Source organism: Acinetobacter sp. ANC_7655, from assembly GCF_056784015.1.
Window position 1 is genome coordinate 1 of the sequence record NZ_JBWYJB010000016.1, and the last position, 54,919, is coordinate 54,919.

Sequence of the window (54,919 nt, forward strand, 5' to 3'; positions counted from 1 at the left end):
CAATATTTTAGTATTTTTTTAAATTATGAGTTTTGAGTGGGCATTTAATAGTCAAATTCACATCATTCAGTATGATATTGATAAAAAATCGAACACTTTAACTTTATTAAAATTAGATTAGAATAGTCACTATTATTTAACTGACTAGAACTATGTTACTAAATGGCTATATTTAAAATCAAAAAAGCCGTATTGATCTCCCTACTGCTTTTGATGTGCAGCTTTAGCCATGCCAATTCCAACCAGAACATTTATCAAATGACTCTATCTATTTTGAGCTATGCCAAAATTTCATCTCCACAACCAGATTTATGTCTAATTGATAACACTGTGGCATTAGCAGAGTTTAATCAAACTATTCAAAAGCAAAATTCAAATATCAAAGCACAAAATATTCATGATTATGAATTAAACAAGACCAATTGTGATGTTATATTTTTCTCTAAATCTTCTCCAACAGTCGAACAAAAACTCATCCGAGAATCACTAAATAAGTCAATTCTCTCATTTTCAACAAATAATGAAGATTGCGAGGTTGGAAGTGTTTTCTGTCTCTATAGCAATAAAGCAGGTATTACAAAATTTAAAGTCAATTTAGACAGTCTTGCAAAAACCAAAATCCACGTTGATCCTCGTGTATTACTTCTTGCACAGAAATGGAGTAATTCAGATGATTGATAAATTTTTTGGATTAACTTCACTCCAATCACTATTTAGAAGATCACAATTTTTAATTTTTGCGATTACTTTTTTGATCTGCACTTTAATTTTTGCAACGATTTCAATTTTTACGGTGAAATCATACGCCAATCAAAACTTAACCTTAGTGAGTCGCACAATTGCGGAACGCATTCAACCTGCTCTTGTTTTCCAAGATAAATACACTTTAGACAATATTTTACACGAGTACACACAACAACATTCAATTCGCCTTATCCAAGTATTGGATAGCAGTAAAGTTAAAATAACTGAAAGCAGTAAACTGATAGATCGCCATTCAGAACTTCAAACTTGGTTTGATGGATTATTTTTTTCTAAGCCGATTCAAATTGAAGTTACTCACAATGGACAATTGGTCGGTGAGCTTCATCTATTCGGCAGTTCTCAAGATATCATTTTATTCATTATCAAGATTTGCTTAGCCTTGATTTTAGGTATGCTTTTTATGATTTTCGCCTTATGGTGGTCGGTTAATGCAACCTATCGTCATATTATGAATTCTATATCACCAATTATTCATACAGCACAATTAGTGAGTCAACAAAAAGCATATAATCTCCGCTTTCCAAAAAATGATATTCAAGAATTTCATCATCTAAACTCAGTATTTAATCAACTATTAGAAGAAATTCAATCTTGGCACAATCAGTTACAGTCTGAAAATACTCAGCTTAATTATCAAGTACAACATGATGAATTAACACAATTACCAAACCGACATTACTTTTATAAAGTTTTGTGTAGCCTTTTCGATCAGCCTGATAAACTTGAAAATACTGTTTTGATTTTTATAGATAACAATAAATTTAAGTCTATTAACGATCAATATGGTCATTTAGTAGGGGATGAAGTGTTGAAAGAAATGGCTAAACGATTAAAACAAAACACTCGTCAAAATGATTTTGTCGCAAGATTAAGCGGTGATGAATTTGCAATTATCCTAAGTCCTGTCAGTCAGGTGGATCACTTAATTTCGATCGCCGAAAATCTTATAAAATGTTCTGATGAGCCCTTAAAATATAACGGACAATCAATTCATTTTAGTTTTAGTCTTGGTATTGCTTTGGCTAAAGAAGCTCATAACCCAGAGGACTTAATTTCTCAAGCAGACCAAGCGATGTACAAAGCGAAGAATCTAAAACATCATTGGCACATATTTCAACAATAGAGTTTTTACTGAGGATTAATACCTATGCTCAATCGTAGTTTCAAACTTTTTATCATGAGCATTCTTTGTATAGGATTAAGCGCATGCTTGGGTATGGGATCTTTAAGCTATAAACAAGTAAAAATGTTAAAACAACAAGGTTTCGTACTCACAGAGGAAGGTTGGAGTTTGGGACTACCCGAACGACTTCTTTTCGATTTCGATCAGGCTGAAATCTCTAAAAAAAATCGTGAACAGATTCAACATCTCGCAGCACAACTACAAAAATACAATTTAAAGAAAGTCCGTATCGTCGGTCATACCGATCTTATTGGCAATCCAGATTATAATTTTAAACTTTCTGAAAGCCGTGCCCGAAGCGTAAGCACTATTTTTATCGAAGAGGGTTTTAACCCTACTCATATCCAAACCATTGGTCGCGGTTCCACCCAACCTATTAATACTGCAAATACTGACGCTGCCCATGCAGAAAATAGACGCGTTGCTGTTATTATCGTGCCTTAAACATTCAACAAAAAAAGATCCTGATAGGATCTTTTTTTAACAGCAAAAATCAGACATAAAAAAACCGCTTAACGCGGTATATTTTATCTGACCATTTATAATGAAATAAATGGTCGGAGCAGTAGGATTCGAACCTACGACCCCCTGGTCCCAAACCAGGTGCACTACCAGGCTGTGCTATACTCCGATTACATCGGTTTGTGTTGGGGTGAATGACGGGATTCGAACCCGCGACAACCGGAATCACAATCCGGGGCTCTACCAACTGAGCTACATCCACCATCACAAAATTTGGTTCTATAAAATCAAGCGACCAATGGCGCGCCTGACAGGATTCGAACCTGTGACCATCCGCTTAGAAGGCGGATGCTCTATCCAACTGAGCTACAGGCGCATTACCCATGATTGCGAGATCATTGGAAAACCTTTGCCTTGAAGAATTGGTCGGAGCAGTAGGATTCGAACCTACGACCCCCTGGTCCCAAACCAGGTGCACTACCAGGCTGTGCTATACTCCGATTCATCTCAGCTTTTGTACCGTTCAACTTATCGTTTGATGTATCGTTCGGTACGGTGTGCATTCTAGGCGTGACGCTGGATAACGTCAACACCTATCTTCAAAAAAAATCAAAAAAACACTTCAAATGTATATTTATCAAGCATTTTGACTAATATTAACGCTTTAATGACGCACTAAAGTTTAACATTCGATCTAATGGTAATTTAGCGCGCTCTGCTAAAGCGGGATCAACATGCACTTCCTGATCACCATGTCGTAAAACATGCAAAATGCCATCCAATTCATTCATTGCCATCCATGGACAGTGTGCACAAGAACGACAAGTCGCCCCCTCACCTGCCGTAGGAGCCTCAATCAAAGTCTTATTCGGCACCATTTGTTGCATCTTATAAAAAATACCGCGATCGGTCGCAACAATCATTGTTTCATGCGGTAGTTCTTTTGCAGCTTTAATCAATTGTGAGGTACTTCCTACTGCGTCAGCAACATCAATTACCGATTCTGGTGATTCAGGATGTACTAAAACTGCAGCATCAGGATAGATGGCTTTCATCTGAGCGATGCCACGTGCTCTAAATTCTTCATGTACGATACAAGAACCATCCCAGAGCAACATATCCGCTCCAGTTTTCTTTTGAATGTAACGTCCTAAATGCTGATCAGGTGCCCAAATAATTTTTTCACCTAAACTATCTAAATGCTCAACAATTTCGACAGCACAACTTGATGTTACCACCCAATCTGCACGTGCTTTTACCGCAGCTGAGGTATTTGCATAAACCACAACAGTATGATCAGGATGAGCATCACAGAACTTGGTAAACTCATCTACAGGACAACCTAGATCGAGTGAACAAGTTGCCTCTAAAGTAGGCATTAAAATGGTTTTGTTAGGTGATAAAATTTTAGAAGTTTCACCCATAAACTTCACACCAGCCACAACGAGTGTTGTCGCATCATGATCACGTCCAAAACGTGCCATTTCAAGTGAATCTGAAACACAACCACCAGTAAGCTCCGCAAGCTCCTGTACGACCGGATCACAATAATAATGAGCAACCAATACCGCATTACGCTTTTCCAATTCAGCCTGGATCTCAGCAAATTTTTGCTGCTTTAACTCTGGTGTTAAATCTTGATTGTTAGATTCACCAATCAGGTCTAAATGAGCTTGAACAATTGCTTTCGCATCATTTGCAATTAAATTGGTTGCATCATTCATTATTTGCATCTCTATCCATAGCGCTTATCAATATAAGCAATTACACACCGATTGGATTTGACCAATCATTAAAATTTGATAAATAAAAAGCCTCAACAGGGAGGCTTAATTTATTTAAGAACGATAATCTGCGTTGATCTTGACATAATCATATGACAAATCACAGGTGTAAACCGTATCTTTGGCAGAACCACGGCCCAAATCAACGCGGATAGTAATTTCTGATTGATTCATTACTTTAGCACCAGCCTCTTCTGTGTAATCTGCCGCTGCACCACCATCTTTACAGATCTGGACATCATCTAACCATACTTGGATTTTGTCGACATTTAAATCTGGGACACCAGCATAACCGATTGCAGCCAAGATACGCCCCCAGTTAGGGTCAGAAGCAAAGAACGCTGTTTTTACCAAAGGTGAATGTGCAATGCTGTAAGCGATGTCACAACACTCTTGCGTATTTGCACCACCTTCAACTGAAACAGTTATAAATTTGGTTGCACCTTCACCATCTCGAACGATCAACTGAGCCAAGCGCTTCATGACACGTGTAAGTACATCTAAAACAACAGAGTAACGAGCATCTTCTTTAGATGTAATTTCAGCACCACCTGCTTGACCAGTTGCTGCAAAAATACAAGAGTCGTTAGTAGATGTATCACCATCAATCGTGATGCGATTAAATGATTGTTCAACCGTGGTTTTTAATAGTTTTTGAACCAATTCACGAGCAATAGGCGCGTCTGTCGCTACGAAAGACAACATTGTTGCCATATTAGGACGGATCATTCCTGCACCTTTTGAAATCCCCGTCATTGTATAAACAACCCCGTCAATTTCAAATTGTTCAGAAGCCCCCTTAGGTAAAGTATCCGTCGTCATAATACCTGATGCTGCCTGAGGCCATACATCATCTTCAAGACTCTCAAATGCTGGTTTTAACCCAGCAATCAAACGCTCCATTGGTAATTGTTCACCAATTACGCCTGTTGAGAATGGCAAAACCTCGTTCTCATTTACACCAGCAATTTTGGCAAATTCAGCACAAGTGTCCTTTGCATTTTTCATACCTGTAGGACCAGTACCTGCATTCGCATTGCCTGTATTAATTACAAGGTAACGTGGATTTGTTTGAGACAAATGCAGTTTTGAAATATGTACTGGCGCTGCGCAAAAAGCATTTTGGGTAAATACACCTGCAACTTGAGTGCCTTGTGCAAATTCAAATACAACCAAGTCACGTCGATTTGGGTAACGTACATACGCTTCTGCTGAGCCAATTCTTACACCCTTTACCACATGCATTTGTGGCATTGATACGTCACCCACCGCCATTTTTGATTGTCCGAATTAAAAAAAATGATGGCTAAGCTTATTAGAAATTAGAAAAAAAATCGAGTGAATAAGGCATTAGGGTTGATTGAAATGAATGATTTGAAATAAATCTCGATCCCTAAAAACAATAAAGCCAGTCAAAGACTGGCTTTTGTACGAAATTCTAAAATTAATTAGATACAGTTTGTTCCAATAAGGCTTGTTTTGCTTTTTCTTGACTTGAACTTGAAAGAGCTGGATTTGATGCAACAATACGATTTGCTGTAGCTGGAGTTGCTGGTGCTATTGCAGCTGTTTGAAGAATGATTGGTCGACCAGCTGTATTACCAAGTGTGTAACGAATACCAGTGCGAGGACTTATCACCGTTGTGGAGTCATTTTTAACTTCAGTTTGTGCTTGAGTAACACCCGCAGCTGCTTGAACTTTCGCTAGAGGTACAGTTTTTGTATCAGTATTGGCAAATGCAAAAGCTGGTAAAGCAAAAACTGCAAATAGAGCCGGTTTTAGTATTTTTTTCATTGTCGCTTCCATATATTCAATCATGCAAAATTAAATAGCATTAACTGAGAAAATTGGCAATGCTTATTCACATGAACTGACCAAGCACTATAATAAAATAAAAAAAGCAGAACCTAAGTTCTGCTTCATGAAATTTAGATTTTACCGTGACACTGCTTGTATTTTAAACCAGAACCACATGGACAAGGTGCATTACGGCTTTGAGGTGGCGTAATCTCAACTTCATTCTGATCCAATTCTTGAGTATTAACTGTTTGCTCACCTGTTAAACCATCAACTTCAGCATGAGAAAGTGAAAGTTGCATCGCTTCAGCTTGAGCTTGCTGCTGTGCTTCCATTTCTGCCAGCTCTTCAGGCGTTGGTAAACGTACTAATGAAAGATCTGTCACAACATCAGACTTAATGACAGCTAACATATTTACAAACAGATTGAATGCTTCTTTCTTATATTCCTGCTCAGGATTCTTTTGCGCATAACCGCGTAAATGAATACCTTGACGTAAATAATCCATCGCTGCTAAATGATCTTTCCAGTGGCGATCTAAAGAACTTAACATAAAGTTTCGTTCTAACACTGCTGCAGATTCAGCACCCATTTGTTCACGACGCTCACGATAGCGTTGTAAAACCTCATCAGTAATACGACGTGCTAATGCTTCTTCATCTAATCGACGATCTTGATCCAACCATTGCTGCACAGGAAGATCAATATTAAAGTCTGAGCGTAATGCAGATTCAAGACCTGGGACATCCCACTGATCATGAATTGATTCAGGTGGGATATACGTTTCAATCACCCCTTTCATCACTTCTTCATGCATTGACTCGATGTATTCTTGCAATGTACTTTCTGCCAGAATTTCATCACGCTGTGAGTATATAATTTTACGTTGTTCGTTATTTACATCATCATACTTCAACAGGTTCTTACGAATATCGAAGTTACGTGCTTCAACCTTACGTTGGGCGTTTTCAATCGAACGAGATACCATTTTATGTTCAATGGCTTCATTTTCTTGCAGACCCATTGCACGCATCATTGCGACGACACGATCACCCGCAAAGATACGCATCAAATCATCTTCTAACGATAAGAAGAAACGCGAAACACCTGGATCACCTTGACGACCTGAACGACCACGTAATTGGTTATCAATACGACGAGATTCATGACGTTCAGAACCAATAATATGTAAACCACCAGAATTCAGCACCAGTTGGTTATTTTGTTCCCATTCTGCTTTTAAACGTGCTTCATCTTCAGGAGTTGGATTTTCAATTTTCGCCAGTTTCGCTTTCCAGTTACCACCGAGCAAGATATCCGTACCACGCCCTGCCATGTTGGTCGCAATAGTCACGGCACGTGGAGAGCCGGCTTGTGCAATAATATCCGCTTCACGCTCATGCTGTTTGGCATTCAGTACTTCGTGTGCGATACCCGCTTCTTTCAGTTTATCCGATAAGATTTCAGAAGCTTCAATTGTTGCCGTACCAATCAAAATCGGTGCAACACCAGCTTCATGAATTTTCTTAATTTCTTCAATAATCGCATTGTATTTACCATTACGATTCAAATAAATTAAGTCATTCAGATCTTTACGAATCATTGGACGATGGGTTGGAATCAACACCACATCTAAGCCATAAATTTCTTTCATTTCAGCAGCTTCAGTATCTGCTGTACCTGTCATACCTGAAAGTTTACGGTATAAACGGAAATAGTTTTGGAATGTGGTCGTTGCAAGCGTTTGGTTTTCAGGTTGAATTTCTAAACCTTCTTTCGCTTCTACCGCTTGATGTAAACCTTCAGACCAACGACGACCAGGCATCGTACGACCTGTATTTTCGTCGACAATAATCACTTCACCGTCATGGACAATATAATGCACGTTACGTTGATACAAGTAATGTGCGCGAATAGAAGCTGTCACATGATGAACAAGATTTAAGTTGGCTGCAGAATATAGACTCTCACCTTCTGCCAATAATCCCATCGCAATAAGTTCACTTTCAATGGCTTCAAAACCAGCTTCTGTGATTTCGACTGAACGTTGCTTTTCATCGATCCAGAAGTGCCCACCATCTGCAACTTTTTCTTCTTTTTGAGCATGTAACTTTGGCGGAATCGCATTCATTGCCGCGTAAAGTTGTGAGGAATCTTCGCTTTGACCCGAAATAATAAGTGGAGTACGTGCTTCGTCAATTAAGATTGAGTCAACCTCATCGATAATCGCATAGGCAAGACCACGTTGTTTTTTCTCGGCTAACGAGAACACCATATTGTCACGAAGATAGTCGAAACCAAATTCGTTATTTGTACCGTAGGTAATGTCTGCTCGATAAGCTTCTGCTTTTTCGACAGGATTCTGCATGGAGTAGATCACCCCAACAGATAATCCCAAAAATTCATAAAGTGGACGGTTTAACTCAGCATCACGTTGCGCCAGATAATCATTGACAGTAATAACGTGAACACCTTGTTCACTAATTGCATTTAAATATACAGCCAAAGTACCCATTAGGGTTTTACCTTCACCTGTACGCATTTCTGCAATTTTACCTTCATGTAGGGTAATACCACCAATCAACTGTACGTCATAATGACGCATACCCATAATACGCTTACCAGCTTCACGACATACTGCGAAAGCTTCTGGTAACAAGCGATCAAGACTTTCGCCGTTTTTATAACGTTGTTTGAATTCTTCTGTTTTTGCAGATAAGTCTGCATCACTTAACACAGATATCGTCGGCTCGAGCGCATTGATCTTCTCGACAATTTTGCGCATACGCTTCAATTCGCGCTCGTTTTTAGTACCGAAGATTCCTCCGATCAGACTTGCCAACATATAGACTCTCTAAAACTTACTTATCAAAATGATTTTTCTCAAACGTTATTATGGTGCTAGAAATTTGAAGTACAAGGGTTTTAAACAAATGCAATCAAAAAATTTCTGGATTATTTTCCATGACGCATGAGCAACGGCGAGTTAATGTAGCAAATTTGATCAGAAATATATATCGTTCAAATTCAAATTTACGAACGTTTATTTGCCTTCAGACATTCAAATAAATCTGTTTTTTTCATAACCAAATAAAAAAACACTATTTTTAATTATAAAGAGTTTCCGCCATATTAATTTCAGCACATTAAGGTTTTGATAAGAATAGAGGTATATATGGCATTACGTTTAGGTGACACCGCTCCAGACTTTGAACAGCAATCAAGTGAAGGAGTAATTAATTTTTATGATTTTCTAGGAGATCATTGGGGAGTTTTATTTTCACACCCTGCCGACTATACTCCCGTATGTACGACGGAATTAGGTTTTACAGCAAAACTAAAAGACGAGTTTGAAAAACGTAATGTTAAAGCGATTGCTCTCTCTGTAGATGATGTTGAATCACATCATGGTTGGATTAAAGATATCAATGAAACTCAGTCTACCACGGTGAACTTCCCAATCATTGCTGATCAGGATCGTAAAGTTTCGACTTTATATGATTTCATCCATCCCAATGCCAACGAGACCCTAACGGTCCGATCTCTTGTGATCATTGATCCAAATAAAAAAGTACGCTTGATTATTACTTATCCAGCGTCAACTGGTCGCAATTTCCATGAAATTTTACGTGTTATAGATTCATTACAGTTAACAGATAACTATAAAGTGGCAACCCCTGCAAACTGGCAACATGGTGAAGATGTTGTGATTGTTCCGTCTATTAAAGACGAAAATGAAATTCAACAACGCTTCCCTAAAGGGTACAAGGCAGTGACACCTTATCTACGTTTAACACCTCAACCTGATCTTGATTAATTTTGACGAACCATCAAGTTTCAGCGTTCAGCCTATCCTCAGATAGGCTTTTTTTGATTATGGCTTATAATCTTTAACATATTGATTTAAAAAGGATTCAAATTATAGTTTGAATCCTTTTTTCTAAAACAAAGCAAGAAACTATTGACGCTTATCCAGTGGAACCCAATCAATCACCCATGCTGATTTCATATTTAAACTTGCATCACTGTTAATTTTCTTACGTAACGCATCTGCCGAATCACGATCTTTAGATGGACCAACCATAATTCGAATACCTTTCGACGTTGGACTCTTCGTTACCTTATATCCTTTGGCACGAAGCTTAGCCGCAAGCGCATCTGCATTCGCCTCATTCGCAGCCAATGCCACTTGAACCATCCATTGACGATCTCCATTTTCCAGCAGATCACGAGCTTTTTCTGCCTCAGCTTTTTTCTTCGCTTCTTCAGCAGCTTTGCGTTTTTTCTCTTCTGCAGCTTTTTTATCAGCTTCAGCTTTCTTCTTCGCTTCTTCTGCTTTACGTTTTTCCTCAGCAGCTTTTTGCTCTGCTGCTTTCTTTTCAGCTGCACGTTTTTCTGCTTCGGCTTTACGCTTTTGTTCTTCTGAGAATTTCGCCTGTTGTTCTTTTTGCTCAGCTAAACGCTTCTGTTCAGCTATGCGTTTTTCTTCAGCCAAACGCTTTTTCTTTTCAGCTTCATCCTCAACCAATTCAGGAGGAATATTGTCTGAACTTTGCTGAGCAGCGTTTCGACGAGCGTTCATTGCAGCATATTCTTCAGCAGCGCGACGTGCGGCTTCAGCTTCGGCCTCTTGTTGCATTCTTAAATATTCAGCAGCACGCGCCTCTTGCTCTGCCACAGCTTTCTCACGAGCACGTCGTTGCTCTTCAAGTAAACGCTTTTCAGTTTCCACATCAACTGTGAGAGGTTGAAGTTGTACTGCTTCAGGTTCATTCTTTTTTTGTTGAACAGCTTCAACCGGTTGTTCAACATTATTTTGGTGGATCTCTTCTTTGCCTTTTAGAAGTAATGCTGCCAATAAAACACCACCACCCAATAAAACAACACCACCCATCCAGCGTTGTTTGTTATTCATTGACATTCTCTAAATACTCCCAGACCGCCTCTAAGGTATGAAACGAACCACACACCAAAATCAGCTGATTATTTTTTGTTTCTTCAAGTGCTGATTTAAATGCGACCTGTACATTTGAATACTGTTGTACTGTCTCACCTTGAAGCGCTGACTCTAATTGTTGTAATGGTGCTGCACGAGGCACATCCATCGGCGCAATTTTCCACATAAATACCGTGTTTTTCAATAAATTAACGACTGAATCTATATCTTTATCCGCTAACATCGAAAACACAGCGATAACTTCTGTGTACTGTTTATTGTATTCTAAATAATTTCGCAATTGCTTTAACAAAAATTCTACACCATGCGGATTATGTCCCGCATCGAAAATCACTGTTTTTCCTGCGATTTCCCTTATTTCAAATCGACCTGGTAAATGTGCTTGAATAATGCCCTGCTCTAGTGCAGTTTGAGAAATTTTCAATCCACTGACCAATAATGCAGCCACGGCAGTAGAAACATTATCTAGGGCCAACTGACCACATGGTAATTTTAAGGTCAGTGCTGAACTTGAAAATGTCCAAGTTTTACCATCACCATTTGCTTGATAAAAATAATCCTGATTTAGACATGACAGCGTCGCATTACATGCAATGACTTTATCCTGAATTGATGTTGGAAGTATTTGTTGCCCACCAAAAATGACTGGAATATCTCGACGAATAATACCCGCTTTCTCAAAAGCAATTTTTTCAATGGTGTCACCCAGCCAATCTGTGTGATCCAATCCAATATTGGTAATGACCGCAACATTTGGATTAACGACATTCACAACATCCAAACGTCCCCCTAGTCCAACTTCCAATACCCAAACATCACATTTCTGTTGTTTGAAGATGACAAAAGCTGCAAGGGTTGTTGCTTCAAAAAAAGATAAACTTAAATCACATTCACGTCGTGCTTGATCAACTTGAACAAATGCTTCGATCAGAAGCTCATCTGAAACTTCCTGACCTGCGAGTTTTACACGCTCATTGAAACGATAGATATGCGGAGATTGATACAAACCGACTTGATATCCTTGAGCATTCAGAATTGAAGCTAAGGTTGTAGTTGTTGAACCCTTACCATTCGTACCAGCGACGGTAATGACTTTCGCTTGCGGGTGTGTAACGCCCAATTTTTCAGCCACAGGAATGACGCGTTCAAGCCCTAAATCAATTCCTGTAACGTGAACATGGCTCCAATAATCGAGCCATGTTTGTAAATTATCTGTACTGAGTGGAGCAGTGAGGTTCAAGGCAAATTCATCAATTTCGCTACGATACGATAAACTGTATCACGTAATGCGTGACGATGAACAATTTGATCGACTACACCATGATCAAGCAAGAATTCAGCACGTTGAAACGGCTCTTCTAGCTTTTCGCGTACAGTCTGTTCAATGACACGTTTACCAGCAAAACCAATCATTGCTTTAGGCTCAGCAATATGCACATCACCCAACATGGCTAAAGATGCGGTCACACCACCATATACTGGATGAGTTAGTACAACAATGTACGGAATACGAGCATCTTTCATTTTTTGAATCGCAGCTGATGTACGTGCCATTTGCATTAAAGAAAGCATTCCTTCTTGCATACGAGCACCACCAGAGGCAGCAAAACAAATCATTGGCTGTTTGGTTTCAATCGCACGCTCTGCTGCTTGTACAAATCGATCACCAACTACCGTACCCATTGAACCGCCCATGAAATCAAATTCAAATGCACAAGCGATTAATGATAAACCTTTGATTTGCCCTTCCATCACCACGAGTGCTTCAGTTTCGCCAGTTTTCTCTTGTGCTTCTTTCATACGCACAGGATAAGCTTTGCTATCGACAAACTTGAGTGGGTCTTTTGCAACAAACTCTTGACCTAATTCTTTTGCGGTTTGATCAAAGAACCAATTTAAGCGGTCACGTGCTTTCATTTTTAAATGCTCATCACATTGAGGACAAACATAAGCATTGAAAGACATCGCCGTACGAGTCACCAGAGCATGACATTCTGGACATTCAATCGTAGGCTCAGTAAACGTCGCTTTTAACGATTGCTGTTGATCAGGGATTTGAATACCTGGTACTGAACGATCTGTCCAAGGTGTTGCAGGTGCTAAAGTTTTCCCTGATTTAACTTCTTGATTCATACTAACTCATCGAGCGCTGCTCGAAGCTCCTTGACTTTATTGACCGCCTGTTCAACTGCTTGATCAGGAGTTGTCTGTGCAAATGGTTTAACAAAAGCACTACCAACAATGACCGCATCCGCTGCGCTTCCGATTGCTTTTGCAGAGGCTGCATCACTAATACCAAAACCTACACCAACAGGTACATCCGTCATCGACTTAATTTTTTCGATGCGTTGAGCAGCTTCATTCACATCTAAAGTCGCTGCACCTGTTACACCCTTCAAAGACACGTAATAAATAAAACCACTCGCTTGATTAGCGACATGTTGAATACGTTGATCTGTAGATGTTGGCGCCAACAAGAAGATCTGATCCATATCAAACTTTTTCAAGACAACATCGAGCGCTTGTGCTTCTTCAGGTGGTAAGTCCACCAACAGAATACCGTCCACACCACAGTCATGAGCAGTTGATACAAATTTTTCATATCCAATGACTTCTACAGGATTCAAATAACCCATCAACACCACTGGTGTATCTGTGTCCTTTTCACGGAATTGCTTGACCATTTCCAATGCATCCAATGTATTTGTACCGGCTGCCAATGCACGCTCAGCCGCAAGTGCAATCACTGGACCATCGGCCATTGGATCTGAAAATGGTAAGCCAAGTTCAATTACATCCACACCTGCTTCCACCATTTGATGTAACAAAGGAACCGTTACGTGTGGATGAGGGTCACCTGCCATGACATAAGAAACTAGAGCCTTACGCTGTTGAGATTTAAGCTGTGCAAATCGTGTGGCTAAACGTGACATAGGGATGTACTTTCCTTGAATTGTATAGAATTGAGGAGTTGGTTTTGTAAAATACAAGACGGCCCATTGTAACGCTATTTTTTACTCATTGAACAGAGTGTGATGAAAAGCACCAAACACTCTTTTCAGTTAAGTATTCCAAGTGCATATTTATCAATGTTTTGATTTTTTTAACAATGATCAAAAAGCTCGATTTTTTCTGTTTTTTCTAAATCATGAATATTTATATGAACTTATGTTTATTGATTAAAAATGTTTAAAAACAAATAGCTTAGCACTTACATTTTAACTTTTCTGAATTAGCCAAAGCTGTTCTATACTATACATGCTTACTCTTTTATTTCTTATGTTATGACCACAATCTCCCCAGGCAAAGCTTCTCCGCGAGCGCTTGCCCTTCTACCGCTTATTGTGTTTTTAGCCATTTTTTTGGGCAGCGGTATTTATCACACTCTGATTGGCACTGAGTTTGCCTTCTACCAAATTAAAGCACCCATTGCTGCTATCCCTGCCCTCATTCTTGCGGTATTACTTTATCGTGGCAAATTAAACACAGGTATAGATGAGTTTCTCCGTGGGGCAAGCCATCCTAATCTTATTTTAATGTTTATGGTCTTTATGCTGGCAGGTGCTTTTGCCAGTATTAGTAGCGCCATTGGTAGTGTTGATGCAACAGTACAATTAGGTTTATCTCTCATTCCTTCGGATTTTGTCCTGCCAATGCTCTTTGTTATTTCAGCATTTATTGCTACCGCGATGGGAACCTCGATGGGTACTATCGCTGCTTGTGCGCCGATCGCATTTGGCTTCACTCAAGTCACCGATATAAATCCTGTTGTTGCGATTGGTGCTGTGGTTGGAGGAGCCATGTTTGGTGATAACTTGTCTATGATTTCAGATACCACTATCGCTGCAACTCGTAGCCAACGTGTAGAACTAAAGGATAAATTTAAAGTCAATGTATGGATTGCAGTACCAGCAGCGCTTTTCACGATTTTGATTTATTTTGTGATGAGTCGTGATACGCAACAAATTTCTTTCAATGACTATAATTTTTGGCTGATTTTGCCTTATTTAGCCGTATTTGCTTTGGCTTTTAGCCGATTACATGTGTTGGCTGTACTTATGCTGGGCATTGTTATGTCTGGACTCGTCGGTCTGATTCAAGCCCCTGACTTTAACCTACTTAAATTAAATAATGCGATTTACGATGGCTTTTTGGGCATGTTTGAAGTCGCATTGCTTTCAATGTTACTCGGTGGTATTTCTGCCCTTATGCGAAAAGAAGGTGGCTTAGAGTGGCTAATACAACGCATTTATCAACTTACGCGTTTATTCAAAGTGGGGACGCAAAGAGCTGGTGAAATCGGAATTTGCCTTCTGGTGATCTTGTCTAATTTCTTTGTGGCGAATAATACGGTTGCCATTATTCTATCTGGCGATATGGCACGTGAAATTGCTAAAGAATATGGTGTTGACCCAAAACGCTCGGCTGCTTTGTTGGATATTTTTTCTTGTGTTGTTCAAGGCTTAATTCCGTTTGGCGCACAATTATTATTGGCGTGTTCAATTGCAAAATTATCGCCAATGGAAATGATCCAAAACGTTTATTACTGCTGGATCTTAGCGGTGATTGCTATACTCTCCATTGCTTTTAGATATCCCAAAATACAGATGAATCAATTTTAGACTGGCATAAAAATGAAGTCTTTAAAGGTAAGCTACATGCTTACCTTTTTTATTTCCATAATCTAACTTAGATTATGGTGTTGAGTTGGTCGTTGTTTAAGTTGTTTTTTAAACTGCAACAGCGTTATTCCATTATACATTTTAAATGCTCTAGCAAGCGCAGACTGATCTGAGTAACCGAGTTGCACTGCGATATCCGTTAACTCTAGCCCCTGATTTAATAGGCGCTCACATTGTGACATCCGCTCTTGCTCAAGTATGCGTTTAAATGATGTTCCGCGATCTTTTAATTGTCGTTGCAAAGTCCTCACCGACAAACATAATTCTGTCGCAATATCTTCAATCTTTGGCGCTTCGTGACGAATACGCAAATACTCAGCAATAATTAAGTGGAGTTGCCGATCAAGACTCGATTGCACGGGTTTTGATGCAATCGCCTCTTCCGCTTGTTGAACCAACAATTGCATAAGTGAAGGATCTGCTTGTTGGGGTTTTAGCTGCAACCCCTGCGTGCGAATTTGAAACTGATATTCAACATGGCTGAACTCTACCTGACAACCATAGAACTTTTGATATTCATACAATGGTGCGATAGCTTCATGCGCCATGATCACTTTATACAGTGGAAAGGTATCATGCACTAATATTTGCTTTGCCAATGAAACCATCATGGCATTCGTCAGCTCATTGATAAAATTATAGTCATCACAAATAAACGGCCAGCTTAAAATCAGTATTTCACCGTTCTGGTGAATCTGCATGGGTGTAATCTCTTCACCATCAATCACCAAGCGGCTAAATCTTAAAATATAGTTCAGTGCTTCCGCCACCGTCTCACTTCGTGTCGCCATATATCCAAGCACACCAAAATGCTCAGGTTTCACATATTGAGCCATTTCAAAAATATAATTGGCGCGATTCAAATAAACCTGCGTGAGAGAGTTAAGTTTTAAGAAAAAAGAATAAGATGATTGCATGGCAATCGGTGCTACCAAAATCTTATTCAGCGTATCAACATCCTGATTTAATGCAGTCTTTATCTCTTTATCGAGCTGTTTCACTTGAATAAATGTTTGCCATAAATGGAAATATCCATTGGGTATTTGAATATCTTTCACGATGCACTATTCCTTTAGGCAAAATTGACTTTATTCATTTTCATTTGTCGTAAAATGTATAAAAAATGGCAAGTACTGTCAAAACAATCAGACCAATGCCATACATACTTAAACGATCTAAAGCGGATGAATGAAAATAAGATGAACGCATTGGTAAAATATCAGGTTGATCCTGTCGTACGCACGAATCTCAATTTCAAGCTCTCAGAAATTCCTCGTTTTTGGTTTGGTGGAGATCCATTCAAAACCCGTATGTTTGATGCATTGAGTCTAACTTTCCCAGACGGAGAGCGCTACTTCATTGAATCAGTTCGATTATTTAGAGATAAAATCAAAGACCCTGAATTACAAAAACGTGTCGCAGATTTTATTCGACAAGAAGCACAGCATGGAATTGCGCATGACAAGATGAATCAGGTCATGAAAGATCAAGGTATGCCTGTCGATCAATTTATTAAGGTTCTTAACAAAATTTTTAAATTCGAACTGACACGTCGTTCACCTCAATATAATATTGCCATGACTGCTGCAGCCGAACACTTAACTGCATTAATGGCTGATACTTTTTATAGTCAAAAAGCAACCCTTGAAGATGCTCACCCCTATGTGCGCGCGCTTTTAGCATGGCATGCTATCGAAGAGATGGAGCATCGTGATGTGGCTTTTGATGTCATGAAACAAGTCGGTGATGTTCCAGAACTTACTCGACAATTTGCTTTGGCCTTTACAACTTTCATGATGCTTGGATTTACAACTTATCGTGCCAATATCATGTTGAAGTATGACGGATTTAGTCGTTTAGACCGTTTCAAAATGACCGTCAAAGGACTTCCATGGTTTATCGGTCGAAATGGCATGTTAACGAGAATGAAAGGTCCATACCTAGATTGGTTTAAAAAAGACTTCCATCCAAGCCAACATCCTGTGATTGCCCAATATGATGTCTGGGTAAAAACATTAGCCGAGACCAATGATCCAATTCAAGCTGGTGAAGCATTCTGGCAAGCAGCTCGATAATATTCCTATTGCCGGCTGGATCATTTTTATTCGGATGATTTAGCCGACATTACTTACAGTTTTAATCTCCTTCTCTCTCTTCTTTTGTCCTGTAGAGATAATGACCTCAATGTGATTTTTTTACATACTTGTTCTTTCTGCATAAGTGATAAAAATAAAATGAATGCAATTACCACATACCATCCAGTGATTCGTAAGCACCTTGATTTCCGACTCAACGAAGTACCACGATTTTGGTTTAACAACGATCCTTTTAAAACACGTGTATTTGATGCTTTGAGTTTGACATTTCCAGATGGAGAACGATATTTCATACAGTGTGTCCGACTATTTCAACCGCATATTAAAGATCCTGTCTTAGCCAAACGTGTGAAAGACTTTATTCAACAAGAAGCGCAACACGGTATTGCCCATGACAAAATGAATAAAATTTTAATTGAGCAAGGTATGCCGATTGAAAAATATATTCATCAAGTCAATCAACGTTTCAAACATGCGTTAAAAAGGTATCCTGATCGTTTTAATATTGCGATCACTGCTTCATGCGAACACTTAACCGCTTTAATGGCAACGACATTTTTCAGTCATAAAAGTACGATGGCCCATGCACATCCTTTTGTCCGGGGTTTATTTGCATGGCATAGTATTGAAGAAATGGAACATCGCGATGTTGCTTATGATGTTATGATCGAGGTAGCGCAGACTTCAAACCTTACACGTTATACCGCCTTGGTTTTAGTTACGCTTATGATGTTTGGATTTACCATGCAAAGAACACATGGACTTCTCAAACAAGATGGTTTTACTCGAATTGAAAGGTTAAAAATGTTTGCTCAAGGCTTGAAATGGTTGCTTGGAAAAGATGGCATTTTAACGGCAAAAAAACGAGAATATTTAGACTGGTTTAAAGCTGATTTTCACCCAAATCAACACCCTATTATTCATCAATACCAAGTTTGGGTTGATACGCTCGCTGAAACTCAAGATCCAATTCAAGCAGGTGAAGCTTTTTGGCAAGCTGCGATATAAAAAAGAATGTAAAAAAGTCCGATCAATCGGACTTTTTTGTTGTTATGACGCCATTACCATTTAGCGTAATGTTGCTCTAATAGTCCATACTCTTGATTAAGCTCAATATGCTGACCATCATCTGAAATAATAAAACCCGTAATTTTAGATTGCCACTGACTGAACTGGCTGCCTACCATTCTAAGATTAAGATTTTCATAACGGCGCCAGCCTGTTTCAATGGTCAATTGTAATTTATCATCCATAGATCGTATGGTCCACATCTGATCATTTTGCATTTCAAAAAGAACATCCGTCAACGCATAAAGGCGTCCATTAATCCACAAACAGTTTTCATTGCCAAAGCTTTCATTCACGCCAGAGGCAAGATTCAAACCCACACGGTTTCCTTGCGCATCCCAAAAATTAGAAGATAGCCAAAACCAAGCCGTTTCAGGTCTTAGAAAACCGCAAGTATCATCAAGCGAAGCAAAAGTTCGTGAGTTAAATTCAATTTTTTCTTTTTGTTTATTAATGAAATACCCTTCAACGGCCAATGTAGTTAGTTTCTGAGTATAGGTCCAACCATTTATACCAGTAGGACTGCACATCGACAAAGGATCTGTTCCAGCACAAAAGATTCGTGCAGACAGTTTTTCTTCACCATGTTTGATCACTTTGATATAACGAACACCATTGGCATGTTGGATATCGAGTTGGATTTTTCCATGTTGAAAATGGCTATGATTAAATAGTGGCTGTTCATCTAGAACCGTACTGTGTGCCAATACATTAATCGCATTCCACTCGACGACTTGTCCGGTGTTATGGTCATAAATATAGATGAAACCATGTCCCGCCCAAGCGATATCGACGATAGCCATCCCAATGCTGTAATGCTCATGTTGGATACTACAAAACTTAAATTTCTTATATTTAAGTTTTTTTCTCCATCCTTTGAGCACTTTGCCATATGGCGTTTTATAAATATATTTTGAGACAGAAATTGCACTTGGCAATTCTGTAAAACGCCCATAGCGCGGTTGACCATTTACTTGAATTAAATCCATTGGGACTCAGCCTAATTTCATTCCATGACAATTATAGACTTTAGTCTAAAGTATTTCATTTACTGTATGAAAACATAGATTAAAGAACCGATACAGATCGGTTCTTTTTTTTCATATATTCTATACTTTGACTACCAGTTCCCTTCACCCAGGGTTTGGCCGATATAATGATACTGTGCCTTGGATCTTGAAAATTTAATTGGGCAAGCCAACTGTTTTTCTACCTCATTTGCATCTTTCCTTAGAGGTACATCTACTGTCCAAGCACGTTGTTGAGCCAAATCTGACGTCAGAGCTTCGTCTAGATTTAACACAGGTTCTACACATACGTCTAATTCAGAAAATGTTTTACGCCATACATCAAAACTTTTTTTCCTGATTTTATCAGCGATCGCAGCCTTGACTGCTTTTCGATCTTCAACATCAAATGAGGTTCCTTTTTCCAATAATATAGGCAGTTCTAATGTAGTTGCCAGACCTGTCATAAATTGGGGCTCTAGACTCCCAATTGAGATATAGCGCCCGTCTTGCGTTTGATAATAGTCATAAAATGTTCCCCCATTCAGATGTTCATTTTCAGGGTGTTGATTCTGTCCACCTGCAAGTACAGCTGCCGCAGCCATATTGTTTAAGGTCACCGCACAATCCGTCATAGAGATATCAATATATTGACCTAAACCACTCCGTTGCCTTTCAATCACGGCTGTTAAAATGCCGATCACTGCGTGTAAAGAACCGCCTGCGACATCTGCAATTTGAATCCCCATTGGTGGTGGTCCATTTTCCTGTCGACCTGAATGTCCAGCAATCCCTGAAAGTGAAACATAATTAATGTCATGTCCCGCTTTATCTTTATAAGAACCTGTTTGCCCATATCCTGTTATTGAACAATAAATCAGACGTGGGTTTATTTCAGATAAAGTTTGATAGTCGAGTCCTAAACGTCGCATCACTTCAGGACGGAACTGCTCAATGACGATATCGTATTCTGAAATTTTTGATTTAATGAGTTCAATACTCTGACTATCTTTTAAATCTAGGGCAATCGACTGCTTGTTACGATTCAAATAACTGTGCGCCGTGGCTTGACCATTTGCATAAGGTGGCAACATTCTGACAAGGTCTGGTCGATTTGGTGACTCTATATGGACCACCTCTGCCCCTAGATCTGCTAAGTACAAGGTCGCAAAGGGTCCGGGTAATAATGTGGAAAAATCTAAAACTTTCAATCCCTTTAATGCAGCTGTCATTGTTATTTTCACCAAGAATATGTTGATTTTTCACCCATAATAGAAATATAAAACAAGATTAACAATGTCATGTTCAGCCATTTACCTTGATCATTTCGGCAATTTATGATGTAAAAGAGCAATTACTCTAGTGATAATTGCCAATTAAATTATTTTTTGCGTCATTTAGGTCAAGTAGCAGTGAACATCAAAGAGACTGAAGGATTTAACATGAGTCGCGATACGATAAGTATCCATTTTGTGAATGCAGCCCTGACTGGGGTAAAACGTCTAGGGATGGATGTTGACACTTTACTTTCACATGTCGGCATTGAAGCTGAACTACTCCGCCAACCTAAAGCACGTATTTCTCCTGAGCAGTACACACGCTTTGTTAAAATGCTGTGGATGGTCACCCAAGATGAACACGTTGGTTTTGATATCCAGCCACGTCGCTTAGGGACCTTTGCGATCATGTGTCAATTGATCATACATGCCAAAACTTTAGGTGATGCGCTTGAGTTATCATCACAGTTCTACAAGTTATTTGGTGATGAGTGGTCTGTGACTTTAGAGCGCGATAAGCATGAAGCACGCTTAGTTCCACTCATTCCAAAAACAATGGATCCTGACCATTTCATTACTGAAAGTATGCTCATGATCTGGCATGGTTTGGCATCGTGGCTCATTGAGCGTCGTATCCCGTTAGAGCGTGTACATTTTTCATATCCACGCCCACAACATGCAGATGAATATGATGCGTTATTTTTTGCGCCAGTAATCCAATTTGATTCAGCTCGTACTGAAATCACATTTGCTGCAGACTACTTAGATCTTCCAATTCGCCAAGATGAAAACACCTTGGAAGAGTTTCTAAAAGGTGCTCCAGCGAAACTGTTGGTGAAATTCAAAAATACCAATTCGCTCACATCACGTATTCGTGAAGTATTGAAGAGCCAAATTGGTGAAGAAATGCCAACATTAAATGATGTTGCAGCCATGCTTTATTTATCACCACAGACGCTTCGCCGTCGCTTAGCTGCTGAAGGTAAGAGCTATCAAGGTGTAAAAGATGCCTTACGTCGAGACGCTGCAATTCACTTACTGTTAAACCCATCTTTAACTTTAGAAGATGTGGCACAACAAGTCGGCTTTAGTGAAACCAGTACCTTCCACCGAGCATTTAAAAAGTGGACAGGGGTAACACCAGGACTGTATCGTCAATTACATGGTTATCATTAATTTATTCAAACATAAAAAAGTCTGACATTGTTCAGGCTTTTTTTTACATATGGATTTAAGTGCTTATTTAACAAAAATATTCAAGTTGAAATTAAAATATTCGTAATATTTAAAGGAATAATAAGATGACACTTACTGCAATCTTAATCTCAATTTTGATTGGAATAGCAATTTATTTTTACAGTGTAAAATCGCACAGCTCTCGACCTCAAGCTGATATACAGTACACTTATAATATTGTCGGAGAAAATGCATATCAAAAAAATTTACCTAAAATAGCTGGTCAAAAAAAAGCTGTATCTAAATTTCATGAATGTACTGCTCATGTTCTGTCAGAACCATTTAACCAATACGATCCAAATGCAATCAAAGTTGAAATCAACGGATTAACAGTTGGCTATTTAAGTAAATTAGAAGCTGAAAAGCTGAAAGGGCAGATTATCAATAAAAAAGTGCCCGCTGTAATTAACGGTGGTTGGTATGTTGATAAAGATGATGAAGGTTCTTATGGTGTAAAGCTTGCCATATCAAGCGCCAAAGATTTGATATAGCAAAATTATAATCAAAGCATTCGCAATACAAATTTTTTTTAATTCGTCAAAAACTTTCATTTCACAATTTAAAACACTTAATTTTTCAGTGACCAAAAATATCAAACGACTCATCCGTTCTCGTCATTGCACAATCACATAGATCATCTACACTCAAAACACCATAACAATTTCAACCTATAAAAAAGGAACTATTATGAGCGAGGCTTACATCATTGATGCCATTCGCACACCACGCGGAAAAGGAAAAAAAGATGGTTCTTTACATGAAGTAAAACCAATCACATTACTCACAACGCTGTTAAATGAACTTCAAACTCGCCATCAACTCGATACTTCTAAAGTCGATGACATCGTGCTGGGTTGTGTAACTCCAATTGGTGATCAAGGCGGTGATATCGCTAAAACTGCTGCAATTGCTGCAGGCTGGAATGATGATGTAGCAGGCGTTCAAATCAACCGTTTTTGTGCTTCAGGACTAGAAGCTGTCAATCTTGCTGCACAGAAAGTTCGTTCAGGCTGGGAAGATGTTGTCGTTGCAGGTGGTGTAGAGTCAATGTCGCGTATTCCAATGGGCTCCGATGGCGGGCCATGGGCACTCGATCCAGAAACAAACCTGAAATCTACCTTTGTTCCACAAGGGATTGGTGCTGATTTAATCGCAACTTTAGATGGATACTCTCGTGCTGATGTAGATGCTTTTGCTGCAGATTCCCAAAAGAAAGCAGCAGCGGCTCAAGCGAATGGTTACTTCAATAAATCAGTTGTACCAGTAAAAGATAAAGCTGGCGTTGTCGTTTTAGATAAAGACGAGTTCATCAAACCAACGACTACCGTTGAAGGCTTAGCCAAATTAAATCCAAGCTTTGAAATGATGGGTGGTATGGGATTTGATGCAGTCGCATTACAAAAATATCCAGAAGCTCAGAAGATTAATCACGTTCACCATGCAGGAAACTCTTCAGGCATTGTAGACGGCGCTGCTGTTGTTCTACTTGCATCTGAAAAAGCGGTTCAAGAACAAGGCTTAAAACCACGTGCCAAAGTATTAGCAACTGCGCTTGTCGGAACTGATCCAACAATCATGTTAACTGGTCCAGCACCTGCGGCACGCAAAGCTTTGGAAAAAGCTGGCTTAACCATTGATGATATCGATTTATTTGAAGTGAACGAGGCGTTTGCGGCTGTAGTAATGCGCTTTATTAATGAACTCAATGTCGATCCTGCAAAAGTCAATGTAAATGGTGGTGCAATTGCAATGGGTCATCCACTCGGTGCGACAGGTGCCATGATTTTAGGTACGTTGCTCGATGAACTTGAGCGTCAAGGTAAAAAACGTGGCTTGGCTACACTGTGTGTAGGTGGTGGTATGGGTATCGCAACGATCATTGAATTGGTATAAGGAGAAGAATAATGAGTGCAATTCAATTTGAAAAAAATGCTGATGGCATTGTTATTCTCACCTTAGACTCACCTAATCAGTCTGCCAATACCATGAATGCAGATTTCCGAGTTGCTTTGGAAGAGACGGTAACAAAACTGAAAGCCGAATCTGGCATTACAGGTATCATTTTTAAATCTGCAAAGAAAACCTTTTTTGCAGGCGGTGATTTAGATGAGTTGATTCAAGCTCAACCAGAACACGCCACTGAATTCTTTGGCATGATTCAAAAAATGAAAGCGGAATTCCGCTATATTGAAACCTTGGGTGTACCTGTTGTTGCTGCATTAAATGGAACAGCTCTCGGTGGTGGTTGGGAAATCGCACTAGGCTGTCATGCTCGTATTGCATTAAATGATCCTAAAGCTAAATTTGGTCTACCTGAAGTTACCTTAGGATTGTTACCAGGTGGCGGTGGTATCGTGCGTATGGTACGACTGCTCGGCTTGCAGAATGCTTTTCCTTTCCTGATGGAAGGCAAACAATTTGGTGTAGAAAAAGCAAAATCTCTAGGCTTAATTCAAGATACGGCTGATTCTGAACAAGAGCTCATGGATAAAGCGATTGCTTGGGTTAAAGCAAATCCAAAATCTCAACAACCATTCGATGTTAAAGGATACAAAATTCCAGGTGGTACGCCATCATCACCTCAAGTGGCTCAAGTCCTTGCGATTGCACCAGCAATGTTGCGTGACAAAACAAAAGGTTGCTATCCAGCCCCTGAAGCCATTATGGCTGCTGCCGTTGAAGGTGCTCAGGTAGATGTTGATACTGCATTAACTATTGAATCTCGCTATTTTACGTATCTGGCAACTGGTCAAGTTGCGAAAAACATGATTGGTACTTTCTGGCATGGACTGAATGCGATCAAATCAGGTGAAAGCCGCCCTAAAGAGCCTGTAAAATGGCAAGCGACTAAAGTAGGTGTTTTAGGCGCTGGAATGATGGGTGCTGGCATTGCCTACTCGACAGCGGTTAAGGGGATTCAAGTCGTCCTTAAAGATGTATCGATTGAAAATGCGGAAAAAGGTAAGGCATATAGTCAAAAACTGTTAGATAAACGTGTTTCACAAGGTCGAATGACTGCTGAAAAGCGCGAACAAATTTTATCTCTCATTACCCCTACAGCGAATGCATCCGATTTACAAGGCTGTGATTTAATCATTGAAGCTGTATTCGAAAATCAAGAACTCAAAGCCAAAGTAACTCAAGAAGCTGAGCAATATTTGGTTGACGGCGGTGTGATGGCTTCTAATACGTCAACCTTACCAATCACAGGTCTTGCAACAGCAAGTAAAGATGCGAAAAACTTTATTGGACTGCATTTCTTTAGCCCTGTTGATAAAATGCAGTTGGTTGAAATTATTAAAGGTAAAGAGACTTCAGCTGAGACACTAGCTAAAGCCTATGATTATGTTCAACAAATTGGAAAAACACCTATCGTTGTTAATGATAGTCGTGGTTTCTTCACCAGCCGCGTATTTGGTACTTTTGTCAACGAAGGTTTGCGTTTACTGGCTGAGGGAGTACATCCAGCCAAAATTGAAATGGCTGCTTTAAAAGCAGGTATGCCAGTCGGTCCATTAGCAATCCAAGATGAAGTCGCATTAACCTTGTCTGAGCATGTGACCAACGAAACGCGTAAAGCGCTTCAGGCTGAAGGCAAAGATTTACCACACTCCCCTGCTGAAGATGTTTTAAAGCAAATGATCCATGAATTTGGGCGTAAAGGGAAAGCTGCTGGTACTGGTTTTTATGAATATCCAGAAAGTGGTAAAAAATACCTTTGGGATGGTTTAAACCATTGGACGAAAGAAACAGATATTTCTGAACAAGAAATGATTGATCGCTTCCTATTTGTTCAATCCTTGGATACGCTGCGCTGTTTGGAGGAGGGAGTTTTAGAGTCTGTCATTGATGGAAATATCGGTTCTATTTTTGGCATAGGATTCGCCCCTTGGACTGGCGGCGCTTTACAGTTCCTTAATCAATATGGACTCGCACAAGCGCTTGAGCGCGCGAATCAGCTTGAAGCGAAGTATGGTGAGCGTTTTAAAGCACCTCAACTCCTCAAGGACAAAGTTCAGTCTGGTCAATCAATCTGATTGATATAAATTAAAAACCTCTCTTCGGAGAGGTTTTTTTCGGTCTTGTCGATAAATATGTGTTATAAAGTAACATATTCTCAGATTCATTTTACCCAACTTGGTATAGCATTATGACTGATCATTCTTCACCAGAAAAATCTCCTTGGGGTTGGAAAGCGCTAATTATCGCGATCATTTTAAGTATTATATTTATGGTGATTTTCTATATAGCCATTGAAAATGAACCTGACTATATGCCAAGTAAACAACGAACAGAAACCAGTGAACATCATGCATTCAAAGCATCACCTGTGATGTCTGAAGAAGCAGCAGAAAAAATAGAAGCCAACAAAGCTGCTCAAGCTAGTGCAACTGAACACAATATGACTGAAGATGAACACGCAGCAATGGGCGAACACAGTCATACACATGATGGTGAATCAGGTTCACATAGTCATTGATATTTGTGATGAAAAAACGGAGCATTGGCTCCGTTTTTTTATTCAAGCTGCATCGTCATATAAACATGAGGAATACCACAATCTAAGTATTCCTTACCTTGGGGCTCAAACCCTAAACGTTGATAAAATGGTAATGCATGAACTTGAGCAGAAAGATTCAAGGTTGGTCGCTTTTCCCTTTGAGCAAACTCAATTATAAATTTCATGAGCTCAAACCCAACACCTTTTCCTCGATAAGCCTTTATGACTGCTACCCTTCCAATACTATGGTTTTGAAGTAGTCGAGCCGTGGCGATTGCCTCACCTTCATGGAAAACAACGAAATGAATCGATGTATCATCTTCCATATCCCATTCGTCTTCAGGTGAAATTTGTTGTTCCAGAATAAATACTTGCTCTCGTATCTGCATCGCGTAGCACTTTAATTGCGACCATGAACCTACTTGAACATCGAAGACATTACTCATGTGTTAATTCCCAAAGGTGTGTTAGCACTTTTCACCAATATTTTGTTGCTCCCACTCTCCTTTTAGAAGCAACTCTAATGAGTGCTTTTGAATACCATACATATTTTTTAATGCAATTATTTGATCTAACACTTGCTGATCTGGTGCGTTCAAATCTTTGCGCTTGGTGGCTAAAATCATTTTATTTTTGCTGGTATGTTCCAAAGCCACAAATTCAAAAACTTTAGTCTCGTAACCATAGGCTTTTAACAATAGCGCTCGAATTGTATCTGTCAGCATTTCAGCTTGTTGCCCCTCATGAATACCAAACTGCAACATTGGTTTTAATACAGAGGGACTTTGCATTTGAGGTCTCAACTCTTTGTGGCAGCACGGCGCGCACATAATCATTTGCGCATTCAATCGAATACCGGTATGAATCGCAAAATCAGTTGCTACATCACAGGCATGCAACGCAATCATGACATCGAGTTTTTCAGGCGAGTAAGTTCGTACATCTCCTTGGAAAAAATCTAAATGCTTAAAATCTGATTTACGGGCAACATCTTGACAGAATTGAACCATTTTCTCGTTCAGTTCCACACCTGTAACATAAGGATTATAATCATTTTTTTGTAAGTAGTCATACAGTGCAAAGGTGAGATAACCTTTACCTGAGCCAAAATCGACAACGTTGAGCTGCTGATCAACTTGAATTTGGTTTAATGCGCCTGAGCAAATCTCAACAAATTTATTAATCTGTTTCCACTTACGCGCCATGCTTGGAATAATTTGTTCTTTTTGATCCGTAATACCCAACGGTTGAAGAAAATAACTTTCTTGCTCAACAAAACGGTGTTTTTGACGGTCGTGTGATTTTTCAATGATCTTGGAGACTGAAGCCTTTTTACTCTGAGTTAAGATCGATTTTTTCTTATTTTTCTTGAGCTGTAACTCGCTGTCCAATGTAAAAAGATTGGCTTGTTTGCATTCACTAACCAATTTACTCACCAACGGATCAGCTTCATCAATTGGAAAATTTTTGGTCACATCTTGAGTTTTAAAGCGATACAGAACATTCAGCATCCATTCATCTTGTAATCGAATCATGCGTAAAGTCATCTTTTCTAAAGCTTCTATCTCACCTTGATATTGGCTCAGAATCATACGATCAAAACGCTGAGAAGCTAATGCTTGATGAAATGCTTCAAGAAATTGTTGCTCTTGCGGGGTGGAAGATGCCGAAACGGTCATAAACAGTGCCAAAAAAAGAAATGCTATTAAATTTTAATGCGTCTTACGCGAAAAGCAAAATTCAATTACGATACAGATGTATAATTAAATGTGTAAGTGAACAATGAAAGCATCTCCTGCTTCGTATGATCCATTAGAAGAAAAAATTAATTTCATCAGTCATGCCATTGGTGCTGTCTTGGCCGTCATCGGTGCCATTTTATTGATTATAAAAGGTGCTGCTTATCCTTTGGTACAATGGATCGGGCTTTGGGTCTATGGACTTAGTTTAGTTCTACTCTTTACGGCATCTAGTCTTTATCATTTTGCGGAAACACCTGAGCGTCGGGGTTGGTTTAAAAAATTGGACCACACGGCTATTTATTATCTCATCGCAGGAACATACACTCCTTTTCTATCTATAGCTTTACCAACGCAAAAAGCTCACTATTTATTAATTGCACTTTGGGCAATTGCGGCGATTGGGACTTTATTCAAATTGGTGTTTATTCACCATTTTCAAAAAATATCGCTTTTTGCCTATCTCGCAATGGGATGGTTAGCATTACTTGTGATTGATGATATGCGCACATATTTATCTGATCAAAGTTTAACCTTACTTATAATTGGCGGCCTTGCTTACACCATAGGCGCATTGTTTTATGCTTTAAAAAAGGTAAGATACACTCACGCTATCTGGCATATTTTTGTATTGATAGGTGCAGGATCACATTTCCTGTCTATTTATCTTTACGTGCTATAACCACTTTAACTACATCGTCTAGCAACCCTAACACCGTAGAGCAAGTTGGTATTTCGTATTTTTTTAAGAAATTACGCCTTTTTTAAAAAGATTACGCTATTAAATCTAAGTTTTTTATTTTTAGTAAGTGTAAGGTCTCTCATGGCGTCTAATACAGCATCACAACAAGCTCAGCCCGCAAACTCTAAAACTCGGGTACTAACCGCAAGTCTCGTTGGTACAACCATCGAATTCTTCGATTTTTATATCTACGCTACAGCTGCAGTCATTATTTTCCCCTACTTGTTCTTCCCAACAAGTACAGATCCTATGACAGCAACGATTCAATCATTAGCAACTTTTGCAATCGCATTCATCGCACGTCCTATCGGCGCCGCACTATTCGGTCATTTGGGAGATCGAATCGGTCGTAAAGCAACCTTAGTGGCAGCCTTGCTAACCATGGGACTTTCTACCGTTGCGATTGGTTTACTTCCAACCTATGCGCAAATTGGCATTGTGGCACCCTTACTTTTAGCTTTGTGCCGATTAGGTCAGGGCTTAGGTTTAGGTGGCGAATGGTCAGGTGCAGTTCTACTCGCAACTGAAAATGCGCCAGAAGGCAAACGTGCTTGGTACGGTATGTTCCCTCAACTTGGTGCACCAATCGGCTTCATCCTTGCTACAGGCTCTTTTCTTACGCTTGGGGCATTCATGAGTGAAGAAGCTTTCATGTCCTGGGGATGGCGTATTCCATTTATTTCAAGTGCCTTATTGGTGATTGTAGGCTTGTGGATTCGCTTAAAATTGCATGAAACGCCAGCATTCCAAAACGTGCTTGATAAACAAAAAGAAGTTAATGTTCCTTTTGTACAAGTTTTTAAAAAGCATTCAAAAATGCTTGTACTCGGAACGATTGCAGCCATTTGTACTTTCGTAGTTTTTTACTTAACCACTGTATTTGCTTTGCAATGGGGTACAAAACAATTAGGTTACTCTCGTGAAGAGTTCCTACAACTTCAGTTGGTTGCAACGCTTTGTTTTGCAGCATTTATTCCCCTTTCTGCAATTTTTGCGGAAAAGTTCGGTCGTAAAACCACTTCGATCGCGGTGTGTGTAATTTCTGCTATTTTTGGTATTTTCTTTGCGGACATGTTGGAGTCAGGAAGCACACTGATTGTGTTCTTATTCTTATGTATTGGTCTTGCGATTATGGGCTTAACCTATGGTCCAATCGGTACGGTACTTTCAGAAATCTTCCCGACATCGGTGCGTTATACTGGTTCGGCGTTAACATTTAACCTTGCTGGTATTTTTGGTGCATCTTTCGCACCTTTGATTGCAACGAAATTGGCAACTGAATATGGTTTGTCTGCAGTAGGCTATTATTTGACGGCTGCATCAATCCTTTCGCTGATTGCTTTCCTCATGATTCGCGAAACGAAACATGATGATGTGAATAATCAAATTTGATGCTTTCAGCTAATAAAAAACCGGCTTAAGCCGGTTTTTTTATTAGCTGAGCTCAATGATATCAATCATCGGTGGTACTCTGAATCTGAATGGGACACCTACCATGCCAGTACCTACGGACACATAAACATTGGCATGTTCATGCTTATATAAACCACGTTTATGACCCAAGATAGACACTTTTTTCATGATGTAATCTGTCAACCACGGAAGCTCCACTTGTCCCCCATGAGTATGCCCTGACAACATCAACGGATGAGTTGGCAATTTTGGCACCATATCCACCGTATCCGGATTATGTGACAGAATTAACCACGGCTTATCTTGTGGTAAATCAGGCATATCCCGCATGTCAGCCTTACCTGCCCACAAATCCCCCACACCAATCAATCTAAACTCATCAAACTCAACAATCTTACCTTCAATATCCATCACCTGATTTGAAGCTAGCGCATCTTTTAATAATGCCTGAATCGGTGGACCTGGATATTGCTCATCATGATTACCATTCACAGAATAGACAGGCGCTTGAATTTCTCTTAATACTCGGAGCTCTTCTGCCAGCTTATTTTCTGGTTCATAGGTCCAATCACCTGCCACAACCACTAAATCTGGTTGAGCTTGATTAATCTTATTCACGATAATTTTCAGTTGTCTTTCATGCCCAGAAAACAATCCAATATGTAAGTCTGCAATTAATGCCACTTTAATCGGATGTTTAAAGGGTTGCGCCGAACTTAACTTGTAACTCAGGTTATTCACTACTACACGATGTGGCTCAATGAAACGTGCATAAATCAATACACTGCTCAACAAGAAAATAAACACACCTTCATGCAATGAAAATATACCTTGCCAAGTAGCAAAAATACTAAAAAACCACAACGGAACAAGTAAATAAGAAAGATAAAATGCCAAGAGATGAACAAAGGCTTTAAATGGATGTATGGTTTCAGTTCGAGATTGGCTCATCCATGCTTGCGTGACTCCCCAAATAGCGAAGAGCGAGAAAATAATATAGAACGCAGCAAGGATGTTATTTGTTGTCCACATATTCAATCTCTTTCATTAAATCAGACGAATAATCTGAGTGGTTCATTTATCTTTTAAATGGTGCTCTTTATACTTTAGCACATTGAGTTCAAAGAATAGATTATGCAAGCAAATCACATGGAAAAGAATCAATCTCAACAATTGAATCGCCAAAAGAAAACATCTTTTAAAATGCGCTTCATCATGAGTTCATGTTTGATTCTTGCTTTACCCGCATGCTCAACTTTACCCACTCAACAAGCTGTTGCACCTCAATATGCGTATGACATCGACACTCATGACACTTCATTGGCGCAAATTGTCGAACCTTTGAAAATTAAGAATCCTGAATTAACAGGTTTTCATGTTTTATATGATCCAATCGAAGCGATAGCTGCACGTTTTCAATTAATTGAGAAAGCCGAAAAAACACTCGACCTTCAATATTACATTTGGGATAACGACCGTGTAGGTGCATTGGCTCTTTATAAAATCATTCAAGCTGCTGATCGTGGTGTAAAAGTCAGATTGTTAATGGATGACAATAACGCTAAGACGATGGAAAGTATTTATCTCGCGCTGGATCAACATCAAAACATTGACGTAAAGTTATTCAATCCTTATAAATTCCGACGCCTTAGACCCGTTGATATGATTTTGGATCTGAAACGTATCAATCGACGGATGCACAACAAAACGTTTACAGCTGACAATCAAATTACCCTGATTGGCGGCCGAAATATGAGTAATCAATACTACAATGTCAGTGACCGATATCAATTTTCAGATGTTGATGTCATGCTTGTCGGTCATGCAGTAAGTGATATTACACACTCATTTGATGAGTACTGGAATCATGAATATGCCTATCCAGTTAAAAATATTGTCAATCATCAACAATATACATTGCGCTATGAAGGTTTAAAACAGCAATTGCAAGAGCACTTTGATGATGGTGCTGTACGTAGTTATGTTGAAATTACTCGTGAATCTCATGATTTTGATCGTTGGCTCAATCAAGAAATTAAGCTGGATTGGGTGAAAGCAGAAGTCATTAAAGATTCTCCTGAAAAAATCAAAGCGAAAGCTAAGAAAGAAGAACATCTCAACTTTCAACTGGTTGAACGCTTAGAGAAACCAGAAAAAAGTGTCGATATCATTTCCGCTTACTTCGTTCCTGAGCGCAAGGGTGAGCAACGTTTAAGTGCAATCGCACAAGATGGCGTTAAAGTTCGTGTACTGACCAACTCTTTTAAAGCCAATGATGTTGCACTTGTACATGCGTTTTATGCGAAATACCGTCAAGATTTACTGCAAAACGGCGTAGAGTTATATGAGTTCCTCCCTGCTTTGCCAGAAGAATTCCAAAATAAAAATAATATTGAAATTTCTAAGCAGTCCAAAGTGAGCCTTAAAGGGCTGAGTCGCTCAAGCCTACATGCGAAAATGATGGCTTTGGATGATAAGCAAGTATTTATCGGATCATTTAATTTTGATCCACGTTCAGCCAATTTAAATACTGAAATAGGCGTCATTTTAAACAGCCAGCCCCTAGCGCAAGCTGTGCATAAAACCATGGATCAGAACCTAAAAAAATATGCCTATAAATTAGTTCTAGATTCACAAAATAATATTAATTGGAAACAAGCGACACCTGAAGGTATTAAAATCTATACCAAAGAACCAAAAATGAAATGGTGGCAAAAAGCAAGCTTGAAAGTTATCTCCTGGTTGCCAATCGAAGGATTCATGTAAAAGCAGGGATCATCATGATCCCTGCTTTTACTGATTAAGCTTTGAGTACTTTTTGATGTAATACTTCCAATCCTTCCTGCATTCTGAGTTGCACTTCTCTCGTTAAGCTTTCAACTGTATGTCCAGTAACATCAATCGTGGGCAAAGCTGTTAAATGTGCAACGACTTGAGGCATTTCCAATACTGCTTTGAGATGCGCTGTAAATCCAATATTTCCAATAAAGGGAGCAACCTGATCTAACTCCCCCTCTTGATTGACATAACAGATTAAACAAACTTGCACTGGTTTTTGAGCCTCGATAGCTGCAGCTAAAAGTCTTCCATGCACTTTTTTGACTTTAGTTCCATCAGTCGTGGTTGCTTCTGGAAAAAATAAGACAGGAATATTTTGCTTCAAAAATTCTGTGATTTGCTCTTTAATACGGACCGAATCTCCTGAACCTCGTTTAATGAACAGTGTTCCACCACCCTTGGCAAGTTTCCCAAAAATCGGCCAATTTTCAATTTCTGCTTTTGCTAAGAAAAATACACGCGCACTCGAACCTAATACAGGAATATCTAACCAAGAGATATGATTGCTCACCCATAATGCGGGTTCACGAGGAATGTTGCCATGTACTTGTAAATCGATATTAAAAACTTTGCATAAGCGACGGCAAAAATGTTGTACATAGCGAGTATTGTTTGGATTATTCGGATTTTTATACATTTGATGCCTAAAAATTAAATAAAACCCTTCAGTGACAGCAGCAGTACCTGAGATGATTTTTTGGCTATATAGCGCTGTTTTTGAAAATAAATTGAGTTTTTTAGGCGTTAATTTTGTCATAAATTATTTCACTAAATAATAACAGGCGTTATCCACTATAGCTCCATTCTATACTGAGCTCACCAGAGATGCATTGATTATAAAAACCGTATACATAGATTTGAAAATTCAATTTCAATTCAAATACCCAATAAAATATAATTTTTAAATCGAATTTATAGATTTAAAAATTATGCAAACTACAACTCAATCACCATCAAATCAAGTCATTCCCATCTGGTCGGCACTCTTCTCATTGGCATCAATTGTCGGTGGCGTCTTTTTATTTATGCTGGCGTTTATACTTATGTTCAAAACTGCTTTAGGTTAATTTAAATCTATTTCCCTCAATTGTTCAATTTCCTCTACACTAGAGTTTTGATGTGGAGTATTAGCTGAGTGGAAGTTACTGGACAAAATCAAGCAAATGAACGTGCGGTCTTGGTGAGTGTTAATGTCCAAATATTAGAAGATCTTGATCAAGAAGAATTTCGTTTATTGGCCAAATCTGCTGGTGCAGAGATTCTTGAACATATACAAGCTCAACGTATTAAACCTGACCCTAAATTTTTTATTGGTTCGGGTAAAGCTGAAGAAATCGCCGAATTTGTTGCAGCGGTAGAAGCTGATATTGTCATTTTCGATCATTCCCTCACACCATCTCAAGAACGTAATCTCGAGCGTGTTATTCAATGTCGTGTCATCGATCGTACTCGCCTTATCTTAGATATTTTTGCACAACGCGCACGCACACATGAAGGTAAACTACAAGTTGAATTGGCTCAGTTAGACCATCTCGCTTCACGTTTAGTGGGTGGTCGCATGGGCTTAGATGGCCAAAAAGGTGGTATTGGTTTACGTGGTCCAGGTGAAACACAATTAGAAACAGATCGTCGTTTACTTCGTCTCCGCATAACCCAGCTCAAAGACAAACTTGAAAAAGTCCGCCAAACACGAATTCAAGGTCGTGCAGCGCGTCAAAAAGCGTCTATTCCAACAGTGTCTCTAGTCGGTTATACCAACGCAGGAAAATCCACCCTATTTAATATTCTTGCTGAAAGTGATGTGTATGCAGCAGATCAATTGTTCGCAACTCTTGACCCAACTTTAAGAAGATTAAATTGGGATGGCATTGGAACATTGGTCTTGGCTGACACAGTGGGATTCGTTCGCAATCTTGCACACTCGTTAGTAGAGTCATTCAAAGCAACCCTTGAAGAAACACTTGAGGCGACTTTGCTTTTACATGTTATCGATTCAAATAGTCCAGAAAAGCTTGAGCAAATTGATGCTGTTGAAAAAGTCCTAAAAGAAATTGGGGCTCAAGTGCCAATACTACGCGTATACAACAAAATTGATCAAACGGGTGAAGAACCTAAAATCATTTATGCTTCTCCCAATTTGCCTGATCGAGTCTATGTTTCAGCACACTCAAGTCAAGGTTTAGATTTACTGCGACAAGCCGTTCAAGCGTGTTTAATGGGGCAAATACAACAATTTGAACTCACACTCAGACCTGAATATGGCAAATTACGCAATCAACTGTATGAATTAAATGTGATTCAGTCTGAACATTATGATGATCTAGGTCATTTGATTTTAAATATTCAAATTGCGCCACATAAATTAGAGCAACTTATAAAACAAGCACATTTACCAATTGATCAAATTCTTGGTGATAAGGCGCAACAATTTAAAAGACCTTTAGAAGAGTTTGAAATCAAATCATAAATCAGTTAAAACGTGATAAATAATGTTAAAAGTATAATCATGATGCAGTGGATGAAAACGATAGATTGGCCAGCATGGATTGGCACCATAGTGCTTATTATTGGCTTCCGAGAAGGTTCAGTTTGGCTTATGACTCAATTGAATCATCCCGAACTGGGCAATCTTGTCGGGTTGCTTTCCTTACTACTTGTACTGTTTGCTTGGCGTAGATTTGGCACTCTTCCAACCAGAGTTGTCGATGTAAATAATAAAATCATGAAAGAAAGTGCTTTCGCATTTTTACCAATTAGTGCTGGGGCATTGGTTATGTTGGTTCATATGGGTAAAGAAATTCCTCTTTTTTTACTCGTACTCACGTTAAGTACACTTATTCCACTTTGGGTTTACGCCAAAATGGCAAAACGCTGGTTATAGGAGAGAAATATGCTCGCAATTTTAATCGGCTTTGCTATTACGTTATTCGCCTATTTAATTTCAAAACCCTGTAACCGTGTCGTACCACAGGTTCCTGTAATTGTATTCGGGATGTTCTTTGTGATCGTCATCTTACTGATTATTGGTATTCCTTATGATCACTACATGAAAGATGTCAATCCGATTTTTGATCATTTATTAGGATACGTCACAGTGGCTCTCGCGATCCCTCTTGCAGCGATGCGTTATGACGATTTACCACTAAAAGGCATTTTAGGAATATTAGTGTTTGCTAGTGTCAGTGCAGTCGCATTGCCTATGGGCTTAGCCTATTTACTGCATATGGCGGATTCGACCATTATGGCTTTCGCTACACGTGCAGTGACGACACCAATCGCAATTAATATTGCGACCTTACTCCATGCACCAATTAGCTTAGCCATTTTAATCGTCATTTTATCTGGTGTTATCGGCGCAGCTTTTTCACCACTCATACTACGTCATATTAATGATGAGCGTGCCTCAGGCTTAGCACTCGGCTTAGCAGCTCATGCGATTGGGACAGCTCAAGCTTGGCAACGAGGCAGTGTAGCTGGTCGTTATGCTGCATTTGGTATGGCGGTAAATGCAACGTTTACAGCCGTTTGGCTCCCTACTTTTATTCACTTTTTAAAAGCGACCTCTTGATTTACCCACGATTGAAAATAAAAAAGCCACTGATGAGTGGCTTTTTTATTAGACGAAAACGACCTAAAGTAGATGATTCTATGCAAACATAGGATTATCTACAGCAAACATTTGCTGATCTTCAAGACGATACGCCATTAATTGATTGCCCCAGACACAACCACCGTCAACATTCTGAATATGCGCAGATATTGTTCTGCCCTGTAAGGCAGCCCAATGTCCAAAAATGACTTGATGAGTTTGAGCAGCTTTCGACTCATATTCAAACCATGGCTGATAGCCAGCTGGCATCGGCTCATCTAAAGCGTCTTTAAAACTAAATTCAAGTCGACCCTCTGGATCAGTCAAACGCATACGGGTTAGATAATTCACGATACATCGTAAGCGCTCATGTCCTGTTAAATCATCTGACCATAATGTAGGTTCTTTACCATACATTTCTTTCAAAAATGCATCCAGAACATCAAAATCATCATGCGCAATAACCGTTTCAACCTCTTGAGCAAACTGTTTCACTTGCTCTACTGTCCAAATATGTGGAATACCCGCATGTGTAATGACAATATTTTCATTTGGACATAAACATAAGGGTTGTTTGCGTAACCAGTCGATTAAATCATCACTGTCAATCGCATCAATCACATCACGAGTATTGTCTTTCTCTTTAATCTCTTTAATACCCCTTGCGCACGCTAACAAGGTCAAATCATGATTACCCAAGACTGTCGCAGCAACGCCTCGATCGACCAGTTTCTTGATAAAACGTAAAGCGCCAATCGAGTTTTCACCACGTGCGACTAAATCACCCGCAAACCATAAAAAATCCTGATCAGGATCAAATTTGATTTCCTTGAGTAACATTTTCAAAGCTTCAAAACAGCCCTGAACATCACCAATCACGTAATTATATCGAATGTTTTCACCAGCCATTTATGCATCTACCATTTGATCTGCAAGTGCAACAAATTGAGCAAGTGTTAATGTTTCTGGACGCGCCATTGGATCAACACCAGCTTTTTCAAATCCTTCCTCTTGCAACATGCCTTTTAAACTGTTGCGAAGTGTCTTACGGCGTTGTGTAAATACATGGGAGACTAAACGTGCCAAGGCTTTTTCATTCTTCGCCACTATTGGTTTTACATCATACGGCTCTAAGCGAAATACCGCAGAAGTTACTTTGGGTGGTGGGTTGAACGAACCAGGTGGCACTTCAAACAAGAATGTCGGTTTACAGTAGTACTGAATCATGACTGATAAACGACCATATTCTTTGGTATTTGGTGATGCCGTAATACGATCGACCACTTCTTTTTGCAACATGAAGTGCATGTCTTTGACCTTGTCACCAAACTCTAAGAGATGAAATAACAAAGGCGTAGAAATGTTATAAGGTAAGTTACCGACAACACGCAACGGACGACCATCAAACAATTCAGTGAAGTCGTAGCGTAAAGCATCAGTTTCCACAATAGTTAAACGTTCAGGATGCGGTACACGACCCGGTAATCCAGCTGCTAAATCACGGTCTAATTCAATGACAGTCAAAGCATCACATTCACCAATTAAAGGCGATGTTAAAGCAGCAAGACCTGGACCAATTTCAACAATATTGTCACCAGTACGCGGGTTCACCGAACGCACAATTTTGGCAATGACACGTTGGTCATGTAAGAAGTTTTGACCAAAACGCTTACGCGTGTGATGCCCTTCATCTTTCGGGTTTAAGGCATTAATCTGATACATAAAGATTTCCAACGTGTAATTAAGACAAGATCACTGACGCGCTAAATCGAGCGCTAAGTCCACAGCCACATGTAAGCTCGAGCTTTTCGCAAGTCCAGTACCTGCGAGGGAGAGTGCTGTGCCATGATCGACAGAGGTGCGAATAAACGGCAAGCCCAAAGTAATATTAATGGCTTCACCAAATCCTTGAGATTTTAACACAGGTAATCCCTGATCGTGATACATGGCTAAAACTGCATCGGCATCTTTTAAATTTTCTGGTGTAAATAAGGTATCTGCAGGCAGACATAAACTCATGTCTATCCCTTGCGCACGATAGCGTTCAAGTACAGGATTAATCACTTCGATCTCCTCCACTCCTAAATAACCATCTTCACCTGCATGAGGATTTAAACCGCACACCAAAATTTTGGGAGATTCGATTTTAAATTTTGATTTTAAATCATGAATCAGGATTTCGATGACCTGATGCAAGCGCTCAGCTGTAATCGCATCCGCAACCGCACGAAGGGGTAAGTGCGTGGTTGCAAGTGCAACACGTAAGGTTTTGGTTGCCAGCATCATGACCACGCGTAACACACCAGCAAACTCTTGGTAAAACTCAGTGTGACCACTGAAATGAATACCTGCCTCATTAATCACTGACTTTTGTACAGGTGCTGTCGCCACGCCAACGCTTTTACCTGACATCGCATAGTCTGCAGAACGGCGGAGTTGCTCTAAGACATAACTCGCATTTTGAGCATTTAACTCACCAAGTACTACAGTTTCATTTAAAGGAATATGTTCCACATAAAGCTGACCCACTTTTGACGATGTTTGTTGCCCTTGATACTCAATCACTTCAACTTCAAGATGAAGTTTTTCTGCACGTTGCTTGAGCATTTGTATATCAGCAAGCACGACGAGTGGACGCTCATCCAAACGTTGCGCAAGGCTTAAACAGATATCAGGACCAATTCCAGCAGGCTCACCGCTGGTGACATACAAAGGAAGCATAACGATCATCATTCAAGGATTTTTATTATTTTAATACAGATCGAATGTAGGATGTTCAACAATACCAAAATGGTAAAATCTTAGCCCTCTGATTTTTTTAATCGTTCTTTTGAGTCTTTTAGCGCCAATCCATACGAAATCTTGCATTTAATAGACCAAAAGCATGAGCGACTTCGGATACACATACAATCACGATGACGAAGAACAAACCCAACAAAAGAATCTGTCCAATCGTTGAACGCGCTGAATAAAATGTTGAATCTTTAATGCACAAGAAACCAAAGCCACCGATTAAATAGATGATCCAAGGGAAAATCATAAAATGTGCATACATTGAATATATAAGAATGACACTTAAAACATCGATTCCATAAATAGTGCCAAACACCATGCCTAACGCTAAATATATTCCGAGAAAAATGAATAAAAATCCGGTCAAAAATTTCGTCACCTTGCTCACTTTGATTTGATCATGGCGTGAAGATAAATCTGAATGATGAACAGGAGGAGAGAAACGATCATTATTATTTTGTGAACTCATCAAAACTCAAAGCTATTATTATGATTATTTCCTCATTCTAAAAGAAATTGATTAAATAAACCGCTATACTTTTCAATCTAAATTAAATAGAATATGCCTCTCGAAATCTTAATATTTTGATTGTGGTTCTAGTGTTTTTCCGCTAGAATTCGCTCTCCTTTTTGTTTGGACAGATTCCACCGTCCAAACCAACTATAATAGGTAGTGGTTAATGAAAACTCTCAGCGCTAAGCCAGCTGAAGTTCAACACGACTGGTACGTTGTTGATGCTTCTGGCAAAACTTTAGGTCGTCTTGCGACTGAAATCGCACGTCGTTTACGCGGTAAGCACAAAACTTCTTATACTCCTCACGTTGACACTGGTGATTACATCGTAATTATCAATGCTGAGCAAGTTCAAGTAACTGGTAATAAGTCACTTGATAAGAAATACTATCGCCACACTGGTTTCCCTGGTGGTATCCGTGAAACTAACTTTGAAAAATTAGTTGCTCACAAGCCAGAAGAAATCTTCCAACGCGCTGTAAAAGGCATGTTGCCAAAAGGTCCTCTTGGTTATGCTATGATCAAGAAAATGAAAGTGTATGCTGGTGCTGAGCATCCTCACACAGCTCAACAGCCACAAGTTTTGGACATCTAAGGGATACAGCACATGGCTACTAACTATGGTACAGGTCGCCGTAAGACCGCAACTGCACGTGTTTTCCTATCTGCTGGTACTGGTAAACTCGTTATTAACAACCGTTCTTTAGAACAATACTTCGGTCGTGAAACTGCTCGTATGGTTGTACGTCAACCACTTGAGCTTTTAGATGCTACTGAGAAATATGACCTTTACATCACTGTTGCTGGTGGTGGTATCGGTGGTCAAGCTGGCGCAATCCGTCACGGTATTACTCGTGCATTGATCGCTGCTGACGAAACTTTAAAACCTGCTCTTCGTCAAGCTGGTTTCGTTACTCGTGATGCTCGTGAAGTTGAACGTAAGAAACTTGGTTTACGTAAAGCTCGTAAACGTCCACAATTCTCTAAACGTTAATTCGTTTTCCGAATTCGGACAAAAAAAACCTTGGCTTATGCCAAGGTTTTTTTTTCATCTTTATATTTTCCCTTACTCATGAAAATCAGTCGTACACGATACTTTAAAATGAATATTAAACTCTGATATCAATAAAAAGACGCTAGTTTTTATTGCTCTATTTTGACTGACTTAAACAAACATATGCTTAATCATCTATCCCAATTTGAGGATTGTTAACTTTTTATAACTTCATTAAAAATACTTTCATGCAGTTTTTTAAATTAAGAGGATAAAAATGTTAAATAGGGAAATATGTTTATCATTCGCCGTAGCCGCTACAATATTAGGTACATCCAATATTGCACAAGCAAATAACTCACAATCAATAGATGCTTTAGCCGTTTGCTGGCAATCCAATACGGGTAAGCATGTTTGTGATGGACCCATACAAAGATTAATGTCTTCATATGAAAACATAAATAAAGCATTAGAGTTAGTTGGATGCTCAGATGGATATCCTGTACAAAATAACAGTCTGGTACATCGATCTTTAGGTCAAAAATTCTCAGTGGTTTACAAGTGTGGCTATAAACTTAGACCAGGCGACACAAGTGCATTAACTAACAATCGCGACGTCCGTCAATGGTGGAGTGGAATCATACATTAGTGCACAAGGCCGATTTAAAGATCGGCTTTTTACATCGCTTTGGATAAAAAAGTTTAAGATTGAATTTCAACAATGCAAGGATAAAAATTAAAAAAAAAACGTTCCAGACATAAATACGACTCAATATAAAATTCAAGTGTTTTAATATGCATCGCTCATTAAACGATGATTTTAGCGTGCATTTTTAGTATCCTTATCTATTCATTAATACTTTGATTGGAATATGTCAGTCGAAACCACCCCATTACAAGGCATCACCATTTATAGTCATGCAGATGACTTTCGATCGCATTGGATTCGCTTCTTACTGGCAGAAAAACAAATTAAACATAATTTATTTATTGTCGACGAAGACAACGAGGATCTTGCGAGTTTAAATCCATACAATCGACTCCCGATGATGATTGAAAATGAGTTAAAACTTTTCAATACATCCATCATTTCTGAATATTTAGATGATCGCTATCGTCAGAATAAGTTATATGCAGATGCTCCTGCTCCACGTGCAGAACAACGCCAATATATATGGCGTTTTGAAAATGACTGGTTAAAACTTGCAGATGATATGTTGCGCCACCCAGACACACTTGATGTTGACGCACAAAAGGCAGCCCAAAAAAAGTTAAAAGATACGCTTATCTCGCTGACACCTTTGTTTCAGCACTATCCTTATTTCATGTCTGAACAATTTACAATTTTAGATTGCATGTTGGCACCGATTTTTATACGGTTAAGAACGATGGGTATTGAGCTTCCAAAGCAACAATGCCGCCCGTTTTATTTATATTGCCAGCGTGTTTTCAGTCGTCCAGCCTTCATTAAGTCCATGACGGTTCAGGAAAAAAATCGTTATAGTCCTGAATTAAAATCCGCTTAAAAAAGCAAAAGAGTGAGTCACATGTCTGATCAAGAAATCAAATTAAGTCCAACTCGCCCGTATTTAGCACGTGCGATTTATGAATGGATTTGCGATAACAATCTCACCCCATATCTACTGGTAGATGCCACACAGCCTTATACCGATGTACCTACACAGTTCGTTCAAGACGGTCAGATTGTTTTAAATATCGTGCCACATGCTGTGCATCAACTACACATGAGCAATGAAGCGATTACCTTTTCTGCACGTTTTGGTGGTGTTTCCAAAGATATTTATGTGCCAATCAATGCTGTACTCGGGTTATATGCAAAAGAAAATGGTCAAGGATTATTCTTTGATCCTGATGAATATGCCAATGCACAAACGGATGAAAATCCGATAGAATCTAAACAGCAACAAAATCAAGAAAATGAAGCACCAAAGAAAAAACCGAGTTTAAGAATTTTGGATTGAAAAAACTTACAGGAGAGTTGAATGGCTTTTGATTTAGTACAATATTTTGTTGAGCAGACCAAAATTCAAAAGCCTCAGCTGTTGAAACAGTATCCAGCTGAACAACGGCATGAATATCTCAATGAATTAAATATCTTAGCTTTAGGTAAACTCATCAGCCTATGGCGTAAAGACGAAAAAAAAATATACCAAGAAATTCATGCCGCTGACCAACTTTATATTCAAGAAGTCGCACGGCATTTGACGACATCTCAACATAATCAGTCTACGCTGTCTCATCAAGAACTTGAAACTGCGACATCAGAGATTTTGACCTTACAGCTTAATGAACTTAAACAACTTGATGTAACAGGTCATTATCAACTACAAGGCATGAATGAATTACTTCAGGGTCAAGTTGAACATCTCTCTGGTAAAGCAAAAGATTGGGTTTGGCTAACAAATAACCTAAATGAGTTGATTGGTTCTCAACCTGTCATTCAAGAAGAGATATCATTAGACCAAACGATGAAGGAGTTTCATGACATGGTCAATCAAGTTCAACATGATCACCACGATGTTGCTGAGCCAGAAGTAGTGGCTACACCAACTTGGGCAAAAGTTTTAGAACCTGTAGTTGCGATTGCAATTCTTTGGGTGCTTTACTGTGCCGTACAAACAGTATTTGCATAAATCCGGTCATAAAAAAAGCCATCGTTAGATGGCTTTTTTTATTGCTTATTCAGCATCAACCTCAATATTCATCAAGATTTGACGTTTTTTCACTTGCTGACCAACTTGTCCTACGATTTCACCCACAACACCGTCGACATCTGACTTAATTTGCTGTTGGATTTTCATCGCTTCAAGAATCAATAATGTTTGCCCTTTAGTTACACGCTCTCCAGGTTGAGCAATGACATTTATAATTGCTCCATCCATTGGGGCACGAATTTTACCATCCCCTGCCACATCGGCAGTCTCAGGTGGTAAATAGGTAATATTTTCCACCATGACGTTGCCATTCGCGCGATCTAAATAAACAAAATTACCATCAAGAACATAGTCGATTCGACGTCGAATTCCATTAATGCTATAAATCAATTGCTGTGTATTTTGCGCTACAACCTCAATCGACTGGCTTTCACCACAGGTTTCAACACTCACTGAACGACCATCACGATGCACAATGAGATCTAACTTTTGATCATCATATCGAAGTTTCAGTGGCAATGCTGAAGAAACTCCTGTGTTCCAATCTGTTTGCGCAGATGCATTTATCAACAACGCTGCAATCAATGCTAAGCTTTCTAAATTTAGACTCTGTTTATTCAAACTCACATCATTTTGGAAATGCTGTTGAATAAAACCAGTGTTCACATCACCCTCCACCACAAGTGGATGACGTAATAAGTTAACTAAAAACTCCTTATTACTGTTTACACCAAGCAGTACAGAGTCATTCACCGCACGTGCAAGTAAACGGATTGCATCGGTACGTGTTTTACCATGTACGATAATTTTTGCGACCATTGGATCATAGAATGGGCTAACTTCATCGGTTGGCATCATGCCGTGGTCAATACGTACGCCTTCTAAATCCGCAGGTTGCCAACGCAATACTTTACCTGTTTGTGGTAAGAAGTCTTGGCGTGGGTCTTCTGCATATAAACGCACTTCAATGGCATGACCATTCATAGTCAATTGTTCTTGCTTAAGCGGTAAAGTTTCACCGTTTGCCACACGAAGTTGCCATTCCACAAGATCAAGACCAGTAATCATTTCTGTTACAGGATGCTCTACTTGTAGACGTGTATTCATTTCTAAGAAATAGAACTCACCTGATTGGTCAAGTAAGAATTCAACTGTACCTGCACCCACGTAGTTACATGCTTTAGCGGCTGCAACTGCGGCATTCCCCATTGCTTGACGTGTTTCTTCAGTCAATACTGGACATGGTGCTTCTTCAACTACTTTTTGGTGACGACGTTGAATCGAGCAATCACGTTCAAATAAATACACGTAGTTACCATGTGTATCACCAAAGACTTGGATTTCTACATGGCGAGGTGCAATGACTGCTTTCTCGATAATCAGCTCACCCGAACCAAACGCATTTTCTGCTTCAGAACGTGCAGTTTTTAAGGCTTCAAGCAAATCAGCTTCTTGATGTACAAGACGCATACCACGTCCACCACCACCTGCTGATGCTTTCACCATCAATGGAAAACCTACTTTTTTCGCTTGATCTGCTAAAAAGTCGATGTCTTGTTGGTCGCCCTCATAACCTGGTACACAAGGTACACCTGCTTCAATCATGGCGATTTTAGACAAACGCTTGCTACCCATGAGCTCGATCGCACCTGCTGGCGGACCAATAAAGGTAATGCCATTTTCTGCACATGCTGCAGCAAAATCAGTATTTTCAGATAAGAAACCATAACCCGGATGCACGGCATCTGCGCCCGTTTTCTTACACGCTTCGATGATATTTGCAATCGACAAATAAGATTCTGATACTTTTGAAGGGCCAATATAAACAGCTTCATCTGCTACTTGTACATGACGCGCATTTTTGTCGGCATCAGAATACACAGCAACGGTTTCGTAACCTAAGGCTTTTGCTGTACGCATCACACGAGCAGCAATTTCACCACGGTTTGCAACTAATACTTTTGTAAACGCCATAGTTCCACCAATATTCTTTAGGCTCCTCTTGTTTTGAGGAGCGTATCCTTTTTAATTCACATTCATACAGGCGTTGGAATGTGGTTTATTCTGCCCAGCTTGGCTGACGTTTTTGGATAAACGCCATAGTACCTTCCATGCCTTCTGCACTTGCCACTGCTTCTGCAAATTGGCGTGCTGCATCATCTAATAACGGCCCCAATTCTTCTTTGGTGGTACGATGTAATAATGCTTTGGTTGCACGAGATGCCAATGGCGCACAGCGTTTGATTTGGGTAATGGTTTCTTCAAGTGCCGATGCAAGTTCAACTTCATCTGCAACCACTTGATGCACAATCCCCACCTCTAAAGCAGTTTGACCTTTAAAACGCATTCCTAAAAGTGCTAAGCGACGTGCTTGAGTTAAGCCAACACGTGTCACTACAAACGGTGCGATTTGTGCAGGTAAAATCCCTAAGCCAGTTTCAGGTAAGCCAAATTGTGCTTCTGCATGAGCAATGGCTACATCAGATACACATGCCAAACCAAAACCACCACCAAGTACAGCACCTTCAAGTACAGCAACTACAGTTTGCGGTGCTTGATCCACTTGCTCAATCATTGCACCAAAGGTACGGTTAAAATCGGTATAAGGTGTGTTATTGCCGACTTCCATGGCTTTAGCACGGATACCCGCCATATCTTTGATGTTTCCACCTGCACAGAAATGACCACCTTTACCACGTAAAATTACAGCACGTACAGACACATCATCTTTAATTGCTGTAAATACAGCCTGAATGGATTCCACCATTTTTAGGCTCATGGCATTACGGCTTTCAGGATGGTTTAACCATAACGTTAAAATGCCACCGTCTTGCTCTAGGATGATGCTGCCATCAACCTCTAAATTGGCAATTGAACTTGATAATGTCATATCAGATCTCCTGTTTATTTTTTCTTACCAGGAAGGATGTCCATCATCTTACAGATAATGCCAAGCATGATTTCGTCCGCACCACCACCGATCGATACTAAACGACCATCACGGTAGAATTGTGCTGCTGGGTTATCTGCCATAAAGCCATTACCACCCCAGAACTGTAAGCAGCTATCCGCAACTTCACGCGTTAAACGACCTGCTTTCAGTTTTGCCATAGACGCCATTTGCGTTACGTTTTCGCCTTCGATATGTAATTGGCAAGCACGATAGGTTAATGCTTTCAGCGCTTCGATCTCAGTCATTAATTCAGCAAAACGGAAATGGATATATTGGTTATCAATTAATGGCTGACCAAATGTCGTACGCTCTTTAGTGTACTGAATTGTTTTTTCGATACATTGCAACATACCACCCATGGCGTTAGCAGCACCCCACATACGCTCTTCTTGGAACTGAAGCATTTGCATCATAAAGCCCATGCCTTCTTGACCCACTAAGTTACGCTGTGGCACACGTACGTTGTCAAAGAACACCTGTGCAGTGGTACTTGAACGCATACCTAACTTGTCTAATGGCTCAGAGAATGTAATACCCGGTGTATTTGCAGGAACCACAATCATTGATTTGTTAAAGTGTGGCTTACCATCAGAGGTATTCGCTAATAAACAGAAGAAGTCTGCTTGTAGAGAGTTTGTAATCCACATTTTGTGACCATTGATGATGTAATCATCACCATCTTTAGTTGCTGTGGTTTTTAGTGCTGCAACGTCAGAACCTGCTTGAACCTCAGATACTGCAATCGCTGCAACTTTTTCACCTGCAACTGCTGGCGTTAAAAACTCATCACGTAACTCTTTAGAACCAAAACGTGCAATCGCAGGCGTTGCCATATCGGTTTGTACACCCATCGCAAGTGCAACACCACCAACATTGATACGACCTAATTCTTCTGCAACCACCAAGTTATAAGAATAATCGAGTGCCAAACCGCCGTTTTCTTCAGGTTTACAGATACCCAATAAACCCAAATCACCCATTTTTTTGAATACTTCGTGGATTGGGAAACGACCTGCTTTTTCCCATTCTGCTGTAAATGGGTTGATTTCGTTTTCTACAAATTGACGTGTTGTACGGCGTAGCGCTTCATGTTCTTCAGTAAATTTCATTTTTGTCTTCCTTAAAATTTCAATATTTTTTTTAATCTTTAATCTCCCTTGCGAAGCCATGCTTCTCACCACTTTAAAAAGAGGGGGAATTCCTCACTTTTCACAGGGATGAGGAATATATTCCGCAAGAGGGATTTATTAGAATCTTGGTACACCAAAACGTGTTGGATTTAGTTCACGTGCTTGTGATTCATTAATCGTTTGCAATAAGAAAATCAGCAATTTACGTGTATCACGTGGGTCGATAATGCCATCATCATGCAACATTGCAGTATTAAATAGCGCTGTAGATTGTGACTCTAATTTCATCGCTGTTGATTGTTCTAAGAAGTCCAACATTTGCTCATTTGGCTCCATGCCAGATTCACGTTGTTTCGCCTCTGCAACAATACGAAGTACCTTACCAGCTTGCGCACCACCCATTACCGCAACACGAGAGTTCGGCCATGAGAAGATAAATTGTGGGCCAAGTGGACGACCACACATTGCATAGTTACCAGCACCGTATGAACCATGTGCAATGATCGAAATCTTCGGCACTGTACAATTCGCAACAGCTTGGATCAGTTTAGAACCATGTTTAATGATGCCGTTTTGTTCTGCATCTGTACCCACCATAAAACCTGTGGTGTTATGCAGGAATAAAATTGGGCGTTTGGTTTGTTCACATAATTGAATAAACTGTGCTGCTTTTGCTGCACCTTGTGGCGTAATCGGGCCATTATTAGTAATGATACCTAAGTGCATACCACCAATTTGCGACCAACCACATACCGTATGTGAATCATACTCATTTTTAAATTCGAAGAAATCAGAATCATCAACAATACGTGCAATGATTTCTTTCATATCCAATGGTTGTTTTGGATCTGATGGAATGATGCCAAGTAATTCTTCTGCTGAATAACGTGGCTCTTTATATTCTGGTGTTTCAAGCTTAACTTGCTCTTTCCAGTTTAAATGCTTAAAGATTTCACGTGCGATACGGATACCATCAGCATCATTTTCTGCTAAGTATTCTGCTGTACCGGCCACTTGTGCATGCATTTCTGCACCACCCAATTCTTCAGCAGTTGCCACTTCCCCTGTTGCTGCCAATAACAATGGCGGTCCTGCAAGCAACATTTCAGTTTGCTTACGTACCGTAATCACATAATCAGAAAGACCCGGTTGGTATGCACCACCTGCTGTGGCATTACCATGGACTACAGAGACTTGTGGAATCCCTTTTGCAGATAAACGTGCTTGGTTGGCAAAGGTTGTACCACCAGCAGTAAATACTTCTGCTGCGTAGTTTAAGTTTGCACCACCACTTTCTGCTAAAGTAATGATTGGTAATTTTTGCTCTAACGCAATTTGGTGTAAACGAAGGCTTTTGTGTACACCCATTGGAGCAATCGTACCGCCTTTGATCGCACTATTATTGGCAGCCACCATACAACGTGTACCGTTTACAAAACCAATCCCTGCAATGATCCCGCCACCTGCTTCTGAACCATCTTTATCATCATGCATCTTGTAACCCACAAGACCACACAACTCTACAAATGGAGAATCTGCATCGAGCAACATACGCACACGCTCATGCGGTAAAATCTTTCCTTTTTTATCAAACTTAGGCTTAGCTTTATAAGAACGATCTAGCGCACTTTTTTGAATCGCTCGAATCTCTTCGATTTGCTCGAGCAATTTCGCTTTATTCTGTTCAAATACTTCGCTTCCTACTGCAACTTCGGACTGAATCACTGCCATTCCGTTTCCTCCTTGTTCCTTATAATCTGGATTAATTCTTTTCGTCTTTTTTCTTTAGTACATCTGGAATAAATGCACGGTGGAAGCCGTTATAAGACTCACTATTTTCTGCAGATGATAATGGGAATACGCGTGTACCTTGTGAAGCCGCACCATCGATACGTACTGTCATCCCTGAAACAAAGTTGGCCGCTTCAGAAAGTAAATACACAATCGCTGAAGACACTTCCGATTCTGTTCCCATACGTTGTAAAGGCACATTGCCTGAAAGGTTTGGGATAATGAATTCTGCGACAGGGCCTGAATAGGTATCCATCCCTGATGAGATAATCCAACCCGGTGCCACACAGTTTACCCGCACACCTGATTTACCCCATTCCACCGCAGCCGTTTTGGTCAGGTTATCAACACCTGAACGTGCTGCACCTGAGTGCCCCATACCCGGCATACCGCCCCACATATCTGCTGCCATATTGACGATGGCACCACCATTTTTTGCCATCCACTGGTTATAGGCTTCACGCATAAGATAGAAGGTCGAATGTAAGTTATTACGGATGACCGCATCAAAACCATTGGCAGAAATACTTTCTAATGTTGATGGGAACTGACCACCTGCGTTATTCACTAAACCATCAATACGACCGAATTTTTCGATCACTTCCGCAATCATTTTTTTAACTTGTTCTTCTTCGCGGTTATCACACACGATGCCATGTGCACGACCACCATCTTCAGTGATTTCAGCAATCACTTTTTCAAGTTTTTCGATCTTACGACCTGTAATCACCACTTGCGCACCAAGTGATGCAAGCTCATGCGCCGTACAACGACCAATGCCCGAGCCACCACCTGTTACAATCACGACTTTGCCAGCGAATGCATCATTTCTAAAAATTGATTGATAACCCATTGCGCATATTTCCATTTTTAATTGATGTAAATTGTTTTAGATTGGGCACCATGGCGATGCCCAAATTTATGCTTACAGTAAATCTGCAGGCACTTTCACTGGCATATCTAATAATTGCTGTGCAAAGGCTTTACCTTGTGGGTCAATACGTAAACTTGCAACACCACCACCACCAAGCGCATCAATTAACAAGAAGTTAAGTGCATTTAAGCCCGGCAATTCATAGCGACGTACTTCGCCACCATTACCACCTTCAAACACATGCTTCATATATTCCGTAACATTCGCTTCAGTTAAAGATGCACGAATCCAAGGTAAAAATTCTGGTTTACGTGCAAGTACACCGATGTTGCTGTAGTTACCTTTATCACCACTACGTGCATGTGCAACTTGTACTAAAGGCACTTCAACTTCATTACCTGTTAAAGTTGCCACTTCACCTGCTGGAATGGTTGGGATTTCTTGTGGTGCTTCACCATGCGGAACATCAACTTTATGACGCTCGCCATTGATATCCACCTCGATATTTAATTTCGATTTTTCTACCAAGAACGAGAATAATTTAATTACTGGAGATGGTTTTGGACGCCCCCCCACAATCCCTGTTAATGCAGGTGCCATACCTGTAGAAGCTTGTGCAATTTCAGAAGCAAAGAACATACATGCTTCTTTAAACATATGTTTAACTGCAATTTTCACCACAACTTCACGTGGATTTTGCACACGTCGGTTTGCACCATAAGTTGTTTCCGTACCTAAAATCTCAATAGATTTTTCAGTAAATGGTGGAATTGAACGAAGCGCCATTACACGCTCAACTTTATTTAAAATTGCATTAGAAACGGCATAAGCTTTTTCTTCTGCATCTTGGCCTGCAAGTAAGAAGCTGACTAATACACGGTTACCATCAGGATAGGTCGTGCTTACTTTGTAGTGTTGTGTTGGCGCTGTACCTTTTGCACCTGTCACAAGTACACGATGCACACCCACTTGCTCAAGTTTGACTTGGCTAAAATCAGCCGTTACATCAGGCAATAGATAAGCTTGTGGATGACCAATCTCATATACAATTTGTTCGCCTACCGTACCCGGAGATACTAAACCACCTGTACCATTTGGCTTAGTCACCACAAATGATGAATCTGCTTTCACTTCAACAATTGGGAAGCCCATATTGTCAAAGCCTTCAACCAAACGCCAATCTGTGAAGTTACCGCCAGTACATTGTGCACCACACTCAATCACATGACCTGCAAGTGCCGCCTGTGCCAATTTATCGTAATCCGCTAAATCCCATTTGTATTCATGCAATAAAGGCCCAATCACCACAGCCGAATCCACGACACGACCTGTGATCACAATGTCTGCACCTAAATCCAGAGCGTCACGAATCCCTACAGCACCCAAATAAGCATTACTACTTGCGACATGTGGAGGAAGATCCTCACCATTAAACATTTCTTTTATATTTTGTTTTTGAAGTTCAACGTGCTGATCCATTAAATCATCACCAAGTACCACCGCAACTTTCAAATCTAAACCAGCATTTTTGATCACTTCTTGAAGTGCATCACGGCATGCCAATGGATTTACACCGCCAGCATTACTTACAACTTTGATTTTCTTGTCCGCAATTTTGTTGATGAGCGGTGTCATAACACGACTAACAAAGTCCAATGCATATCCATGAGAAGGATCTTTCATTTTGGCTTTTGCCATGATAGACATGGTGATTTCTGAAAGATAATCAAATACTAAATAGTTAATATCCGACATGTGTACCAATTGAAATGCAGCTGTGTTGGTATCTCCCCAGAAACCTGAAGCACAGCCAATTTTTACAATTTTTTGTTCGTCCTGAATATTTGTCATAACCATCTCATTATTCTGTTTAGAATTTGAGCTTAATCTACCAAGCAAGCGCTTGGTTTGTAAAGTGCAAAATGTTATTATTATTTGCAAATCTGCTTATTGCGCTAAAATTTGCATGGAAGCAACGCGTTTAGAAAACAAAATAGGATAAAATAACAAGATGATCGCGACCTCTATTGACCAAATTCAACCAATAGCCTGCTTTGACGATACACCACGTGGTCGTTTACTTTTGGGGGCAGCTTATTTATTCCATAAACAAGGTTATGCCAAAACCACTGTTCGTGAACTCGCACAGTTTATTGGCATCCAATCTGGAAGTTTATTTCATCATTTCAAAACCAAAGACGATATTTTGGCGCATGTGATGGAACAAACCATCATTTACAATCACGCTTGCCTTGAAAGTGCCATATCCACTTCAGACCATCCAGAGCAACAACTCAAGGCTCTGATTAAAGCTGAACTCGATGCGATCTCTGGGGATACAGGTTCCGCTATGGCTGTATTGGTCTATGAATGGTTTTCACTTTCTGAGGAAAATCAGAAGAAACTATTAAAATTAAGAAATGATTATGAAGGGATATGGCTGAGTGTCATCAAGGTATTACATGACAAAGGCAAAATTAAGCACGATCCTTTTATCTGGCGAAGACTGATTGGTGGTTCAATCGCTTGGACCGTAACTTGGTACAATCCAGAAGGGAAAATGTCACTTGATGAGTTAACCAATATCGTCTGGGATATGGCAATGAATGCTTAACTTTATATCTGATCAATTAAAAAAGGTGGCTTATCCACCTTTTTATTTCTTTTAGAAGCCCAGCTGTCGGCTTGCCAAATCTTTCATAATTTCCTCAGCTCCACCGCCTATCATATTCACTTTAACTTCGCGATATATACGTTCAGATTTCATGCCACGCATAAAGCCCATGCCACCTAGTGTTTGAACGGCTGCATCAGCACAGAATTGCATAGTTTGCGTTGCTACGTTTTTGAGTATACAAATTTGTGCAATCATTTCATTCCCTTGAAGTTCAGGACGCCCCATTTTATATGCCGTATCTTCAAGTAAAGCGCGAGTCGTTTGTAAACGTGTTGCCATATCTACCAATTTATGACGAACAACTTGATGATCTACCAAGCGTTTACCAAAAGTACGTCGCTGTTGAGCCCAATCTAGAGCTTCTTCATAACAAACTTTTGCATAACCATAACTACTCGCAGCCAAGAAAAAACGCTCCATATTGAAGTTATTCATGATAACAAAGAAACCCATATTCTCAGGACCAATCAAATTTCTTGCAGGCACTTTAACTTGATCGAAGTGTAGATGAGCGGTATCAGAAGCCCACCATCCCATTTTATCTAACTTCGTTTTTGTAATACCTGGTGTATGGGCATCAATCAGTAGCATTGAGATACCATTGGGTCCTTTTCCTTCAGGATCAGTTCGAACGGCAACGGTATAGTAATCAGCGCGAATACCAGAAGTAATAAAGGTTTTTTCGCCACTGACTACATAGTAATTACCTTCTTTTACTGCTTTTGTTTTAAGTGCTGCAACATCAGACCCCCCTCCCGGTTCTGTTATTGCTAATGCCGAAATCTTCTCACCTGATAAGATTTGTGGCAAAACCTCTGCTTTCACCTCTTCACTTGCAAAGCTATTGATTGGCGGTGCACCGATCATATGTGAAAGTAATGAAGCGATTAACCCTCCTGATGCAGCCTTTGCCAACTCCACACACCCCAATAAAGTATAGAATGCATCTGTATCAGGGATACCACCGTATTTTTCATCAAAACCTGATGCCATCAATCCAACTTCTGCAGCTTTTTTGTAGAGTTCTCGTGGAAAAGATTCGGCTTCATCCCACTCATTTACATAGGGAATAATTTCTTTTTCTACAAATTTTTTTACTGCATCTGCAAATGCAAAGTGTTCATCTGTGTAATAGATCGGATTGTATTGCATCAACTATGTCCCTGAAATTATTTAAATCCTCATAGGCATACTGACATTTATTGTTGTTTTTTTAATTGCAAGAATCATCAATCTTTTGGCATAAATTAACTGAATGGAGCTTCTTATTTAATTACAAGGGTTTAATTATTTTCAAATTCAATTTTTATATATAAAAAAAAACCCCCTTCTATTGAAGGGGGTGTTTAGAATAATGAGCTGGCGATGACTTACTCTCAC

Annotated in this window: 50 protein-coding genes and 4 tRNA genes; 24 read left to right on the forward strand and 30 right to left on the reverse strand. The window is 39.7% G+C overall.

Annotation, left to right across the window (positions count from 1 at the left end):
* The first annotated feature begins 213 nt into the window (after positions 1 to 213).
* From yfiR to yfiB, 3 genes are read left to right on the forward strand one after another with little or no spacing between them, the layout of a single operon-like run.
* Entirely contained in the window at positions 214 to 678 is a 465-nt protein-coding gene (gene yfiR / locus AC1M9N_RS13350; protein ID WP_481598035.1) for a regulatory sequestration protein YfiR, read from the forward strand.
* A complete protein-coding gene (gene dgcN, locus AC1M9N_RS13355) occupies positions 671 to 1,888 on the forward strand; it encodes a diguanylate cyclase DgcN/YfiN (protein WP_481596631.1) in 1,218 nt (405 codons plus the stop codon). Before yfiR ends, dgcN begins: the two co-directional genes overlap by 8 nt.
* A gap of 24 nt (positions 1,889 to 1,912) precedes the next feature.
* Positions 1,913 to 2,392, forward strand: a complete 480-nt coding sequence (gene yfiB / locus AC1M9N_RS13360) for an outer membrane lipoprotein YfiB (RefSeq protein ID WP_481592342.1) — start codon at positions 1,913 to 1,915, stop codon at positions 2,390 to 2,392.
* 110 nt (positions 2,393 to 2,502) lie between these two features.
* Here yfiB and AC1M9N_RS13365 read toward each other — a convergent pair.
* From AC1M9N_RS13365 to secA, 8 genes are all read right to left on the reverse strand, one after another.
* Positions 2,503 to 2,579, reverse strand: a tRNA-Pro gene (locus AC1M9N_RS13365).
* A gap of 17 nt (positions 2,580 to 2,596) precedes the next feature.
* Positions 2,597 to 2,672 (reverse strand) — tRNA-His (locus tag AC1M9N_RS13370).
* 37 nt (positions 2,673 to 2,709) lie between these two features.
* Positions 2,710 to 2,786, reverse strand: a tRNA-Arg gene (locus AC1M9N_RS13375).
* Positions 2,787 to 2,833: 47 nt separating this feature from the next.
* Positions 2,834 to 2,910 (reverse strand) — tRNA-Pro (locus AC1M9N_RS13380).
* Between the two features lie 156 nt (positions 2,911 to 3,066).
* Positions 3,067 to 4,134: a quinolinate synthase NadA gene (gene nadA, locus AC1M9N_RS13385; RefSeq protein WP_481590904.1), complete on the reverse strand. Its 1,068-nt coding sequence runs from the start codon at positions 4,132 to 4,134 to the stop codon at positions 3,067 to 3,069.
* Between the two features lie 114 nt (positions 4,135 to 4,248).
* Positions 4,249 to 5,469: a bifunctional glutamate N-acetyltransferase/amino-acid acetyltransferase ArgJ gene (argJ, locus tag AC1M9N_RS13390; RefSeq protein WP_481592341.1), complete on the reverse strand. Its 1,221-nt coding sequence runs from the start codon at positions 5,467 to 5,469 to the stop codon at positions 4,249 to 4,251.
* 169 nt (positions 5,470 to 5,638) lie between these two features.
* On the reverse strand, positions 5,639 to 5,989 hold the full coding sequence (locus AC1M9N_RS13395; RefSeq protein ID WP_092768561.1) for a hypothetical protein: 351 nt from the start codon (positions 5,987 to 5,989) through the stop codon (positions 5,639 to 5,641).
* 134 nt (positions 5,990 to 6,123) lie between these two features.
* Positions 6,124 to 8,838 (reverse strand): preprotein translocase subunit SecA, encoded by a 2,715-nt coding sequence (gene secA / locus AC1M9N_RS13400; protein WP_481954905.1) that lies wholly within the window; start codon positions 8,836 to 8,838, stop codon positions 6,124 to 6,126.
* A 330-nt stretch (positions 8,839 to 9,168) separates the two neighbouring features.
* Between secA and AC1M9N_RS13405 the strand changes: the two genes are divergently transcribed.
* Positions 9,169 to 9,810: a peroxiredoxin gene (locus AC1M9N_RS13405; protein WP_481592340.1), complete on the forward strand. Its 642-nt coding sequence runs from the start codon at positions 9,169 to 9,171 to the stop codon at positions 9,808 to 9,810.
* Between the two features lie 141 nt (positions 9,811 to 9,951).
* Here AC1M9N_RS13405 and AC1M9N_RS13410 read toward each other — a convergent pair whose 3' ends face one another.
* From AC1M9N_RS13410 to trpA, 4 genes are read right to left on the reverse strand one after another with little or no spacing between them, the layout of a single operon-like run.
* Entirely contained in the window at positions 9,952 to 10,914 is a 963-nt protein-coding gene (locus AC1M9N_RS13410; protein ID WP_481592339.1) for an SPOR domain-containing protein, read from the reverse strand.
* Complete coding sequence (folC, locus tag AC1M9N_RS13415; protein WP_035267921.1) at positions 10,901 to 12,190, reverse strand: bifunctional tetrahydrofolate synthase/dihydrofolate synthase; 1,290 nt, start codon at positions 12,188 to 12,190, stop codon at positions 10,901 to 10,903. Before folC ends, AC1M9N_RS13410 begins: the two co-directional genes overlap by 14 nt.
* Positions 12,187 to 13,083 (reverse strand): acetyl-CoA carboxylase, carboxyltransferase subunit beta, encoded by an 897-nt coding sequence (gene accD, locus AC1M9N_RS13420; protein WP_035267924.1) that lies wholly within the window; start codon positions 13,081 to 13,083, stop codon positions 12,187 to 12,189. The genes folC and accD overlap by 4 nt, the downstream gene beginning before the upstream one ends.
* Positions 13,080 to 13,883 (reverse strand): tryptophan synthase subunit alpha, encoded by an 804-nt coding sequence (gene trpA / locus AC1M9N_RS13425; RefSeq protein WP_035267926.1) that lies wholly within the window; start codon positions 13,881 to 13,883, stop codon positions 13,080 to 13,082. Before trpA ends, accD begins: the two co-directional genes overlap by 4 nt.
* Positions 13,884 to 14,234: 351 nt before the next feature.
* On the opposite strand from trpA, the gene AC1M9N_RS13430 reads away from it, so the two are divergent.
* On the forward strand, positions 14,235 to 15,572 hold the full coding sequence (locus AC1M9N_RS13430) for a Na+/H+ antiporter NhaC family protein (protein WP_035267927.1): 1,338 nt from the start codon (positions 14,235 to 14,237) through the stop codon (positions 15,570 to 15,572).
* 62 nt (positions 15,573 to 15,634) lie between these two features.
* On the opposite strand, the gene AC1M9N_RS13435 is transcribed toward AC1M9N_RS13430, so the two are convergent.
* Complete coding sequence (locus tag AC1M9N_RS13435) at positions 15,635 to 16,690, reverse strand: AraC family transcriptional regulator (RefSeq protein ID WP_035267928.1); 1,056 nt, start codon at positions 16,688 to 16,690, stop codon at positions 15,635 to 15,637.
* A 141-nt stretch (positions 16,691 to 16,831) separates the two neighbouring features.
* Between AC1M9N_RS13435 and AC1M9N_RS13440 the strand changes: the two genes are divergently transcribed.
* Together AC1M9N_RS13440 and AC1M9N_RS13445 are read left to right on the forward strand one after the other, a co-directional pair.
* Positions 16,832 to 17,707: a metal-dependent hydrolase gene (locus AC1M9N_RS13440; RefSeq protein WP_035267930.1), complete on the forward strand. Its 876-nt coding sequence runs from the start codon at positions 16,832 to 16,834 to the stop codon at positions 17,705 to 17,707.
* Between the two features lie 159 nt (positions 17,708 to 17,866).
* Entirely contained in the window at positions 17,867 to 18,736 is an 870-nt protein-coding gene (locus tag AC1M9N_RS13445) for a metal-dependent hydrolase (RefSeq protein WP_481954907.1), read from the forward strand.
* Between the two features lie 53 nt (positions 18,737 to 18,789).
* Here AC1M9N_RS13445 and AC1M9N_RS13450 read toward each other — a convergent pair whose 3' ends face one another.
* Both AC1M9N_RS13450 and AC1M9N_RS13455 read right to left on the reverse strand, forming a co-directional pair.
* Positions 18,790 to 19,785, reverse strand: a complete 996-nt coding sequence (locus AC1M9N_RS13450) for a DUF2804 domain-containing protein (RefSeq protein ID WP_180028606.1) — start codon at positions 19,783 to 19,785, stop codon at positions 18,790 to 18,792.
* 131 nt (positions 19,786 to 19,916) lie between these two features.
* A complete protein-coding gene (locus tag AC1M9N_RS13455) occupies positions 19,917 to 21,035 on the reverse strand; it encodes a CaiB/BaiF CoA transferase family protein (RefSeq protein ID WP_481954908.1) in 1,119 nt (372 codons plus the stop codon).
* Between the two features lie 210 nt (positions 21,036 to 21,245).
* Here AC1M9N_RS13455 and AC1M9N_RS13460 point away from each other — a divergent pair, with 210 nt between their 5' ends.
* The 5 genes from AC1M9N_RS13460 to AC1M9N_RS13480 all read left to right on the forward strand — a co-directional run bounded on the left by AC1M9N_RS13460 (position 21,246) and on the right by AC1M9N_RS13480 (position 26,796).
* On the forward strand, positions 21,246 to 22,256 hold the full coding sequence (locus AC1M9N_RS13460) for an AraC family transcriptional regulator (protein ID WP_092768523.1): 1,011 nt from the start codon (positions 21,246 to 21,248) through the stop codon (positions 22,254 to 22,256).
* A gap of 125 nt (positions 22,257 to 22,381) precedes the next feature.
* Positions 22,382 to 22,807 carry a hypothetical protein gene (locus tag AC1M9N_RS13465; RefSeq protein ID WP_481954909.1) on the forward strand — a complete coding sequence of 142 codons (426 nt, stop codon included), beginning with the start codon at positions 22,382 to 22,384 and terminating at the stop codon, positions 22,805 to 22,807.
* A gap of 196 nt (positions 22,808 to 23,003) precedes the next feature.
* Entirely contained in the window at positions 23,004 to 24,209 is a 1,206-nt protein-coding gene (locus AC1M9N_RS13470) for an acetyl-CoA C-acetyltransferase (protein WP_035267939.1), read from the forward strand.
* Between the two features lie 11 nt (positions 24,210 to 24,220).
* Positions 24,221 to 26,353 (forward strand): 3-hydroxyacyl-CoA dehydrogenase NAD-binding domain-containing protein, encoded by a 2,133-nt coding sequence (locus AC1M9N_RS13475; RefSeq protein ID WP_481954910.1) that lies wholly within the window; start codon positions 24,221 to 24,223, stop codon positions 26,351 to 26,353.
* Between the two features lie 113 nt (positions 26,354 to 26,466).
* The gene (locus AC1M9N_RS13480; RefSeq protein WP_481954911.1) at positions 26,467 to 26,796 is read left to right on the forward strand and encodes a hypothetical protein; all 330 of its coding nucleotides are present in this window, start codon (positions 26,467 to 26,469) and stop codon (positions 26,794 to 26,796) included.
* A gap of 38 nt (positions 26,797 to 26,834) precedes the next feature.
* On the opposite strand, the gene AC1M9N_RS13485 is transcribed toward AC1M9N_RS13480, so the two are convergent.
* Both AC1M9N_RS13485 and AC1M9N_RS13490 read right to left on the reverse strand, forming a co-directional pair.
* Complete coding sequence (locus AC1M9N_RS13485; RefSeq protein WP_481954912.1) at positions 26,835 to 27,263, reverse strand: GNAT family N-acetyltransferase; 429 nt, start codon at positions 27,261 to 27,263, stop codon at positions 26,835 to 26,837.
* Between the two features lie 21 nt (positions 27,264 to 27,284).
* Entirely contained in the window at positions 27,285 to 28,496 is a 1,212-nt protein-coding gene (locus AC1M9N_RS13490; RefSeq protein ID WP_481609292.1) for a class I SAM-dependent methyltransferase, read from the reverse strand.
* 103 nt (positions 28,497 to 28,599) lie between these two features.
* On the opposite strand from AC1M9N_RS13490, the gene trhA reads away from it, so the two are divergent.
* Together trhA and AC1M9N_RS13500 are read left to right on the forward strand one after the other, a co-directional pair.
* The gene (gene trhA / locus AC1M9N_RS13495; RefSeq protein ID WP_481954913.1) at positions 28,600 to 29,238 is read left to right on the forward strand and encodes a PAQR family membrane homeostasis protein TrhA; all 639 of its coding nucleotides are present in this window, start codon (positions 28,600 to 28,602) and stop codon (positions 29,236 to 29,238) included.
* 141 nt (positions 29,239 to 29,379) lie between these two features.
* Positions 29,380 to 30,690, forward strand: coding sequence for an MFS transporter (locus AC1M9N_RS13500; RefSeq protein ID WP_035267948.1), 1,311 nt, complete (start codon positions 29,380 to 29,382; stop codon positions 30,688 to 30,690).
* A gap of 42 nt (positions 30,691 to 30,732) precedes the next feature.
* On the opposite strand, the gene AC1M9N_RS13505 is transcribed toward AC1M9N_RS13500, so the two are convergent.
* Positions 30,733 to 31,743 (reverse strand): metallophosphoesterase, encoded by a 1,011-nt coding sequence (locus AC1M9N_RS13505; protein WP_035270000.1) that lies wholly within the window; start codon positions 31,741 to 31,743, stop codon positions 30,733 to 30,735.
* Positions 31,744 to 31,914: 171 nt separating this feature from the next.
* Here AC1M9N_RS13505 and AC1M9N_RS13510 point away from each other — a divergent pair, with 171 nt between their 5' ends.
* Positions 31,915 to 33,477 carry a phospholipase D family protein gene (locus AC1M9N_RS13510; RefSeq protein ID WP_228143135.1) on the forward strand — a complete coding sequence of 521 codons (1,563 nt, stop codon included), beginning with the start codon at positions 31,915 to 31,917 and terminating at the stop codon, positions 33,475 to 33,477.
* A gap of 34 nt (positions 33,478 to 33,511) precedes the next feature.
* Here the strand turns inward: AC1M9N_RS13510 and AC1M9N_RS13515 are convergent, their stop codons facing one another.
* The gene (locus tag AC1M9N_RS13515) at positions 33,512 to 34,306 is read right to left on the reverse strand and encodes a lysophospholipid acyltransferase family protein (RefSeq protein ID WP_481587999.1); all 795 of its coding nucleotides are present in this window, start codon (positions 34,304 to 34,306) and stop codon (positions 33,512 to 33,514) included.
* 378 nt (positions 34,307 to 34,684) lie between these two features.
* Between AC1M9N_RS13515 and hflX the strand changes: the two genes are divergently transcribed.
* From hflX to AC1M9N_RS13530, 3 genes are read left to right on the forward strand one after another with little or no spacing between them, the layout of a single operon-like run.
* The gene (gene hflX / locus AC1M9N_RS13520) at positions 34,685 to 36,016 is read left to right on the forward strand and encodes a ribosome rescue GTPase HflX (protein WP_481954914.1); all 1,332 of its coding nucleotides are present in this window, start codon (positions 34,685 to 34,687) and stop codon (positions 36,014 to 36,016) included.
* 42 nt (positions 36,017 to 36,058) lie between these two features.
* Complete coding sequence (locus tag AC1M9N_RS13525; protein WP_092768555.1) at positions 36,059 to 36,430, forward strand: hypothetical protein; 372 nt, start codon at positions 36,059 to 36,061, stop codon at positions 36,428 to 36,430.
* Between the two features lie 9 nt (positions 36,431 to 36,439).
* Positions 36,440 to 37,117 (forward strand): LrgB family protein, encoded by a 678-nt coding sequence (locus tag AC1M9N_RS13530; protein WP_481592326.1) that lies wholly within the window; start codon positions 36,440 to 36,442, stop codon positions 37,115 to 37,117.
* A 78-nt stretch (positions 37,118 to 37,195) separates the two neighbouring features.
* Here the strand turns inward: AC1M9N_RS13530 and AC1M9N_RS13535 are convergent, their stop codons facing one another.
* The 4 genes from AC1M9N_RS13535 to AC1M9N_RS13550 all read right to left on the reverse strand — a co-directional run bounded on the left by AC1M9N_RS13535 (position 37,196) and on the right by AC1M9N_RS13550 (position 40,400).
* Entirely contained in the window at positions 37,196 to 38,047 is an 852-nt protein-coding gene (locus AC1M9N_RS13535) for a symmetrical bis(5'-nucleosyl)-tetraphosphatase (RefSeq protein WP_180028601.1), read from the reverse strand.
* Positions 38,048 to 38,860, reverse strand: coding sequence for a 16S rRNA (adenine(1518)-N(6)/adenine(1519)-N(6))-dimethyltransferase RsmA (gene rsmA / locus AC1M9N_RS13540; protein WP_035270009.1), 813 nt, complete (start codon positions 38,858 to 38,860; stop codon positions 38,048 to 38,050). It lies immediately after the preceding gene.
* A 30-nt stretch (positions 38,861 to 38,890) separates the two neighbouring features.
* Positions 38,891 to 39,859 (reverse strand): 4-hydroxythreonine-4-phosphate dehydrogenase PdxA, encoded by a 969-nt coding sequence (pdxA, locus tag AC1M9N_RS13545; protein WP_481954919.1) that lies wholly within the window; start codon positions 39,857 to 39,859, stop codon positions 38,891 to 38,893.
* Positions 39,860 to 39,977: 118 nt separating this feature from the next.
* Positions 39,978 to 40,400, reverse strand: coding sequence for a hypothetical protein (locus AC1M9N_RS13550; RefSeq protein WP_481954915.1), 423 nt, complete (start codon positions 40,398 to 40,400; stop codon positions 39,978 to 39,980).
* Between the two features lie 211 nt (positions 40,401 to 40,611).
* On the opposite strand from AC1M9N_RS13550, the gene rplM reads away from it, so the two are divergent.
* The 5 genes from rplM to AC1M9N_RS13575 all read left to right on the forward strand — a co-directional run bounded on the left by rplM (position 40,612) and on the right by AC1M9N_RS13575 (position 44,093).
* Positions 40,612 to 41,040 (forward strand): 50S ribosomal protein L13, encoded by a 429-nt coding sequence (gene rplM, locus AC1M9N_RS13555; RefSeq protein ID WP_035270016.1) that lies wholly within the window; start codon positions 40,612 to 40,614, stop codon positions 41,038 to 41,040.
* A gap of 12 nt (positions 41,041 to 41,052) precedes the next feature.
* On the forward strand, positions 41,053 to 41,439 hold the full coding sequence (rpsI, locus tag AC1M9N_RS13560) for a 30S ribosomal protein S9 (RefSeq protein WP_035270019.1): 387 nt from the start codon (positions 41,053 to 41,055) through the stop codon (positions 41,437 to 41,439).
* Between the two features lie 872 nt (positions 41,440 to 42,311).
* Positions 42,312 to 42,965 (forward strand): glutathione S-transferase N-terminal domain-containing protein, encoded by a 654-nt coding sequence (locus tag AC1M9N_RS13565; RefSeq protein ID WP_481596613.1) that lies wholly within the window; start codon positions 42,312 to 42,314, stop codon positions 42,963 to 42,965.
* A 21-nt stretch (positions 42,966 to 42,986) separates the two neighbouring features.
* Entirely contained in the window at positions 42,987 to 43,421 is a 435-nt protein-coding gene (locus tag AC1M9N_RS13570; RefSeq protein ID WP_035269488.1) for a ClpXP protease specificity-enhancing factor, read from the forward strand.
* A gap of 21 nt (positions 43,422 to 43,442) precedes the next feature.
* Complete coding sequence (locus tag AC1M9N_RS13575) at positions 43,443 to 44,093, forward strand: hypothetical protein (RefSeq protein ID WP_035269490.1); 651 nt, start codon at positions 43,443 to 43,445, stop codon at positions 44,091 to 44,093.
* A gap of 45 nt (positions 44,094 to 44,138) precedes the next feature.
* Here the strand turns inward: AC1M9N_RS13575 and AC1M9N_RS13580 are convergent, their stop codons facing one another.
* From AC1M9N_RS13580 to AC1M9N_RS13605, 6 genes are all read right to left on the reverse strand, one after another.
* Complete coding sequence (locus AC1M9N_RS13580; RefSeq protein WP_481954916.1) at positions 44,139 to 46,088, reverse strand: acetyl/propionyl/methylcrotonyl-CoA carboxylase subunit alpha; 1,950 nt, start codon at positions 46,086 to 46,088, stop codon at positions 44,139 to 44,141.
* An 85-nt stretch (positions 46,089 to 46,173) separates the two neighbouring features.
* Positions 46,174 to 47,004 carry an enoyl-CoA hydratase/isomerase family protein gene (locus AC1M9N_RS13585; protein WP_481592319.1) on the reverse strand — a complete coding sequence of 277 codons (831 nt, stop codon included), beginning with the start codon at positions 47,002 to 47,004 and terminating at the stop codon, positions 46,174 to 46,176.
* Positions 47,005 to 47,018: 14 nt separating this feature from the next.
* Complete coding sequence (locus tag AC1M9N_RS13590; protein ID WP_481592318.1) at positions 47,019 to 48,176, reverse strand: acyl-CoA dehydrogenase family protein; 1,158 nt, start codon at positions 48,174 to 48,176, stop codon at positions 47,019 to 47,021.
* Between the two features lie 138 nt (positions 48,177 to 48,314).
* On the reverse strand, positions 48,315 to 49,928 hold the full coding sequence (locus tag AC1M9N_RS13595; RefSeq protein WP_481592317.1) for an acyl-CoA carboxylase subunit beta: 1,614 nt from the start codon (positions 49,926 to 49,928) through the stop codon (positions 48,315 to 48,317).
* A gap of 31 nt (positions 49,929 to 49,959) precedes the next feature.
* Positions 49,960 to 50,841, reverse strand: a complete 882-nt coding sequence (locus tag AC1M9N_RS13600; RefSeq protein WP_481592316.1) for an SDR family oxidoreductase — start codon at positions 50,839 to 50,841, stop codon at positions 49,960 to 49,962.
* Positions 50,842 to 50,913: 72 nt separating this feature from the next.
* Positions 50,914 to 52,719: an acyclic terpene utilization AtuA family protein gene (locus AC1M9N_RS13605; RefSeq protein WP_481954917.1), complete on the reverse strand. Its 1,806-nt coding sequence runs from the start codon at positions 52,717 to 52,719 to the stop codon at positions 50,914 to 50,916.
* A 154-nt stretch (positions 52,720 to 52,873) separates the two neighbouring features.
* On the opposite strand from AC1M9N_RS13605, the gene AC1M9N_RS13610 reads away from it, so the two are divergent.
* Positions 52,874 to 53,476 carry a TetR/AcrR family transcriptional regulator gene (locus AC1M9N_RS13610; RefSeq protein WP_035269534.1) on the forward strand — a complete coding sequence of 201 codons (603 nt, stop codon included), beginning with the start codon at positions 52,874 to 52,876 and terminating at the stop codon, positions 53,474 to 53,476.
* Positions 53,477 to 53,527: 51 nt separating this feature from the next.
* Here the strand turns inward: AC1M9N_RS13610 and AC1M9N_RS13615 are convergent, their stop codons facing one another.
* Positions 53,528 to 54,691 carry an acyl-CoA dehydrogenase family protein gene (locus AC1M9N_RS13615; RefSeq protein WP_481954918.1) on the reverse strand — a complete coding sequence of 388 codons (1,164 nt, stop codon included), beginning with the start codon at positions 54,689 to 54,691 and terminating at the stop codon, positions 53,528 to 53,530.
* Positions 54,692 to 54,919 lie beyond the last annotated feature (228 nt).

Coding starts and splice junctions, on each gene's coding strand:
- AC1M9N_RS13550 (WP_481954915.1), bottom strand. CDS start 40,400: ATGAGTTCACAAAATAATAATGATCGTTTCTCTCCTCCTGTTCATCAT.
- AC1M9N_RS13445 (WP_481954907.1), top strand. CDS start 17,867: ATGAATGCAATTACCACATACCATCCAGTGATTCGTAAGCACCTTGAT.
- AC1M9N_RS13395 (WP_092768561.1), bottom strand. CDS start 5,989: ATGAAAAAAATACTAAAACCGGCTCTATTTGCAGTTTTTGCTTTACCA.
- secA (WP_481954905.1), bottom strand. CDS start 8,838: ATGTTGGCAAGTCTGATCGGAGGAATCTTCGGTACTAAAAACGAGCGC.
- rplM (WP_035270016.1), top strand. CDS start 40,612: ATGAAAACTCTCAGCGCTAAGCCAGCTGAAGTTCAACACGACTGGTAC.
- AC1M9N_RS13460 (WP_092768523.1), top strand. CDS start 21,246: ATGAGTCGCGATACGATAAGTATCCATTTTGTGAATGCAGCCCTGACT.
- AC1M9N_RS13615 (WP_481954918.1), bottom strand. CDS start 54,691: ATGCAATACAATCCGATCTATTACACAGATGAACACTTTGCATTTGCA.
- AC1M9N_RS13580 (WP_481954916.1), bottom strand. CDS start 46,088: ATGGCGTTTACAAAAGTATTAGTTGCAAACCGTGGTGAAATTGCTGCT.
- nadA (WP_481590904.1), bottom strand. CDS start 4,134: ATGAATGATGCAACCAATTTAATTGCAAATGATGCGAAAGCAATTGTT.
- AC1M9N_RS13585 (WP_481592319.1), bottom strand. CDS start 47,004: ATGACATTATCAAGTTCAATTGCCAATTTAGAGGTTGATGGCAGCATC.
- AC1M9N_RS13475 (WP_481954910.1), top strand. CDS start 24,221: ATGAGTGCAATTCAATTTGAAAAAAATGCTGATGGCATTGTTATTCTC.
- AC1M9N_RS13525 (WP_092768555.1), top strand. CDS start 36,059: ATGCAGTGGATGAAAACGATAGATTGGCCAGCATGGATTGGCACCATA.
- AC1M9N_RS13485 (WP_481954912.1), bottom strand. CDS start 27,263: ATGAGTAATGTCTTCGATGTTCAAGTAGGTTCATGGTCGCAATTAAAG.
- AC1M9N_RS13535 (WP_180028601.1), bottom strand. CDS start 38,047: ATGGCTGGTGAAAACATTCGATATAATTACGTGATTGGTGATGTTCAG.
- AC1M9N_RS13595 (WP_481592317.1), bottom strand. CDS start 49,928: ATGGCAGTGATTCAGTCCGAAGTTGCAGTAGGAAGCGAAGTATTTGAA.
- AC1M9N_RS13410 (WP_481592339.1), bottom strand. CDS start 10,914: ATGTCAATGAATAACAAACAACGCTGGATGGGTGGTGTTGTTTTATTG.
- AC1M9N_RS13590 (WP_481592318.1), bottom strand. CDS start 48,176: ATGAAATTTACTGAAGAACATGAAGCGCTACGCCGTACAACACGTCAA.
- trpA (WP_035267926.1), bottom strand. CDS start 13,883: ATGTCACGTTTAGCCACACGATTTGCACAGCTTAAATCTCAACAGCGT.
- yfiB (WP_481592342.1), top strand. CDS start 1,913: ATGCTCAATCGTAGTTTCAAACTTTTTATCATGAGCATTCTTTGTATA.
- AC1M9N_RS13500 (WP_035267948.1), top strand. CDS start 29,380: ATGGCGTCTAATACAGCATCACAACAAGCTCAGCCCGCAAACTCTAAA.
- AC1M9N_RS13530 (WP_481592326.1), top strand. CDS start 36,440: ATGCTCGCAATTTTAATCGGCTTTGCTATTACGTTATTCGCCTATTTA.
- AC1M9N_RS13515 (WP_481587999.1), bottom strand. CDS start 34,306: ATGACAAAATTAACGCCTAAAAAACTCAATTTATTTTCAAAAACAGCG.
- rpsI (WP_035270019.1), top strand. CDS start 41,053: ATGGCTACTAACTATGGTACAGGTCGCCGTAAGACCGCAACTGCACGT.
- AC1M9N_RS13610 (WP_035269534.1), top strand. CDS start 52,874: ATGATCGCGACCTCTATTGACCAAATTCAACCAATAGCCTGCTTTGAC.
- AC1M9N_RS13430 (WP_035267927.1), top strand. CDS start 14,235: ATGACCACAATCTCCCCAGGCAAAGCTTCTCCGCGAGCGCTTGCCCTT.
- AC1M9N_RS13600 (WP_481592316.1), bottom strand. CDS start 50,841: ATGGGTTATCAATCAATTTTTAGAAATGATGCATTCGCTGGCAAAGTC.
- AC1M9N_RS13480 (WP_481954911.1), top strand. CDS start 26,467: ATGACTGATCATTCTTCACCAGAAAAATCTCCTTGGGGTTGGAAAGCG.
- accD (WP_035267924.1), bottom strand. CDS start 13,083: ATGAATCAAGAAGTTAAATCAGGGAAAACTTTAGCACCTGCAACACCT.
- yfiR (WP_481598035.1), top strand. CDS start 214: ATGTGCAGCTTTAGCCATGCCAATTCCAACCAGAACATTTATCAAATG.
- argJ (WP_481592341.1), bottom strand. CDS start 5,469: ATGGCGGTGGGTGACGTATCAATGCCACAAATGCATGTGGTAAAGGGT.
- AC1M9N_RS13490 (WP_481609292.1), bottom strand. CDS start 28,496: ATGACCGTTTCGGCATCTTCCACCCCGCAAGAGCAACAATTTCTTGAA.
- AC1M9N_RS13505 (WP_035270000.1), bottom strand. CDS start 31,743: ATGTGGACAACAAATAACATCCTTGCTGCGTTCTATATTATTTTCTCG.
- rsmA (WP_035270009.1), bottom strand. CDS start 38,860: ATGTATCAGATTAATGCCTTAAACCCGAAAGATGAAGGGCATCACACG.
- trhA (WP_481954913.1), top strand. CDS start 28,600: ATGAAAGCATCTCCTGCTTCGTATGATCCATTAGAAGAAAAAATTAAT.
- AC1M9N_RS13465 (WP_481954909.1), top strand. CDS start 22,382: ATGACACTTACTGCAATCTTAATCTCAATTTTGATTGGAATAGCAATT.
- AC1M9N_RS13440 (WP_035267930.1), top strand. CDS start 16,832: ATGAACGCATTGGTAAAATATCAGGTTGATCCTGTCGTACGCACGAAT.
- AC1M9N_RS13605 (WP_481954917.1), bottom strand. CDS start 52,719: ATGGTTATGACAAATATTCAGGACGAACAAAAAATTGTAAAAATTGGC.
- AC1M9N_RS13405 (WP_481592340.1), top strand. CDS start 9,169: ATGGCATTACGTTTAGGTGACACCGCTCCAGACTTTGAACAGCAATCA.
- AC1M9N_RS13455 (WP_481954908.1), bottom strand. CDS start 21,035: ATGACAGCTGCATTAAAGGGATTGAAAGTTTTAGATTTTTCCACATTA.
- pdxA (WP_481954919.1), bottom strand. CDS start 39,859: ATGCTTCCTTTGTATGTCACCAGCGGTGAGCCTGCTGGAATTGGTCCT.
- AC1M9N_RS13470 (WP_035267939.1), top strand. CDS start 23,004: ATGAGCGAGGCTTACATCATTGATGCCATTCGCACACCACGCGGAAAA.
- AC1M9N_RS13570 (WP_035269488.1), top strand. CDS start 42,987: ATGTCTGATCAAGAAATCAAATTAAGTCCAACTCGCCCGTATTTAGCA.
- AC1M9N_RS13510 (WP_228143135.1), top strand. CDS start 31,915: ATGCGCTTCATCATGAGTTCATGTTTGATTCTTGCTTTACCCGCATGC.
- AC1M9N_RS13565 (WP_481596613.1), top strand. CDS start 42,312: ATGTCAGTCGAAACCACCCCATTACAAGGCATCACCATTTATAGTCAT.
- dgcN (WP_481596631.1), top strand. CDS start 671: ATGATTGATAAATTTTTTGGATTAACTTCACTCCAATCACTATTTAGA.
- AC1M9N_RS13575 (WP_035269490.1), top strand. CDS start 43,443: ATGGCTTTTGATTTAGTACAATATTTTGTTGAGCAGACCAAAATTCAA.
- AC1M9N_RS13450 (WP_180028606.1), bottom strand. CDS start 19,785: ATGGATTTAATTCAAGTAAATGGTCAACCGCGCTATGGGCGTTTTACA.